Origin of the sequence: Shewanella psychrophila (assembly GCF_002005305.1) — a bacterium.
Lineage (GTDB): Bacteria > Pseudomonadota > Gammaproteobacteria > Enterobacterales > Shewanellaceae > Shewanella > Shewanella psychrophila.
The window spans coordinates 6,113,179-6,170,849 of the sequence record NZ_CP014782.1; the positions used below are offsets into that span (position 1 = coordinate 6,113,179).

General features: G+C 45.1%; 53 protein-coding genes and 1 riboswitch (2 of these 54 only partly in view). Of the genes, 21 read left to right on the forward strand and 32 right to left on the reverse strand.

Annotated elements, in window-relative coordinates:
- On the reverse strand, positions 1-520 hold the 5' portion of the coding sequence (murI, locus tag sps_RS26735) for a glutamate racemase (protein WP_077755280.1). The gene continues 347 nt to the left of window position 1, outside the view; the window shows 520 of its 867 coding nt (coding positions 1-520); the start codon lies at positions 518-520; its stop codon lies beyond the left edge, outside the window.
- A 195-nt stretch (positions 521-715) separates the two neighbouring features.
- Between murI and trmA the strand changes: the two genes are divergently transcribed.
- Positions 716-1,813, forward strand: a complete 1,098-nt coding sequence (gene trmA / locus sps_RS26740; protein ID WP_077755281.1) for a tRNA (uridine(54)-C5)-methyltransferase TrmA — start codon at positions 716-718, stop codon at positions 1,811-1,813.
- 65 nt (positions 1,814-1,878) lie between these two features.
- On the opposite strand, the gene fabR is transcribed toward trmA, so the two are convergent.
- Positions 1,879-2,493 carry an HTH-type transcriptional repressor FabR gene (fabR, locus tag sps_RS26745; RefSeq protein ID WP_077755885.1) on the reverse strand — a complete coding sequence of 205 codons (615 nt, stop codon included), beginning with the start codon at positions 2,491-2,493 and terminating at the stop codon, positions 1,879-1,881.
- A 154-nt stretch (positions 2,494-2,647) separates the two neighbouring features.
- Here fabR and sps_RS26750 point away from each other — a divergent pair, with 154 nt between their 5' ends.
- From sps_RS26750 to mnmH, 3 genes are all read left to right on the forward strand, one after another.
- Positions 2,648-3,754: a fatty acid desaturase gene (locus tag sps_RS26750; protein WP_077755282.1), complete on the forward strand. Its 1,107-nt coding sequence runs from the start codon at positions 2,648-2,650 to the stop codon at positions 3,752-3,754.
- 200 nt (positions 3,755-3,954) lie between these two features.
- Complete coding sequence (gene selD, locus sps_RS26755) at positions 3,955-4,995, forward strand: selenide, water dikinase SelD (protein ID WP_077755283.1); 1,041 nt, start codon at positions 3,955-3,957, stop codon at positions 4,993-4,995.
- Positions 4,995-6,104 carry a tRNA 2-selenouridine(34) synthase MnmH gene (gene mnmH / locus sps_RS26760; RefSeq protein WP_077755284.1) on the forward strand — a complete coding sequence of 370 codons (1,110 nt, stop codon included), beginning with the start codon at positions 4,995-4,997 and terminating at the stop codon, positions 6,102-6,104. Before selD ends, mnmH begins: the two co-directional genes overlap by 1 nt.
- 34 nt (positions 6,105-6,138) lie before the next feature.
- On the opposite strand, the gene sps_RS26765 is transcribed toward mnmH, so the two are convergent.
- The 3 genes from sps_RS26765 to nudE all read right to left on the reverse strand — a co-directional run bounded on the left by sps_RS26765 (position 6,139) and on the right by nudE (position 9,442).
- Positions 6,139-7,911: an MFS transporter gene (locus sps_RS26765; protein WP_077755285.1), complete on the reverse strand. Its 1,773-nt coding sequence runs from the start codon at positions 7,909-7,911 to the stop codon at positions 6,139-6,141.
- Positions 7,912-8,011: 100 nt separating this feature from the next.
- Positions 8,012-8,827, reverse strand: a complete 816-nt coding sequence (gene cysQ / locus sps_RS26770; RefSeq protein WP_077755286.1) for a 3'(2'),5'-bisphosphate nucleotidase CysQ — start codon at positions 8,825-8,827, stop codon at positions 8,012-8,014.
- Positions 8,828-8,896: 69 nt separating this feature from the next.
- Positions 8,897-9,442 (reverse strand): ADP compounds hydrolase NudE, encoded by a 546-nt coding sequence (gene nudE / locus sps_RS26775; protein ID WP_077755287.1) that lies wholly within the window; start codon positions 9,440-9,442, stop codon positions 8,897-8,899.
- 176 nt (positions 9,443-9,618) lie between these two features.
- On the opposite strand from nudE, the gene yrfG reads away from it, so the two are divergent.
- The gene (gene yrfG / locus sps_RS26780) at positions 9,619-10,284 is read left to right on the forward strand and encodes a GMP/IMP nucleotidase (RefSeq protein ID WP_077755288.1); all 666 of its coding nucleotides are present in this window, start codon (positions 9,619-9,621) and stop codon (positions 10,282-10,284) included.
- Between the two features lie 102 nt (positions 10,285-10,386).
- Here yrfG and sps_RS26785 read toward each other — a convergent pair whose 3' ends face one another.
- From sps_RS26785 to gspC, 12 genes are all read right to left on the reverse strand, one after another.
- The gene (locus sps_RS26785) at positions 10,387-11,148 is read right to left on the reverse strand and encodes a type II secretion system protein N (RefSeq protein ID WP_077755289.1); all 762 of its coding nucleotides are present in this window, start codon (positions 11,146-11,148) and stop codon (positions 10,387-10,389) included.
- Between the two features lie 27 nt (positions 11,149-11,175).
- Positions 11,176-11,652: a type II secretion system protein M gene (locus sps_RS26790; RefSeq protein WP_077755290.1), complete on the reverse strand. Its 477-nt coding sequence runs from the start codon at positions 11,650-11,652 to the stop codon at positions 11,176-11,178.
- A 1-nt stretch (position 11,653) separates the two neighbouring features.
- Positions 11,654-12,847, reverse strand: coding sequence for a type II secretion system protein GspL (gene gspL, locus sps_RS26795; protein ID WP_077755291.1), 1,194 nt, complete (start codon positions 12,845-12,847; stop codon positions 11,654-11,656).
- A 97-nt stretch (positions 12,848-12,944) separates the two neighbouring features.
- Positions 12,945-13,952 (reverse strand): type II secretion system minor pseudopilin GspK, encoded by a 1,008-nt coding sequence (gspK, locus tag sps_RS26800; RefSeq protein ID WP_169915952.1) that lies wholly within the window; start codon positions 13,950-13,952, stop codon positions 12,945-12,947.
- 33 nt (positions 13,953-13,985) lie between these two features.
- Positions 13,986-14,756: a type II secretion system minor pseudopilin GspJ gene (gene gspJ / locus sps_RS26805; protein ID WP_077755292.1), complete on the reverse strand. Its 771-nt coding sequence runs from the start codon at positions 14,754-14,756 to the stop codon at positions 13,986-13,988.
- Positions 14,737-15,138 (reverse strand): type II secretion system minor pseudopilin GspI, encoded by a 402-nt coding sequence (gene gspI / locus sps_RS26810; protein WP_179948434.1) that lies wholly within the window; start codon positions 15,136-15,138, stop codon positions 14,737-14,739. Before gspI ends, gspJ begins: the two co-directional genes overlap by 20 nt.
- Positions 15,116-15,712 carry a type II secretion system minor pseudopilin GspH gene (gene gspH, locus sps_RS26815; protein ID WP_077755294.1) on the reverse strand — a complete coding sequence of 199 codons (597 nt, stop codon included), beginning with the start codon at positions 15,710-15,712 and terminating at the stop codon, positions 15,116-15,118. The genes gspI and gspH overlap by 23 nt, the downstream gene beginning before the upstream one ends.
- 108 nt (positions 15,713-15,820) lie before the next feature.
- Positions 15,821-16,255 carry a type II secretion system major pseudopilin GspG gene (gspG, locus tag sps_RS26820; RefSeq protein WP_077755295.1) on the reverse strand — a complete coding sequence of 145 codons (435 nt, stop codon included), beginning with the start codon at positions 16,253-16,255 and terminating at the stop codon, positions 15,821-15,823.
- A 111-nt stretch (positions 16,256-16,366) separates the two neighbouring features.
- Positions 16,367-17,590 (reverse strand): type II secretion system inner membrane protein GspF, encoded by a 1,224-nt coding sequence (gene gspF / locus sps_RS26825; RefSeq protein WP_077755296.1) that lies wholly within the window; start codon positions 17,588-17,590, stop codon positions 16,367-16,369.
- A 61-nt stretch (positions 17,591-17,651) separates the two neighbouring features.
- Positions 17,652-19,223 (reverse strand): type II secretion system ATPase GspE, encoded by a 1,572-nt coding sequence (gene gspE / locus sps_RS26830; protein ID WP_077755297.1) that lies wholly within the window; start codon positions 19,221-19,223, stop codon positions 17,652-17,654.
- Positions 19,216-21,381 (reverse strand): type II secretion system secretin GspD, encoded by a 2,166-nt coding sequence (gene gspD / locus sps_RS26835; protein ID WP_077755298.1) that lies wholly within the window; start codon positions 21,379-21,381, stop codon positions 19,216-19,218. Before gspD ends, gspE begins: the two co-directional genes overlap by 8 nt.
- Positions 21,382-21,479: 98 nt before the next feature.
- On the reverse strand, positions 21,480-22,388 hold the full coding sequence (gspC, locus tag sps_RS26840; RefSeq protein WP_077755299.1) for a type II secretion system protein GspC: 909 nt from the start codon (positions 22,386-22,388) through the stop codon (positions 21,480-21,482).
- Between the two features lie 280 nt (positions 22,389-22,668).
- On the opposite strand from gspC, the gene hslR reads away from it, so the two are divergent.
- From hslR to sps_RS26860, 4 genes are all read left to right on the forward strand, one after another.
- Positions 22,669-23,067, forward strand: a complete 399-nt coding sequence (hslR, locus tag sps_RS26845; protein WP_077755300.1) for a ribosome-associated heat shock protein Hsp15 — start codon at positions 22,669-22,671, stop codon at positions 23,065-23,067.
- A gap of 109 nt (positions 23,068-23,176) precedes the next feature.
- Positions 23,177-24,040 (forward strand): Hsp33 family molecular chaperone HslO, encoded by an 864-nt coding sequence (hslO, locus tag sps_RS26850; RefSeq protein WP_077755301.1) that lies wholly within the window; start codon positions 23,177-23,179, stop codon positions 24,038-24,040.
- A gap of 217 nt (positions 24,041-24,257) precedes the next feature.
- Positions 24,258-24,698, forward strand: a complete 441-nt coding sequence (locus tag sps_RS26855; RefSeq protein ID WP_077755302.1) for a hypothetical protein — start codon at positions 24,258-24,260, stop codon at positions 24,696-24,698.
- Between the two features lie 218 nt (positions 24,699-24,916).
- Complete coding sequence (locus tag sps_RS26860; RefSeq protein ID WP_077755303.1) at positions 24,917-26,458, forward strand: phosphoenolpyruvate carboxykinase; 1,542 nt, start codon at positions 24,917-24,919, stop codon at positions 26,456-26,458.
- Between the two features lie 108 nt (positions 26,459-26,566).
- Here the strand turns inward: sps_RS26860 and sps_RS26865 are convergent, their stop codons facing one another.
- Entirely contained in the window at positions 26,567-26,905 is a 339-nt protein-coding gene (locus sps_RS26865) for a hypothetical protein (protein ID WP_077755304.1), read from the reverse strand.
- Positions 26,906-27,376: 471 nt separating this feature from the next.
- On the opposite strand from sps_RS26865, the gene sps_RS26870 reads away from it, so the two are divergent.
- Positions 27,377-29,224, forward strand: a complete 1,848-nt coding sequence (locus sps_RS26870; protein ID WP_077755305.1) for a M14 family metallopeptidase — start codon at positions 27,377-27,379, stop codon at positions 29,222-29,224.
- 59 nt (positions 29,225-29,283) lie between these two features.
- Here sps_RS26870 and sps_RS26875 read toward each other — a convergent pair whose 3' ends face one another.
- Positions 29,284-30,159 carry an ABC transporter substrate-binding protein gene (locus tag sps_RS26875; RefSeq protein ID WP_077755306.1) on the reverse strand — a complete coding sequence of 292 codons (876 nt, stop codon included), beginning with the start codon at positions 30,157-30,159 and terminating at the stop codon, positions 29,284-29,286.
- A gap of 249 nt (positions 30,160-30,408) precedes the next feature.
- Positions 30,409-31,203 (reverse strand): class I SAM-dependent methyltransferase, encoded by a 795-nt coding sequence (locus tag sps_RS26880; RefSeq protein ID WP_077755307.1) that lies wholly within the window; start codon positions 31,201-31,203, stop codon positions 30,409-30,411.
- A gap of 292 nt (positions 31,204-31,495) precedes the next feature.
- Between sps_RS26880 and sps_RS26885 the strand changes: the two genes are divergently transcribed.
- Entirely contained in the window at positions 31,496-32,251 is a 756-nt protein-coding gene (locus sps_RS26885) for a DUF4097 family beta strand repeat-containing protein (RefSeq protein WP_077755308.1), read from the forward strand.
- Positions 32,252-32,399: 148 nt separating this feature from the next.
- On the opposite strand, the gene sps_RS26890 is transcribed toward sps_RS26885, so the two are convergent.
- The 4 genes from sps_RS26890 to sps_RS26905 all read right to left on the reverse strand — a co-directional run bounded on the left by sps_RS26890 (position 32,400) and on the right by sps_RS26905 (position 36,934).
- Positions 32,400-33,212 (reverse strand): phosphatase PAP2 family protein, encoded by an 813-nt coding sequence (locus sps_RS26890; RefSeq protein WP_237157960.1) that lies wholly within the window; start codon positions 33,210-33,212, stop codon positions 32,400-32,402.
- A 168-nt stretch (positions 33,213-33,380) separates the two neighbouring features.
- Positions 33,381-34,058, reverse strand: coding sequence for a phosphatase PAP2 family protein (locus sps_RS26895; RefSeq protein WP_149027370.1), 678 nt, complete (start codon positions 34,056-34,058; stop codon positions 33,381-33,383).
- 406 nt (positions 34,059-34,464) lie between these two features.
- Complete coding sequence (locus sps_RS26900) at positions 34,465-34,728, reverse strand: GIY-YIG nuclease family protein (protein ID WP_077755310.1); 264 nt, start codon at positions 34,726-34,728, stop codon at positions 34,465-34,467.
- A gap of 85 nt (positions 34,729-34,813) precedes the next feature.
- A complete protein-coding gene (locus tag sps_RS26905) occupies positions 34,814-36,934 on the reverse strand; it encodes a S9 family peptidase (RefSeq protein ID WP_077755311.1) in 2,121 nt (706 codons plus the stop codon).
- Between the two features lie 310 nt (positions 36,935-37,244).
- A riboswitch (FMN riboswitch) is annotated at positions 37,245-37,494 on the forward strand.
- A gap of 159 nt (positions 37,495-37,653) precedes the next feature.
- On the opposite strand from sps_RS26905, the gene ribB reads away from it, so the two are divergent.
- Both ribB and sps_RS26915 read left to right on the forward strand, forming a co-directional pair.
- Entirely contained in the window at positions 37,654-38,307 is a 654-nt protein-coding gene (gene ribB, locus sps_RS26910) for a 3,4-dihydroxy-2-butanone-4-phosphate synthase (RefSeq protein ID WP_077755312.1), read from the forward strand.
- Between the two features lie 405 nt (positions 38,308-38,712).
- A complete protein-coding gene (locus tag sps_RS26915) occupies positions 38,713-41,925 on the forward strand; it encodes an EAL domain-containing protein (protein ID WP_077755313.1) in 3,213 nt (1,070 codons plus the stop codon).
- 45 nt (positions 41,926-41,970) lie between these two features.
- Here the strand turns inward: sps_RS26915 and ftnA are convergent, their stop codons facing one another.
- Positions 41,971-42,498 (reverse strand): non-heme ferritin, encoded by a 528-nt coding sequence (gene ftnA / locus sps_RS26920; RefSeq protein WP_077755314.1) that lies wholly within the window; start codon positions 42,496-42,498, stop codon positions 41,971-41,973.
- A gap of 282 nt (positions 42,499-42,780) precedes the next feature.
- On the opposite strand from ftnA, the gene sps_RS26925 reads away from it, so the two are divergent.
- From sps_RS26925 to sps_RS26955, 7 genes are all read left to right on the forward strand, one after another.
- Complete coding sequence (locus tag sps_RS26925; RefSeq protein ID WP_077755315.1) at positions 42,781-45,894, forward strand: efflux RND transporter permease subunit; 3,114 nt, start codon at positions 42,781-42,783, stop codon at positions 45,892-45,894.
- Positions 45,894-47,003, forward strand: a complete 1,110-nt coding sequence (locus tag sps_RS26930; protein ID WP_077755316.1) for an efflux RND transporter periplasmic adaptor subunit — start codon at positions 45,894-45,896, stop codon at positions 47,001-47,003. The genes sps_RS26925 and sps_RS26930 overlap by 1 nt, the downstream gene beginning before the upstream one ends.
- Positions 47,004-47,219: 216 nt before the next feature.
- Positions 47,220-48,464: a molybdopterin molybdotransferase MoeA gene (gene moeA, locus sps_RS26935; RefSeq protein WP_077755317.1), complete on the forward strand. Its 1,245-nt coding sequence runs from the start codon at positions 47,220-47,222 to the stop codon at positions 48,462-48,464.
- Between the two features lie 93 nt (positions 48,465-48,557).
- The gene (gene moeB, locus sps_RS26940; protein ID WP_077755318.1) at positions 48,558-49,325 is read left to right on the forward strand and encodes a molybdopterin-synthase adenylyltransferase MoeB; all 768 of its coding nucleotides are present in this window, start codon (positions 48,558-48,560) and stop codon (positions 49,323-49,325) included.
- 153 nt (positions 49,326-49,478) lie between these two features.
- On the forward strand, positions 49,479-49,916 hold the full coding sequence (locus tag sps_RS26945; protein WP_077755319.1) for a DUF2057 family protein: 438 nt from the start codon (positions 49,479-49,481) through the stop codon (positions 49,914-49,916).
- A 399-nt stretch (positions 49,917-50,315) separates the two neighbouring features.
- Positions 50,316-50,942, forward strand: a complete 627-nt coding sequence (locus sps_RS29130; RefSeq protein WP_077755320.1) for a putative hemolysin — start codon at positions 50,316-50,318, stop codon at positions 50,940-50,942.
- A 41-nt stretch (positions 50,943-50,983) separates the two neighbouring features.
- Complete coding sequence (locus sps_RS26955) at positions 50,984-51,988, forward strand: phosphotransferase family protein (RefSeq protein WP_077755321.1); 1,005 nt, start codon at positions 50,984-50,986, stop codon at positions 51,986-51,988.
- Here sps_RS26955 and sps_RS26960 read toward each other — a convergent pair.
- The 7 genes from sps_RS26960 to sps_RS26990 all read right to left on the reverse strand — a co-directional run bounded on the left by sps_RS26960 (position 51,985) and on the right by sps_RS26990 (position 57,163).
- On the reverse strand, positions 51,985-52,719 hold the full coding sequence (locus sps_RS26960; RefSeq protein WP_077755322.1) for a hypothetical protein: 735 nt from the start codon (positions 52,717-52,719) through the stop codon (positions 51,985-51,987). The genes sps_RS26955 and sps_RS26960 overlap by 4 nt on opposite strands.
- On the reverse strand, positions 52,716-53,198 hold the full coding sequence (locus sps_RS26965) for an RNA polymerase sigma factor (protein ID WP_179948388.1): 483 nt from the start codon (positions 53,196-53,198) through the stop codon (positions 52,716-52,718). Before sps_RS26965 ends, sps_RS26960 begins: the two co-directional genes overlap by 4 nt.
- A complete protein-coding gene (locus sps_RS26970; protein ID WP_077755323.1) occupies positions 53,192-53,956 on the reverse strand; it encodes an HvfC/BufC N-terminal domain-containing protein in 765 nt (254 codons plus the stop codon). The genes sps_RS26965 and sps_RS26970 overlap by 7 nt, the downstream gene beginning before the upstream one ends.
- Positions 53,947-54,816, reverse strand: a complete 870-nt coding sequence (gene bufB, locus sps_RS26975; protein ID WP_077755324.1) for an MNIO family bufferin maturase — start codon at positions 54,814-54,816, stop codon at positions 53,947-53,949. The genes sps_RS26970 and bufB overlap by 10 nt, the downstream gene beginning before the upstream one ends.
- Positions 54,816-55,100 (reverse strand): BufA1 family periplasmic bufferin-type metallophore, encoded by a 285-nt coding sequence (locus tag sps_RS26980; protein WP_077755325.1) that lies wholly within the window; start codon positions 55,098-55,100, stop codon positions 54,816-54,818. The genes bufB and sps_RS26980 overlap by 1 nt, the downstream gene beginning before the upstream one ends.
- Before the next feature lie 247 nt (positions 55,101-55,347).
- Entirely contained in the window at positions 55,348-56,571 is a 1,224-nt protein-coding gene (gene gltS, locus sps_RS26985; RefSeq protein WP_077755326.1) for a sodium/glutamate symporter, read from the reverse strand.
- A gap of 400 nt (positions 56,572-56,971) precedes the next feature.
- Positions 56,972-57,163: a DUF2986 domain-containing protein gene (locus sps_RS26990; protein WP_077755327.1), complete on the reverse strand. Its 192-nt coding sequence runs from the start codon at positions 57,161-57,163 to the stop codon at positions 56,972-56,974.
- Positions 57,164-57,479: 316 nt separating this feature from the next.
- Between sps_RS26990 and sps_RS26995 the strand changes: the two genes are divergently transcribed.
- A protein-coding gene (locus sps_RS26995) for a TonB-dependent receptor (protein ID WP_077755328.1) crosses the window boundary here: on the forward strand, positions 57,480-57,671 show its start. 1,965 nt of this gene lie beyond the right edge of the window; the window shows 192 of its 2,157 coding nt (coding positions 1-192); it begins with the start codon at positions 57,480-57,482; the stop codon falls past the right edge of the window.

Below are 57,671 nucleotides of genomic sequence, written 5' to 3' on the forward strand. Positions count from 1 at the left end.
TTTGATGAATAGGTCTTAATATTTGTGCCAACTGATGCTGAGTAATCGGATTTCCTGCGGCTTTTTGTTCCGCTAGCATTACAAGTTCTGATGAAGCATAAAGTTCGACCGTGCACCCACTGGCAAATTGATCTATTAACTCATGGGTATAAGCACGCTTTATCGTACCTGGAGTAGCAAGCAGGCCTATGTGTTTGTTTCGGGATAAAAGAGCCGCAGGCTTAATTGCCGGTACAACCCCGACGACCGGAATATTTAACACAGCCCGAAGTGATGGTAATATAAGCGTGCTAGCTGTATTACAGGCTATGATCACCATAGAAACGGACTCTTCTTGCACGAAACCTGTAATGAGAGATAAGCAGCCAGAGATTAGCTCCTGTTCTCCTAGTTCACCGTAAGGTAAGCGAGCATTATCGAACAAATAAAGATAATTCTCATTAGGCAGGGCTTGTCTGATCTCATCAAGAATAGTTAAACCACCAATTCCTGAGTCGAAAACGAGTATAGGTTTAGACAAGACACTTCTCCATTAACGTAGGTCACTCTTATTGGTAATAACTGCTAGTTGCTCTTATTGCTACTCCTAAATACTATTAAAGAGGAGCAAAATGCAATTTTCACACAAGATTCTATAAATCGAAAGCCAGAAACTGGACATATCAGCCATCTAGTATAATAATTCCGCCCCAAATTAAACCAAGGTGATCAATAAATGAATTTAGCAGCAATGGATCCTAAGACCTATGATGCGCAACTCGAAGGTAAGCGAATCAAGCTGGAACATATATTTACTGACTTTGATACACCGAGGTTAGAAATCTTCGGCTCAGAAACGGCTCATTATCGTATGCGCTGTGAATTTAGAATCTGGCATGACGGTGATGACATGTATTACTACATGTTCGATAAAGCCCTAGACAGCAAGGTTCGTTGCGACCAATTTCTTCCAGCCAGCAAACTGATTAACGAGATGATGCCGGCCCTAATCGAAGAGTTAAAGCCTAACACCACACTAAGACATAGATTATTTCAAATCGATTTTCTCTCAACCCTGAGTGGCGAGATCTTAGTTTCCTTACTTTACCATAAGCAACTGGATCAGCAGTGGGAAGCAGAGGCTAAGGCTCTTAAGAACAAACTGGCCTCTAGGTTCAAAGTCAACTTGATCGGTAGAGCCCGTAAACAGAAACTCATTTTCGATAAAGATTTCGTTGTTGAAACCCTAAGCGTTAACGGTAATCTGCTTCACTATCATCAAATCGAAAACAGTTTCACTCAGCCCAATGGCAAGGTTTCGGTAAAAATGCTCGAATGGGCTATAGATGTCACCAAAAACAGCACTGGTGACCTATTAGAGCTTTATTGTGGTAACGGCAATTTTTCTATCGCTTTAGCGCAAAACTTCGATCGTGTACTAGCGACTGAATTGGCTAAACCTTCGGTTCAGTCGGCTCAATACAATATCGAAATCAACAATATCGATAATTTGCAGATAATACGAATGTCTGCAGAAGACTTCACCGACGCGATGGCTAAAAAGAGAAGCTTTAGACGTCTGGAAGGAATAGATCTAGACAGTTATAATTGTAATACCATCTTTGTAGACCCACCACGAGCTGGCTTAGATTCAAATACGGTCAAGCTAGTTCAAGGCTATGAGCGCATAGTTTACATTTCTTGCAACCCTAACACCTTGACTGAAAACTTAGCCGAGCTGACTAAGACACATAATGTCACTCGATTTGCCCTGTTCGATCAGTTTCCATATACAGACCATATGGAGTCAGGTGTCTTCTTAGAAAGAAAGTAAACTCAGAAAGTATCAGTTAACGTCATAAGTGATAAAGGGCCTTAATAAGCCCTTTTATTGTGAAGCTATCTTCTATCTAGCTTATTTTGTAAGGCTTCAGACCCCTTGGCCACCATACGTAACTGAATAACTAATCTATCAGCAAGTACTTTTCTATCGACTCGCTTCATATCCAGTGCTGCCGCTCCGGCATTAAAGACTAAGGTGACTAAGGCTTCGGCTTGAGCTCTGGCAAGTTCAGGGCTTCTATTTGCCGTAGCTTCAGTATAATGAGTCAACTCTGAAATAAAATGCTCTATTTCACGGGCTACAGCAGCCCTAAAAGGAGCCGATGTGCCAGAACGCTCATGCAATAAAATTCTAAACACATTCGGATTAGACTCAAGCACTTCCATAAATGTATCGACTGAGATACGAATAACACTACCGCCAGCTTCGGCTCTCTGCCGTCCCTTACGCATCATCTGTCTGAGCGTTAGGCCGCCTTCATCAACCATGGTCAGGCCTAGCTCATTCATATCTTTAAAATGTCGATAGAAAGAGGTTGGTGCTATCTTTGCTTCGCGAGCAACTTCCCGTAAACTTAGACTCGAAAAACTACGCTCGGCATTGAGTTGATTAAATGCGGCATCGACAAGCGCCCTTCGCGTCTTCTCTTTCTGCTGTGCTCTTACGCCCATCATGGTAGATCCGAAACTTAAATGTTATCTCGAGATAATACATTTTTTGACACTAAAACACAGCCCCTAACTAGTGTTTCAGACTTGACCAAAACCGTTTTGCAAGCTAAATTAGCGTACAGATGTACGCTCAAAGTCGAACTGGATAAGAATAATGAACAAACCCCCATTAATTTGGACCAATGTAGCCTTCTTTTTAATCACCTTCCTAGGGGCAGCGATACTCGTTCCTTGGTACGGCATGACACAGGGCTATGGCCTAACGGAATGGCTTGCTTTCATAGGCTTCGCTTTTGCTAGTGGCTTGTCGATCACTGCCGGTTATCACCGCCTTTGGTCACACAAGACCTATAAAGCTAAGGCTCCTGTACGCTTCCTTTTTGCTCTTGGCGGGGCACTAGCGCTACAAAATAGCGCTCTTCACTGGTCTTCGGACCACAGAGTCCATCATAAGCATGTCGATAATAATGATAAAGACCCTTACTCAGCTAAGATGGGATTTTGGTACAGCCACATAGGTTGGATGCTGAGAGAATATCAGTCTCAGCGTTATCACGATTACAAGAATGTTCGAGATCTTCAAAATGACAAGATAGTCATGTGGCAGCACAAATACTATCTAGCTTTGGTTATTTTGATGAATGTAGGATTACCCGCATTTTTAGGTTGGCTCAATGGGGACATTCTGGCAATGCTACTCATGGCTGGTCTGTTAAGGCTAGTTGTTGTGCAACATTGCACCTTCTTTATCAACTCATTGGCTCACGTATGGGGAAGCCAGCCATATACAGATAAGAATACCGCGCGAGATAATGGCTTTATAGCTCTACTTACCTATGGAGAAGGCTATCATAACTTCCATCATATCTTCGAAAATGACTATCGTAACGGTATACATTGGTGGCACTACGATCCAACCAAGTGGCTAATTAACTCCCTCAATTGGTGTGGACTAGCAAGAGATCTACGTGTCACTCCTCAAGAGAGAATTGAGACTGCCAAACTCAAGATGCAACTGCAACGTACCCAAGATCGTGTCTCGACTCTCAGTAACTGCGATGAAGTGTTAGAAAAGCTGCAGGCAGAGTATGAGATATTAAAATCTCACCTGGCTGATTATTACCAGGCAAAGAAAGAGCTGCTCGAAGCAAAACGCAAACAGTTAGCCAACAAGCAATTAGTACAGCAAGTCGACGAGATGAAACAACGTTTCATCCTACAGCATAAGAACTGGAAGCTACTCACTGCGACTTACGCTTAGCTTCTTGATAAAACGGCTCGATAACATACCTGTCGAGCCGTTATTTTTACTGGAGTTGCACGCGTTAGCTTGCTTATCGGTCATCCTTATCCATCCTAGTCCCCCTCCCAGTCTTCATTCCAGAACACTGTTAATTGAAGTAGCCTGACGATAGGACTATCATGACCGCCTAATTACCTTTTAAAGGGACTTTTGAGTTCATGTCAGAATCTAAAATCAAGCTTACCGAATACAGCCATGGCGCTGGATGTGGATGTAAAATATCACCAAAAGTCCTAGGTACTATATTAGCTTCTCAGCTTCCGGTATTCGAAGACCCCAAGCTATTAGTGGGCAATCAAACCCGAGATGATGCAGCCGTTTACAAACTCAACGAAGAAACCGGCATCATCAGCACCACAGACTTCTTTATGCCCATCGTCGATGACCCTTTCACCTTCGGTAGAATCGCTGCAACTAATGCTATCAGCGATATCTATGCCATGGGCGGCACACCTATGATGGCCATTGCAATTTTGGGCTGGCCAGTTAATACCTTACCAGCAGAAGTGGCTCAGCAAGTTGTCGATGGCGGGCGTCAAGCCTGTGAAGATGCCGGGATCATGTTGGCCGGTGGCCACAGTATCGATTCCCCAGAGCCCATATTTGGGCTCGCTGTAACTGGGCAAATCCCACTTGGCGAGCTTAAGAAAAATAATACAGCTCAACCTGGCGATAAGCTCTATCTGACTAAACCTTTAGGTATAGGCATCTTAACTACAGCACAGAAGCAGAAAAAAATTGCGCCTGAAGATATCAATATTGCCGCCGATGCCATGTGCGAACTAAATTTATTAGGCCCTGCAATCGCAAAAATTTCCGGGGTTAATGCCATGACAGATGTTACTGGGTTCGGGCTTGCCGGGCATCTTATCGAGATGTGCCAGGGTGCTAAACTCAATTCACGGATCCAAGTTTCGACGCTACCACTATTAACTAAGGCTAAGGCTTATCTTGAGATGGGCTGTATACCGGGTGGCACACACAGAAACTACGATAGCTACAGCGAACATTTGCCTAGCCTCACAGATGAGCAGAAAGGCATTATATGTGACCCACAAACCAGCGGCGGTTTACTCATATCTGTAGCGCCCGAAGCCGAGCAAGAATTAATTCGCTTGCTAGTCAATAACAAGATTCCAACAGAGTGTATTGGTACCATGACCAATGCGTCACAAGCAACACTAGTGGAACTCATCTAATGAGCCAGCATCTAGTCCCTAAGAGCGCTTACAAAGAGATCATGCTATCGGGTCACCCTATGATGGATGTCAGAGCGCCACTCGAATTTAACAAGGGTGCATTCCCAGCCAGTACTAGCCTCCCGCTAATGCAAGATAGCGAACGACAGAAGGTAGGCACTTGCTATAAGAAAAATGGCCAAGAAGCAGCTATCAAGCTCGGACACACTCTGGTTAAAGGCAAAATAAAACAGCAAAGGGTGGATGCCTGGCTGGAGTATTTTGATAAAAACCCAAATGCTTACCTATATTGCTTTCGCGGCGGCCTAAGATCTCAGCTGACTCAGCAATGGCTTAAAGATGCAGGCTTGGAGATCCCCTATGTAGAAGGTGGTTACAAGGCTATGCGCCAGTATCTTATCGATGTGATCGATGAAGCTCCCCAGCAGCAACCAGTATTTATTCTCAGTGGGATCACTGGCAGTGGAAAAACGGACTTCTTAGTCAAGCGTTCCGAATCCGTCGATTTGGAGGGCATTGCCCATCATAGAGGATCGAGTTTCGGTCGTTACCATGAGCCCCAGCCTACACAGATAAATTTTGAAAGCCGTTTAGCTGTAGAATTATTACGACATCAGCAGAGAGCTGAGCGCTGCTTAGTCTTAGAAGATGAAAGTTTCCTTATTGGCCGCTCTGCAATACCCAAGACATTTTACAGCGCCATGCAAACGGCTCAGATCTTAGTGCTAGATGAATCGAATGAAGATAGACATGCTAGATTATTAGATGAATACGTTCATAAGATGCATTCCGGCTACATAGACCGATTAGGTGAAGAAGATGGCTTTGTCGCGTTTTCTGAGTATTTGAGCCAAAGTATCACAGGTATTAAGAAGCGACTCGGTGGCCAGTTACATGATGAGTTCCAGTCTATTATTACCAATGCACTGAAAATTCAACAGCAAACAAGCAGTACAGAGGCCCACCTAGAATGGATATCCCTGCTACTCAACAAGTATTACGACCCCATGTATCAGTATCAGCTGGACAAGAAACAAGCTCGAGTCTTATTTAAGGGCTCCCATCAGGCAATGCATGAATGGTTAGACGACTATTCGGCTCGCACATAAGCTTAATGCTCAAGCCTGTCCGTTATCACTACCTCTAGTCATTTTCTAGAGGTATGTTTGCTCTTTGGGTTAACACCACACCTACTCTTCTACTCGGCGCCATGTTATCAGCGCTGGTGTCTCCACTAGGAGCCAAAGGCTTCAATGAGATACTCAGTTTCAATATTGGCTCAATCAAGGCTTCGAGGATCTCGCTAAGCTCCAAATACTCTTTTGGGGACAAATAAACCAGCTCCTCATTATGCAATGCCTTAGTGATCCGCTCGATATACTCCTGAGTTTCCTCATCGGCTTTTTCTTGCTTGCCCGAGGCTAGTTCTAAAATATTTCCCGACGTTCTTAGCAATTTGGCCAAAAACCCTGTGCCAAGAGGCTGGTTCAATATAAAACATATCGGTCGCACAGAAAGGCTCTGTATCAGAAACAGCTCTTTTGCTGAATCCGATGATCCAATTAATATTGCGCCTCCGCGTTTAGGTAAAGTATCACCTTGAGTCACAGAGAGTGGATGTATGAATCTAGCCAAGAGGTAAGTTACCAGCCTTAACCTTAGCTCTGGTAAATTGATAAACAGCAAGGCACCGACCACTATATTGGACACAGCAAGCACCAAAAATAACTGCAATATACTCCCACCCAGAGGGCCCAAGAAAATGATGGCAAAGGCGGCTGACATAACCATGAACAATGCATTCATTATGTTATTTGCCGCAATGGCCTGAGCACACTCCCCCTCTTTAGTCCTCGCCTGAATAAATGCATATAAGGGAACGATAAATAGACCACCGCTCGCTCCCACCATAAATAGATCGAACATGAGCCGATAATGTGAAGACTCGCCAATGAAGCTGCCAGCTGTATAGACATCAACTGGATTTAAGCTAGGTACAGACCAATAGAGGTCGATGCCGAAAATGGTCAAGCCCAGCAAGCCGAAAGGCAGCAAGCCTAACTCGACTTGTTTAAATGACATGCGATCACATAAAAATGACCCCGCCGCTATACCGATAGAAAACAAGGCTAACAATAAGGAGACCACTGTGGCTCCGGCATGTAAGTGTAACTTAGCAAAATTGGGAAACTGAGTAAGATAGGTGGCACCTATAAACCAAAACCAGCTAATGGCCAATACAGCCATCCATATAGAAGGCGTTCGTCGAACTTTCTTAAGACTCTCTATCGAACCGGAAAAGGGAGTAAACCTCAGTTTTTTAGGTTTAATGATCAAGGGAATAGAAGGGATAAACCGACTCGAGATATAGCCAACAGATGCTAAAATAACAACGGTTATTGCTGCTAACGTAGTGGCATTATCGCTGGCAACGATTAGACCCGCGACTATGGTGCCTATCAATATAGAGATAAAGGTTCCCATCTCCACCCAGGCATTGCCCCTCACCAACTCAATATCTTTCAATACCATAGGCAAAAGTGAATATTTAACCGGGCCAAAGAAAGCCGATTGTGTCCCCATCAGAAAGAGTAACACCAACATGAGGAGGTAGCTTTGGCTTACAATCGCCGCCGCACCACAGCACATGATGATCACCTCTAACAATTTGAGACGTCGAATTAATATCGCTTTATCGATATTGTCGGCAATAAGGCCTGCATGAGCAGAAAAAAGAAAGAAAGGAAGAATAAATAAACCGGCGGCTAGATTAACAAATAGATTTACATCTATAGGCAGGCTACCAACTTGAGAATAGGTGACCAAGAGTAACAACATATTTTTATAGACATTGTCGTTCAATGCCCCTAGACACTGAGTAATAAAATAGGGCAGGAAACGTCGAGTCAAAATCATAATTACCCTCTAATCTATCATCCTGAGCCGATAGAGACTTGTGTAAGCCATAAAAAAGAAAAGGCCATCCTTGATTGATGGCCTGTTTAACTATATTAGTTTAACTCTCTGCTGTTAGCAGAACATCCCAAGCCAAGTGAGGAGAGCCTACCACTATGAAGTTAGGATTTTCTAAAGATTCCCGCTCATTATAACTCAAAGGCTGTAGCTCAATGTCCATGATCTGTCCGCCAGCCTCTTCAACAATGATCTGAGCGGCTCCGGTATCCCACTCACCCGTTGGCCCGATACGAACATAACAATCGGCCTTTCCTTCTGCCACCAGACAGCTCTTTAAAGCGGCTCCACCGAGTACGATCAACTCACAATGTTTTGTATGACTAAATAATTTAAGTACCGACTGAGGATCTTGGCGCCGGCTAACAGCTAACTTTAGCGGTGGATCTTGATCATCTGGCAACTGACGGCTCATTATCCTGACCTCAGATTGACCATCACGCTTATAGGCACCTAACCCAGCAATAGCGTAGTAACATACTTCAGTCATAGGCACATACACTATGCCCATGATAGGTCGATTATGCTCTATCAATGCGATGATCACAGAGAAATCACCGCTTCCCGCAATAAACTCACCAGTCCCATCTAAAGGATCGACCAACCAATATCGTTGCCAGTCCTTGCGCTCAGAGAAAGGAATATTCGCATCCTCCTCGGAAAGCACCGGGATATCAGGAGTCAAGGCTTGTAATGCAGAGGTGATAATATTATGGGCAGCAATATCAGCGGAAGTCACTGGCGTATTATCAGACTTTATCTCTTTCTCGAAAGTCCCTTTAAGATAGATATCTCGTATCTTTATTCCCGCTTCAACTGCAATATCAATTGCTTGTTCTACGTACTCTTCTGGCTTCATAACTGCTCCAACAGCCGACTCACTCATACTCATATAAGAAAAGGGTTCTTATAATTATGTTTCAAACACTTATAGTTTTAGATATTTTTGAGCCAAAAACAAGGCGCTTACGCTCCTCGACTCTGAAAAATCTTCCTGTTCGAGCAAAGATTGCCAGTTATCCAGTGGCCAGGGAACCATTTCGATAGGCTCAGGCTCATCTCCTTCCAGAACGCTTTCATAAAGTTCTTCGGCAATAAAAACCTGCATCTTACTGGCAAAGTAACCAGGAGCTAGACTCAGTTCCATCAGATGGGTCAGCTTTCTTGCCCCAAACCCAATCTCTTCCTGAAGTTCGCGGTTAGCCGCTTCATGAGCCTCCTCACCGGGATCGATTAAACCTTTCGGAAAACCAAGTTCATAAGTATGAGTGCCGGCGGCATATTCGCGACCCAACAACAGAGTCTCTCCATTGAGCACTGGCACCACCATCACAGCACCACGATTATTGCCCTTCATCCGCTCATACTGTCGCTCGACCTGATTGGAGAATTTAAGGTTTACCTGCTCTATTTTAAACAAGCGGCTTTGCGCAACAATCTCTGAACCTAGAATTTCCGGTTTCTTGTGCTTCATAGGAGCCCCTAGGCCAATTGGATAAATGCTTAACAATACAATCTTACTATCCTGTTTTTAATCTACAACCAGAAACTGCCTTGATTAAGGAATTAGATAGATTAGTATTAATAATTGAATAACTTGTACTCTCAAAGTAAAACCCTACACTTCATAACAACTAAAACGGAATAATGATGTTTCCATGGAATGAGATAGATACTGTGTTACTCGATATGGATGGAACCTTACTGGATCTACATTTCGATAATCACTTTTGGTTAAGCTTAGTCCCGACTGAGTTAAGTCGGCAGAGAGGCTTAGATAGCCAAGCTGCACAAGCGTTAGTAGAGTCATCTTACGGTAAAGTCTTCGGCACTTTAGACTGGTACAGCTTAGATTATTGGGAAAGTGAATTAGGGTTAGATATCCTAAGGCTGCACAAAACCTTAGTCGATAGAATTCAATTAAGGCAAGACAGCATGCCATTTCTGTCCGCCCTCGGTGAACAGAAAAAGTCACGCATTCTGGTCACCAATGCTCACCCCAAGAGCTTGGCCCTGAAACTGGAGCATACAGACCTGGCAGTTGGACTTGATCATATGCTCTCCAGCCATGAAACTGGTTACCCGAAAGAGCATCCCCACTTCTGGCAACATCTGTTCTTACAGTTCCAGTTAGACCCAAGTCGATGCCTGTTTATCGATGATAACGAAGATATATTGCAAGCAGCAAAAGATGCCGGCGTAGGCTATCAGCTGGGTATCACAAACCCAGACAGCCAGAAACCTAATAAAGTGTTTAGCGATTTTCCTGCAATAGGAGATTATCAGCTATTACTGGATGATCTTCTGGCAGATTAGCTTACCCCAGATATCAAAAAGGCACCTATTGGTGGTGCCTTCTGCTTTACTTGGTAAGAGATTAAGCCCGCAATCTATAGCTCTTATTTTGATTGGTATTATTTATAGCCCTGGGATCCTACCTTGGTAACTGATCGGATAGTAGCCTTGACTGTCTTTCTTCCCCAGGAAGGCCAATGCCTTCTTCAGGTCTTCAGGCTGTGAGGCAGTCTCTTTTATCTTAGCGCTGACTTGCACCACTTTCTCAGCCTGAAGCACCAAAGTCCCGGTAAAACCTAGCTGATTCATGGTCTCATCAGATTTCACTTTCACATTGCCATCGACACAACTCAGCCCTAGCTCTATATCTCCAAGAGGATAGTTGCCGAACTGATTTTTTACTCCGGCACGATTAACAAACAGCTTACCATTCAACTGCTCACACCAAGGAGTCCCTTGCTCGAGACGATCGATAAACAAACTAATATCGCCACCAATTTTAGTACGAAAGGGTAAGCGATTATTGCCTAATAGGAAGCTAGATGGCGCTTCGAATCTTAAACCTTCCGCATCAATTCCGCTCATGGATAGAATGACTAGACCTTTACCGCTAACCGCCGCTCCTCGATTGCCTATAACCAGATCTATTTTGGCCTGACCCAAAAACAAAGCCCAAGGACTCAGCTGCCACTGAACCTGCTCCAATTGTCTCTTTTGTATGGTCACAGACTCGATACTTCCCGACCATATTGAGCCTGAAATACCACTCAAGCTGATGTTATTAGGCAGAGGCGCGAGCTTTATCGCCACACTGGCAGGCAACAACGCCAGTAAAAACACCAGATAGATACACACGCCGATGATAATCTTTTTAGCTAAATTCACTACTACACCTTAATAAAAAAATAATCATTACTGCGACAATTGAATACGACGAACACGCACTAAACCCACTGTATCAGACTCGGCTAAGTCAATACTGTCTAAGGATAGGCCCTTAACTTGTACCAGTTCATTGAGGTAGCCGAGCAAGGCATCGAAAGGCACATCATCCATCCAAATTTGAATTTTCTTACCTTGAGGCTGCATACGAGTGATCTCTAGACCAAACGCCCCAGCACTCTGATTCACCGCGGCACTAAGGCTCCCTTTGAAGCTGGCTTTATTACCACTTTCTTTAAGACCGGCTATCTTATTCGCCGTCTGCTTAACAAAGTTAAGGGTACTCTGTTGTGCCTGTAGGCCTCTTTCTGCATCGATTTCCGCATTCGATATTGGTGCCCAGATCCCCCAATAGAGAATACCAATAATTAAAAAGACACCACATGCGCTAACAAGCTGCTTCTCACGTAAGATAAGACCATTCCACCATACTTTAACGTTTTCCATGTTACTTACTCCTCAACGTTAATGTACTGGTCACTGAATCTTCACCACTGTTCATCGCACCCGAGTCCAGCCTGTATGAACGAGAAACAATCTCCTTAAACTGCTCTACCTGGGCATAGCTCTTGGCAGTAACCTGCATACGCAGCTCACTGCGGGCACTATCGAAACGTAGCGTAGTAGGCTTTAACTGAGGCACCTGAGTAAATGCCTCCTCTAAGCCTTCAAGCATAGAAAAGAACTCACTCCCCCCTCCACTGCCCTGCATGTTTCTTAGATGCCTATCCATTTGAGATCTAAGGTTTACTATACGTGAGGTTCCAGGGACGGCTTGTTTAAAAATAATCTCGCTCTGCTGCTTCAGACGCGCATGCTCTGTATTCAGTTGGTGAATATTGAGCCCTTTATTCACCAGCGCCAGCACCAAGGCTACCACAGTGATAATCGCAGCATTTCGCCAAATTTGTATATGTTTACCATACTCACGTTTAGGGGTATAACTTCCAGACAAAAGGTTGATCGGGGCCGTTAAGATGCCTTTAGCCAGAACTAACATAGGAAGCTCGAGTTCCTGCGCCTGTATCTGAGTACCGGCTAAATTCAGCTCGCTGTAACCGGCAACGGTTACCATGGCCTCGCTATCCGATGGCAGCAGCCTTGGCAGTACCATATTCATCCAGTCTTCACTCAGACTCACTCCAACTCCAGCGCCTGTTCTGAGTAAATATTCCTGATTAAACTTAATGGCAGCCCACTGGCACTGTTCCAAAGGCAATGCCAAGCAATCAGGGACAATGCGCTTAGCCTTTAACCCCGCATCACTGAGCCAAGTTAACCAGGTTCGCATCTGGTCATGGGCAACTACAGCCACACTAAGAAACTCGCCCTCGCGAGGGCCGGTGACAAAGTGCAGATCATCAACATTTTCAGCCAAGTTCTCTTCCAGCATGAAAGGTAATGCTTGGATCGCTTGACGTTGCCCCTTCTCGGGCAGTTCCACTTGGGTCAAAGTTATCGCCGATGAGGGAACAAGAATATCGACGGGGCGATTGCCGGCTCGCTCAGTCAGACTAGCCAATTCTAGGGCATCTTTCAGTTCACCAGAACCTATAATTTCCTGCTCCAGCTCAGACCAAACTAGCCATGAGCAAGCTTGCTCCTGACTTGTTCCTAAGCGGATTAATAGTCTTTCACTCAAATCTGTTCTCCACTAACCTCATCCCTTACCAAATCGGTTTCAGACAAGCTTATGTTATTTTTATTATGCTCACTGACGATAGCCGGTATCGACAGGATTATTTCTGTCCGCCAAATTGACGCGTTAGTACATCTATACTACCACCGCTATTAGCCACTTTTAGCACGCTATCTAGCCGGAAAGTGGCATTCTCAACTTTAGCACCCGCCTCCAACTTGAAGAATTCCGTAGTGACTGTAAAGCTGGTTTTTAACGCCGCATCTGCCGCTATTAGGCTTGATATGGATGAGATCTCGGTAAAATCCTCAATCTTCTCAAATCCATCCCCAGGGCGCTGATTGATGATGTTTTCAGCCTCACCCACAGAGATCTTATTATCAAACATGCCTGCAAGTAGCGCCGCCTGTTCGACCTTAATGGTATTCACATTCAGTACCTGTTTATTATTACCGGGTATCACACAAATGTATGGTAACAACTTAAGGTAGATATCTTGTGTATACCCCAGTACGGCCCTTAGTTCACTACGATGGCTCATCAAGGTGTTAGCTGCACGATATGGCACTGCACGGGACTCATAATCTGCATCTTCGGCGCCAAATTGGCTCGCCGTCGCGTCTTCATCGATATAATCTTTTAGGGTATAAGTTAGCCGCTCGGCACCGAAATCATCCATACCCAAGGCAACCAGTAAACCTTTATATTGTACCCCCGCCAGTGGCAACTTAGGCTGACCGTTACCTCCGGCCCCCTTAACACTTTCGACCGACAGTGCATTGAGGTTAAAGCAAGACTGCAAGTCTGAAATTGTACCGCCGATCTCACCATTCTCTGCGGGAAACACCACATCAGCTTGAGCCCAATATTGCTGTAGGTGTACCGTACCATCTGCGTCTTCGAAATCTTGCTTAAGTATTTTTTTAGCTAACTCTTCGGCGGAAATGGCGTACCAGAATGCCTGATCATACTCCGCCAAATTTAAGGTTCGACGCACAGATAACTGATTACGGCTATTAATATTCGTGGCGATAATCGCCACCATGGCAACAATTAGCATCACCACGATAAGGGCGACGCCCCGCTGTTTAGCTGGGAATTTACTCACTCGCTAAGCACCTGCTGTAGATTACCCATCAGGTTATCTGCCATTTTTATCGTCATTATTAGTACCGCCACCATTGTTGGTGCCACCACCGTTATTGCTGTCATTGTTATTACCGCCGTCCTTGTTATCATCGTCGCCGTTGTTATTACCGCCGTTATTATTGCCGCCGTTGTTATTATCTGAAGGTACTGGTGCACCTAAGGGCAATAAGAATTTACGTTGGATCTTGCCTAGGCCCTCTAATTCAATTTCCATGGCTATCGCTTTAGGCAATTTAGATCCATCGACTTTTCTTTCCCACTTATCTTCCATAAAGAAGGAGTACTTAACCGATATCACGCCTCGCATCACTATGGTCTTTATCGGCTCCGCCCCGAATTCAGGCTCAGGATAAGGGTAATACCAGCGCTCCAAGGCGCCATCTCTGACCACATATGCCACCGACTGTATGCTGCCACGGGGCAAAATCCCATCGGGGTTTAGCCAGCCTAGACGGAAAAATACTAGCGCCTCAGATTCGGAATCCAAAATATCTGAACCGGTTTGAAATACTGTGGTACCACGCCCACCTTCCAACAATCTTGGCGTTCTGGCCACCATTTGACCTAAATCGCGCTCTAATGCACCAAATCCTTGCTGCATCGCCTTTAATTTAGTGGAAAACTCTTTAGTGACTTCATCGTTTTTAATGACAGTACTCAAGACCGCATTTGCCGCCAGGCCGATCATGGCGAAGATAGCAATCGCTATCAACATCTCGAGTAAAGTGAAGCCCCCATTGCGTCTATTCCGGATTAAGTACATAACTGCTCACTTGGGCAACAATTCGTTTATAACGTGAATCGTTGCTGACACTGACACGTATCATGCGAAATTTGTCATCTGAAGTTTTCACGATCTCTTTACGCCAATACCAATCGAGGCCAGCCAGCTCCATTTCGCCATCTTTTTTGCCGATATCAGGAAACTTAGCCTCCAATCTGGCATCGACCATCACATTATCAGCCACCCATTGTGCGTAGGTACGCTCTTCTAAGATGGGCATGTTGGCGATTTGATCTCCCAAGCTCTTAGTAATAGATACTGCCGCAATGGAAAACACCGCCAGAGCCACTATGACTTCCAACAAGGTCATGCCTTTAGCTCTGATGTTATTGAAGTGATTAGTGCCCATTGTCACCGCCATCGAACTCATCGCCTCTCCCCAGAGTTAAACGCCCGAGGGAGTCACCAACGACTAATGCTTCAATTTCTTGGCCTTGCTCATCTTCACTGAAGAAGGTCATCTCGAAAGAGCTCATCTCACCACTTGGGAATAACAAGATCTGTGGCTCAGGAGACTTCTTTTTCTCCTCTTCGGTCTTCTCATCTATGAAGGGCTCGTCGAACCAGGAATCTTGCTCTTCATCTTCTTGCACAAGAGGTAGACCATCGAGGACCAAGCTAATCTCAACCCCATCCTCCATCTGCCGTTCGGCGAGAATACGATCTCTATCTAATGACTTCCATTTACCTTCATCGTAGAAGACATATTTATAACTGGTATCTTCGATGACAATACCGATGAAGTGACCACTGAGCACAGTTTCATCGAGTACCATCTCGGTAGCGGCCATAAACTGTAGGGCCGTCCTCTCGAGCTCCTTCTTTCGATCGGCACCGCTCATAGTCATAGTCACTGCCGAGGCAGCCAAGCCCATCAAGAGCACTACTAAGAGCACTTCCATTAAGGTAAAACCTTTCTGGCGCAATTGCTTCATCGGCTAGTCCCAAAGAGAGAAAAGTCTGATATATGCTGGTATGCCCATGATGACTTCATATGATTATCGATTCAGGTTTTTGATTCAAATGACCAGTAATTTCAGTGCTTACTGAAAATTCTGTAGATTCCAGTTACCGATATCATCTTCTGTGCCCGCCTGACCATCGGGACCCATACTGAAGATATCAAGCTTGCCATTTTCACCCGGACTCAGTAGCAAGTAATCATTTCTCCATGGATCTTGTGGTAAACGCTTCACATAGCCATCTTCACGGTAATTACGGGGCTCTGGTGAGCTATTGGGTTTTTGTACTAAGGCATCCAGACCCTGTTCTGTCGTTGGGTAGATGCTGTTGTCCAAACGATACATGTCTAAGGCATTTTCAAGGGCGACGATATCTGAAACTGCTTTCTGTTGATCTGCCTTATCCTTGTTTCCCATCAGGTTGGGAACAACCATAGAAGCTAGAATCCCTAAAATCACGATAACCACCATCACTTCGAGTAGGGTGAAACCTTTCTGCTTATTTCTTGTTTGCATGAACAACATCCTCTTAAAAAAAACGACTCTGAACCTCTATATAGGCTCAGAGAAAATGAATAACGAAAAGCTTATTTAACTGATAACACGATTACTTAATTAATCCTAAACTTAACCACTAACCATATTATTCAGCTCTAAGATTGGTTGTAAAATAGCCAAGACGATAAATAACACTACTGTAGCCATACTGACAACCAGCATAGGCTCAAATATTCCCAGTGCTATGGTGACATTCGACTCGAACTCTCTGTCCTGGTTATCAGCAGCTCGCTCAAGCATCTGCTCTAGCTGACCACTCTTCTCACCCGACGTGATCATATAGAGCATCATAGGCGGAAAAAGTTTCGTATTCGTCAATGCTGCACCTAAACTAGTTCCTTCACGAACTCGCGCTGTCGCCTCTTCCACCGCAAGTCTGACCTTAACATTAATCAAGACCTCACTGGCAATTCGCATCGCATCTAGCAGTGGCACTGAACTCGCCGCTAAGATACTCAGGGTTCGAGCAAAGCGTGCCGTGTTAAGCCCCTTACTAATCCTGCTAATAACGGGTAACTTGAGGAGTAAAGCATCAAACTTCATTCGGTATTCTGGCTTAGTTAGTAGACGTTTAAACAGTACAAACCCACCGACCATCACACCTAAAACAATCAGTCCGTAGTCTCGGACAAAATCTGACGATGCAATCAATAATTGAGTTGTCCAGGGTAGTTGTTGGCCCATATGTTCAAACTGGCCAACAACTTGGGGCACAACCGCCGCCAATAGTATTGCGATTACCCCGATGGCTACAACGGTTAATACAACGGGGTATATCATCGCCTGGGTCATCTTACTTTTTAGTTGCTGTCGACGCTCGGTGTAATCCGCCAAGCGATTAAGCACCACCTCGAGATGGCCTGACTTTTCTCCCGACGCGACCATGGCACGATAGAGGTCATCGAATATGTGGGGAAATTCGGCCATAGAATCGGCTAGGCTATAACCTTCGACCACCCGAGAACGTACTGCCATGACCATGCTCGCCAAACGATCTTTCTCACACTGCTGGCCAACCGCTTTCAAAGCTTCTTCCACCGGTAAGCCCGCCGCAACCAGAGTCGCAATTTGACGAGTGATGAGTGCGAGTTCTGCCACGGATATACCACGCTGAAAGAGACTCTTACCTCCGGACTTTGCCTTAGACTCTTTCTCGAGAACAGGCTTGATCTCCAGCGGCATCAAGCGTTGATCTCTTAGCTGGCCGCGAGCATGACGAGCAGTATCGGCCTCGATCACACCTTTTTGCTGTTTTCCTTGCTTATCTAAAGCCTTATATTCAAATGCAGGCATGAAAAACCTCCACACCTTCAATTATTTTATCTAAAACCAAGTATTCAAATGCTCCCATGGCTTACTCCTCGCGGGTGACGCGTAACACCTCTTCGAGGGTGGTTTTTCCTGCCAACACTTTACTCATGCCATCATGGCGAATACTGGGAGTCGTCTGACGAATAAGTTTCTCGATGGCCAATTCACCACGTCCGGTATGGATAAGTTCACGTACATCGTCGTTGACGATGAGTAGTTCATGGATACCTGTTCGGCCGCGATAACCATTATTGCCACAGGACTTACAGCCTTCGGCGCGATATATGACACTTTGATCATCTTCGCCCATACCCAGTAACTTACGTTCACTCTGATCCGGCACATGCTCAGATTTACACTCGGAACATAAGGTACGGATAAGACGTTGGGCCAGTACGCCCAATAGACTAGATGAGACTAAGAAAGGCTCCACGCCCATGTCCTGTAATCGAGTGATTGAGCCCGAAGCCGTGTTAGTGTGAAGTGTAGATAACACCATGTGACCCGTTAATGATGCCTGAACGGCAATTTGAGCCGTTTCCAAGTCGCGGATTTCTCCTATCATAACCACATCGGGATCTTGTCGCAGAATCGCACGCAGACCGCGAGCAAAGGTCATATCGACCTTAGTGTTTACCTGAGTCTGACCTATCCCCTCGAGTTCATACTCTATAGGGTCTTCTACAGTCAAAATATTAGTATCTTTAGTGTTTAGTTCGGTCAGACCCGCATATAGCGTCGTACTCTTACCCGAACCCGTAGGCCCGGTCACCAAGATGATGCCATGGGGCTTACGGATCAATTCATCGAATTTAATACGGACCTGTTCTGTCATACCAAGTTGAATCAGGTCTAAGTTACCCGCATTCTTATCCAACAGACGTAACACCACACGCTCGCCGTGACTCGACGGCATCGTCGACACACGTACATCCACGGCTCGACCACCGATCCGAAGTGAGATACGGCCATCCTGAGGGACTCGCTTCTCGGCGATATCCAGACGAGCCATCACCTTGATACGGGAAACCAGTAAGGATGAAAGCTTACGATTTGGCTTGAGCACCTCTTTCAACATGCCATCGACTCGAAAACGCACCACGAGTTGCTTCTCGTAGGTCTCGATATGAATGTCTGAGGCTTCCTCTTTAATTGCCTCGGATAACAAGGCGTTGATCAGCTTGATGATAGGCGCATCGTCATCGCCCTCGAGCAGGTCTTCTGTTTGAGGCAGCTCTTCGGCTAACGTATACAAGTCCATCTCATTACCAATATCTTCCATCAGCTGCTGAGCCTCGGAAGAATTTGCCTGATATGCCTGAGTCAATCTTGCCTCAAACTCTGCCGGAACTAGCTGCACAAGAGGCAATTCACGCCCAGTGTAACGCCTGACTTCAAGTAAGGCGGCTAAGGGAGTCGCTGCCGTATGGTACAAGGTCAAAGCTTCATCGACACCAGTATCGAGCACCACATCAAAACGATGGGAAAAAGCGAAGGGCAAGCGCTCCCTGCTATCGGAACGAAACTCTTCGTCACTGTCAATTTCAGCGTCTTGCCAAACCTCTTCTGAAACTAACGCCAGCTCATCACTCTGAGGGATTTGACCATTACTCATCGGCGTTATCATCCGTGCTCGTACTATTGTCGGCACCATCCGATACACTTTCGCTTATACCATCTTTATTTTCTGAAATATGTTTCAAGGCAGGATCTGTCTCACGCATCTTAGTCTCCAGACCTTTACCCGCTTTGTAACGCTCTAGGATATCGTTGACCTCAGGTGGCAGATATTCTGACTGATTCCATTCTTCGAGCACAGGCACCTCGGTATTAGGCATCAGGTTAATACCCCGATCTTGCTGCTCTAACTGGAGTGCGCGGAAGTAGTTATATTTACGACCCGCTATGCCTTCCATGGTGATGCCATCACGAATAATGGTTGGTTTGATAAATATCATCAGGTTCTTCTTCTTTTTACTGCTCGAAGAAGACTTAAACAGATGACCAATAATTGGCAGATCACCAAGGAAAGGTACCTTCTGCACACTCTCTTGTACTTCCTCGTTGATCAGACCGCCTAAGACGACGATCTGCCCCGAATCAGCCATTACTGTGGTCGTCAAACGCCGAGTCGCGAAAGTAACATCGACGGCAGTCTTACCATTGATGCCCGAGACTTCCTGCTCGATAGTCAGTTTAACTGAGGTGCCTTCGTTGATCTGCGGGATAACTTTTAGTTTGACCCCTACTTCTTTACGCTCCACCGTAGTGAAAGGGCTACTGCTACCGTTACTCGAGCTCTGACTTCCGGTTAGGATAGGCACCTCGTCACCAACGATGAACGAGGCTTCCTGATTATCTAAAGTAGTAATCGAAGGCGTCGCCAGTACATTTGATTTGGTATCGCTAGATACCGCCTGGATCAAGGCGCCGAAGTCTCCCATAGCCACGCCCCAAGCCATACCGTTAACCTTGCCTAATGCTTGGGCCAGCACGGTAATATCACCTGGAGTATCTGGATTATCGGTACATGTTTTGCCGTCACCTGAACCTGTACAAGTCTGTGAGGCTTTCTGATCTTGCGCTAACCAGACACCTGCCCCCACTTCACCTATGGTTGGACCTAGGTTATTGAACTGGGTCATACCACCAGATTCTGTCGCCCACTGGATACCGAAACCGACATCATCACCTTCGGCCACTTCGACGATTATCGCCTCGACCAAGACCTGAGCACGGCGAATATCTAGCTGATTGATCACACTATCTATGGTGCGCATCTGATCCGGTTGCGCCGTGATCACTAAAGCATTCGTTTCGGCATGGGCCATAATATTGACATCTTTACGGCGCTTGTTACCGCCGGGCTTAGCGCCGCTATCCTGATCACTAGACAGCTGCTCGGCAAACCCAGTCAACACCTCGACGAGATCTTCTGCATTAGCATATCTCAGGTAGCGAACCTTAGTGTTACCTGTGCTTGCCTGCTCGGCATCGAGCTTCTTGATGAGTTCGACCACACGTAAGCGGCCCTTCTCATCTCCACTGACAACCACTGCATTCATGCGTTCATCGGCAACTACTTTGGGGGCCTGACCGGACTGAGACTTGTTACCTGAAACGCGGTTTAAGGTCTCGATAATGCGAACTATCTCACCCGCCGATGCAAATTCCAGTGGTACCACCTGAACTTCGGTATCACCTTGTTTATCGACGCGGCGAACGATCTCTACCAATTTGTTAACCACGGCTGCGCGGCCGGAGATCATCAAGACATTCGATGGGTCATAGTTAACTACGTTACCGCCACCGGCATTGTCATTGAGCTGACGAAGCAGTGGTGCGAGTTGTTTGGCTTCGGTGTTATATAGAGCGACGATACGGGTCACCATCTCATCACCGACACCGGGAGTATTGTCATCGGCAACGCGAATCGATGCCGTCTTAGCATCCTTATCTTTGATCACCTTAATAATATTGTTATCCATCTCCACGACGGCATAACCATAGACCTGAAGCACATTGAGGAAGAATTGATAATATTGTTCATCATCGAGTAGATCGTAACTGCGAACATTGATCTTACCGCGAACCGTAGGGTCGACAATAATGGTGCGATTCAGGTTTTTACCAACGATATTGATAAATTCTTGAATATCAGTCCCTTTAAAATTAGCCGCATACTGCTCAGACCAAGCAAGTTGAGGAGCTAAAAGGGAGGCTCCCATCACAATCCCTGCAATTAAATTTCTGCGAAAACTTTTATTATTCATTAATTTACTTCCCATAAACCCATAGGTTCGCCCATAAGGCTCAAACAAATACTGATGAGGTGTGAAAACTATGAATTCGTCTCACCCTCTAATTTTAGTTATTCTGGTAAACTGAACATGATCTCAATTAACTGGCCATCTCTTTCAACCATAAGAGATATTTCAGTTAACTCGGGTAATTGTGCCATCACTTCCATCGATTGGCTCATTGAAGTGAGATCATAACCGTTCATAGATTTAGCAAGATCGTTGGCTTTAAAACCTGCCTGCTTAAACAGTTCCCTGTCCTTACCCGGATTCAAGCGGTAACCATTCAATTCACCGTTACTGCGAACAGGAGATATGGATAGGAAGTCAGTGATTTTACTCGGGTCTGCAAGTAACTCCTCACGAGACCGCTTGATCTCTTGGGCCACCTGCTTATTTTTGCGTTGATCTATCTTCTTCACCGATTTGGCGCGTTGAAGTTGTTTATTGGCCTGACTGTTAGTTTCATATTTTAGACCATCAAGCATTAACGTTTCATAACGACCCGAATTGGTAATGATGATGCGATCGGCATAGACCTCTTTAAGGGATGCCGAAGTGCCTTTAATCTTATCGCCTAAACTATAGGTATTTTGGGAGCCGCTTGAGGCGATAACCGCTAAGCCTTTCTGCTGTATGGTCGAAGCAACCACACCAGTTAACTGAATAGATAGGGAGGTTTTGGGGGCATCAGTGATCATCTCCGCTACTGGTTCAACCTTGGGCTTAGACGCATTAGCATCCGCCTTACCAAAAAGCGCCAACTGTTGCAGTTCGCCGATATTCACATTACTTCTGGAACTCGAGCTGACAGGCGTTGGCCGCCAGCTTTGAGCTCCATCCGATGCAGGAATAAGCTTCCAAGTGATCTGGGCTAACAAGTAAATAACAAGCACGAGAACCAGCCAGAAAGTAGCGGTACTCAAAGGCTTATGTGGTATACCTGCGACCTTAGTAATAACTTTATCTAATAAATCCATATTTATGTGGACCCTCTATACAGGTCTCTGTTCTGATTATAATAAATTAGCAAATCCTGACTCATGCTACCCCACACTGCTAAGCTCAACAAGCGCAACAAGCCTTTAACACTGGCTAAATTGGCTACAAAGAGCTAATCATGCTAACTTTACCCGCCTTAAAAGGGTGTGAAGCCGATCGCTATATTAGGCGATTAACCCGTTAAAAAGACAATTTATTACCTAGCATGTGACCTCATCCACCTTCAAATAGCAACTAGAGTTACACTACGGAGACTCAATGACCAAGTCCCTCGAACCAACAAGCTCGGTCCGATTGGATAAGTGGCTATGGGCTGCACGCTTTTATAAAACACGTGCAATCGCCAAAGAAATGATCAATGGCGGCAAAGTTTACTATAACGGCCAACGAACCAAGTCGAGTAAAATGGCAGAGTTAGATGCTGTAATAAAACTAAGACAGGGGTATGACGAAAAAGAAATAGTCATAAAAAAACTGTCAGAACAACGACAAAAAGCAATTATTGCACAAACTCTATACCAGGAAACACCCGAAAGCATAGTCAAGCGGGAGACATATGCCGAAGCCAGACGCTTGAATGTACTTAATAACCCCGCACCGGATCATAAACCAGATAAGAAGCAACGCCGTCAACTCATTCGTTTTAAAGAAGGCTAATGCACTTTAAATCAACCTAAGCGTTGAAAAAATGGGCTCTAGGCACCATATAGCTATTTAATTGATGCCGATAGTTCGGCTACAGAAGAAATGTAATTGTGAGATTGAGATGAGTAAAGATAATTTACACCGCTACCTATTTGAAAATGCAGATGTTCGTGGCGAATTAGTGCAACTTGAGAAGAGTTACCAAGAAGTTTTGTCCGCCCACGAATATCCATTACAGCTCCAGCATCTTCTAGGCGAGCTTATGGCGGCAACATCTCTGCTTACCGCGACACTGAAATTCGATGGTGATATCAGCGTACAACTACAAGGTGACGGTCCGGTCTCACTCGCCGTTGTCAATGGTAACAACCTACAGCAGCTACGTGGCGTCGCTCGCTGGAATGGTGAATTACAGCAAGATGCCGATTTACAGCAGCTATTCGGCAATAAAGGCCATATGGTTATCACACTTACACCTACTGATGGTGAGCGCTATCAAGGTGTAGTTGCACTAGACAAGAGTAGCTTAGCTGCCTGTCTCGAAGAATACTTCGCTCAGTCTGAGCAATTACCCACTTCGATAAATCTATTTGCTAATGGCCAACAGGCTGCAGGTATGTTGTTGCAAGTACTGCCTAGCGAAGGTGATCATAATGTCGAGTTTGAGCATTTAGAGCAGCTTACTTCCACGGTAAAAGCAAAAGAGCTTTTTGAGCTTGAAGCTGAAGAGGTACTTCATCGTCTCTATCATCAAGAAGAAGTACGCCTTTTCGACCCGACCCAAGTGACTTTTTCTTGCACCTGTTCAAGAGAGCGTAGCGCTAAGGCGATTCGCACAGTCCCTAAAGCAGAAATTGATGCCATCATTGCCGAACTGAGTAAAGTTGAGATGGGTTGTGAATATTGCAATACCAACTATAGTTTCGACTCCATCGACATCGAAGCGCTCTTCAGCAATGCACAGGCTCCCGTAGCTAAACAGTAATCTAAAGAATATCAATGAATCGAGGATGCTATATGCATCCTCTTTTTTTTGGCCCCTCGCAACACCCACCTGCGTAACATTCCACCACACCTAGATACCTTTGAATCAATAGCGTTACACATGGTGAGCAAAAGTGAGATAAAGATCACCTTTCCTTTATTGTAAAGTTTATATTATTTCCTCGATTTTTTTATATATACCATAAGGAAATAGTACTATGATAAAAAAAATACTAATTGGAACAATGCTTTTACTAACACCACTTGCCCAAGCTAATGAATTGGAACAAAACGATCCTTTCATCATCTCATCCCAATATGGAGAAGTTGTTTCCGGTGATATTGTGCAATATATTCAGGATCAAGGTGGTGTAATCGAAAATATATTTAATCCAGCTCCTAGAGTTATTGATCCGGATTATAAAAAATATTTTAAGTGGGACGGGTGGACTATGACTTTCATGAATATTTCTGGAGCTTGCAAAGTGTTAGTAACAAGGGTCACATCGGGTAAAGGTTATGACGAATTGTGGAATCACGTATCTCCCGCTTGGGATGTATTTGAGCATCCGCCATATTCAGACAATAGTACTTGGGTAAGAAAAGAACCTATAATTGCTATGGATTGTAACGATGACATACCCGGAATAAATTGGTAATAAATCAAGAACAAAGCCATTTCTAATAAAAAATGGCTTTGTTCACAGCATATCTAACTAAAATTAAAACCAGATCTTCCTCACACATTCATTTCCGCTTAAGTTACAATCGAATTCCAGCGCATTAAGACGCTTATCTATAAAGTATTTTTCTATATAAAGAAAAGCCGGCAAAGACCAGCACCTAAATTCCGACCTCAAATCATGGAGACCCTACTATGGCGGATGGATCAAAACTAACTCACCATAACCCTACGACAGCACAACTCATTGAGCTAGCCCTTGCACACGGTGAAGGCGAACTCACAGCTAATGGCGCGTTAGTCGCAAAAACAGGAGAACGCACAGGTCGTTCACCTAATGATCGCTTTATCGTCAAAGAGCCAAGTTCAGAAGCCGATATCGACTGGGGCTCAGTGAACAAACCTTTCGAACAAGCTAAATTTACCGCTTTATGGCAGAGAGTCGAAGCCTATCTGGCCGATAAAGAGCTTTTTGTTTCTGAGCTGGAAGTGGGCGCAGATCCAGAGCACTATCAACCAATACAGGTCACCACAGAAACGGCTTGGCACCAGCTATTTGCCCGTAACCTATTTATCGTCCCGGAAGAGTTCAATGCCGCTGATAAGCCAGTATGGCAGATCATCAATGCACCAGGTTTCGTCTGTGATCCTGAGCGTGATGGTACATATTCAGATGCGACAGTCATTTTAAACTTTGCAGAACGTAAAGTGCTTCTTGCAGGCCTTAAGTATGCTGGTGAGATGAAGAAGTCTATGTTCTCGGTACAAAACTTCTTACTTCCAGCCAAGGGCGTATTGCCAATGCATTGCTCGGCTAACGTTGGCAGAGATGGCGACACCACACTATTTTTCGGCCTTTCAGGCACAGGAAAGACGACACTATCGGCCGATCCTAAGCGTTTCTTGATCGGTGATGATGAGCATGGTTGGGCACCAGGCGGTGTATTTAATATCGAAGGCGGTTGTTACGCTAAGTGTATCGATCTGAGCCAGAAGAATGAGCCGGTTATCTGGGACGCTATCCGCTTCGGTACCGTGCTGGAAAACGTGGTCATGGATGAAAATCGCGTGCCTGACTACACCAACTCGACACTCACTGAAAATAGCCGTGCTGCTTACCCACTTGAGCATATCGAACTTAGAAAAGAGGAAAACTGCGGCGCAGAGCCTCACGCTGTTGTCTTCCTGACCTGTGATGTCTCCGGCGTGCTACCACCAGTATCTCTACTAACCAAAGAGCAAGCCGCTTATCACTTCCTATCTGGTTACACAGCTAAGGTTGGCTCGACAGAAATGGGCTCTAGCGCCGCGATTCAATCGACCTTCTCGACTTGCTTTGGTGCGCCTTTTTTCCCGCGTCCTGCAGGCGTTTATGCCGAGCTACTGATGAAGCGAATCGAATCATTCGGTAGCCAAGTATATCTGGTCAACACGGGTTGGACAGGCGGTCCACATGGTGTTGGTAGCCGTTTCGATATCCCAACGACTCGCGCAATTGTCGATGCCATCGTCAGTGGCGGACTCAAGGAAGTAGAGACTGTGTACTTAGAAAAGTTGAATCTGAATGTTCCTGTTGCCATTCCAGGCGTTGAGACTAAGTTACTAAACCCTGTTAATACTTGGGAAAACAAAGCGCAATATGCTGAGTATGCTCAGAAATTAGCAGAAAGTTTCACTGCTAACTTTGAGAAATACCAGGTACCTGATTCGATTAAGCATGCAGGACCTAATGCATAAAGATCTTTGATTAGATCGTTTATGATCTGATAGTTGAAGTAACCGTTCTGACAATAATCCCAGTTTTTGCCTTGGCTTAGTTGGGATTTTTTATGCTTATAACCTCAATTAAAACAGATAATCGATTCTTCTATGGACAAGTAAGTCGGTAAAACCTTCTGTTTCGACATCATAGTTCTCCCCAATTTCTATTCGGTCATAAATGGCTTCCGTGGTGATAAAGCTCTCCGCTGGGGTAATAATATAGAAGGTTGGCACACCCGAGCAATTACCAGCAGAACAACCTTGGCTCCATTCTAGATTCTTATTCACGACGTTAATATTGAGCACCTGATTACTGAGTTCAAACCAGCTGAATACGAGAACCCCAAGTAAGATAAATGTAGGTACCAAAAATTTGGCAATACGTGTCAGTCGCTTAAAATTTTCATCTTGATCTTGTGGCATTTGCAGGCTTCCATACAGGGAACTTGTTAGTATAAATAGCACGAATACAAATTATATCAACAGATTGGGAGCAAGCTGAACGATTGTTAATAGTTGTTTGCCGCGGAGCTTTAAATTGCGTGAAACTGACAGGGCGTCATAGGTGGAACGAAGATCATGAGAATGAGCCCTCTGAGCGAGGCATGGTGAATATGGCAAAGCCATGGCTAATTAACGAGAAGTATGGAAGCTGAACTGGCACTTGTATATAGATATACTTTACCCAACTGGCTGTTAAACATGGATGTTGATGAGAACGAGCAGTCCTCCTTGCCCGAGTGTAGAGGGAATACCAAGACGTTAGTTGTTAGACGAAGTCTAACTATAGAAGGCTACTTAAAGTAGCCAAAACTTTAAGATTTGGCCTTGTACTCATTACAATTTTAATGAAATATATCAGGCTAATAATAAGACTAATATTGAGTACCTAACATGCGTTTCAAGCACTTATCAGCCATCATCTTGGTTAGCCTTGCGAGTTCTTCCGCTATAGCTAACGATGAAACAGCTTCTCAGCTAGCAGAGCCCAAAATCGCTAATACCTATATCAACGATAAAATCCTGCCACCAAGCATAGAGTGGCATGGTAAGAGTGAAGCACTGCTCCTCAGTGCGGACGATGAATGGGCGACACCTTTCGAACAAAATGGCCTTAAGACCAGTCCAAATTACGATGATACTTTCATCTGGCTCGATAAGCTTATTGCCCAAACAGACAAGTTAAAAAAAGTCAGTTTAGGTAAGAGTCCCCAAGGGCGTGATATCTGGATGATTGTTGCCTCGGCTGAGGGCGCCGAAACTCCAGAAGCATTAGCCGAGAACAATAAGCCCAGTGTGCTGGTTCAAGCGGGCATTCACTCAGGCGAAATCGACGGTAAAGATGCGGGTATGATGCTACTTCGTGATCTGGTTCTGGGGGGAAAAGGAGATTTGCTCGATAAGGCAAACCTACTATTTGTACCTATTTTCAGTGTCGACGGTCATGAACGTTCAACCCAATATAATCGCGTCAATCAGCGCGGTCCAATAAATATGGGCTGGCGTACAACGGCGAATAACCTCAACTTAAACCGAGATTATGCCAAAGCCGATACCTTAGAGATGCAGCATATGTTACATGCTATCAATGAATGGCAACCCAATCTTTATATCGATGTACATGTGACCGATGGCATCGACTATCAATATGATATGACATTCGGCTATAACCTACCTCAAGGGCTCAGCCCAGCAAGTTATGCTTGGCTCGAGAAAATCTATCGCCCCGCCATCGAGTCGGCGCTCACTAGCCAGGGACATATACCGGGTCCTTTAATCTTTGCCATAGACAACACTGATATCACTAAAGGCATGTCACTGTGGAACGCTAGTCCTCGTTATTCCAATGGTTATGGCGATGCCAGACACCTGCCGACTATCTTGATAGAAAACCACAGCCTTAAACCTTATAAGCAACGAGTTTTGGGGACTTACGTGATGCTTGAGGCCACCTTGAAAACGTTAGGCATGCAGGCCACTAAGTTAAAGTCGGCCATTAAACAGGATAAGTTCCGCTATCCACCTCGAGTGACACTCACCTGGAAAGAGGCACAGCAGAAACAAGGTTGGGATTTTAAGGGCATTGAATATCGCATGGAAAAAAGTGTAATCAGTGGTAATGATATAGTCCGCTGGACCGGAGTGCCTAAGCTTTACCCTAACCTGCCTGTGGTTGGCGATACCGTGCCAGACATCAGCGTGACTCGACCCAGTGCTTACTATATTCCCCCACAGTGGACAGAAGTGATCGAGCGCTTACAAATTCACGGTATCCGTATGACCAGACTCCACCAACCTACAGAGATAAAACTGCAACGATACGAGCTGAGCGAGCCTAAGTTCAGAAGCAAGGATTATGAAGGCAGGCAGATGGTGGAAGCAGAAGTAAGACTCGAGTCTGTCGAAACTGAGCTAGCTAGCGGCACGGTAAAAATCGATACCCACCAGCCCTTGGGCGACCTGGCTATCTTACTACTCGAGCCTCAATCACCAGATTCCTTACTGCAGTGGGGATTTTTTAATCCTATCTTCACTCGCACAGAATATATCGAAAACTATGCCGTAGAGCCACTGGCGACTCAGATGCTCAAGGATGATCCTAAGTTACAGCTAGCATTCGACAAGGCTCTGAAAGACGAGGAATTCGCGGCAGATCCTAAGGCACGCCTGCGGTGGTTCTATAAGAGAAGCCCTTACTATGATGATCAATACCAAAAGTATCCGGTATTGAGGCAGAAGTAGCGCTATGACGAGTACCAATACCAGTAGCTAATACCAACACAAACCAGTCGGGCAACAGATTAATCTCGGCTGGTTTTGATTTTCAGCCAGAGTGACTCATCCCTAAGGGGCGTCGACTCGGGCAAGTTGGTATTTGTAAGACGAAACGTTTTTGAACCTGAATATTTTTCCAGAGGAAATATATTTTTGGTGACCGGATGGTACTGCATAAATACAGTTAGCTTACCTTGCTCAACTAAAGAGAGCAGACCCAACTCTAACCGCTGAGCCAGAGTTTCCTTGTCTTTATTAACGAAGATATACATGGGAAATGGATAGCTGAGCAATATCTTGTCGTAAGCGATCAAGTCTTCTTTATCTTCCCCCTCAAGCTCCGCGTAAACCTCTGTGATCCCTCGCGGGAAATAATCGCACCGCCCCTGCTTGAGCATGCTATACATGAGCGCGAACTTAGTGACTCGCTCCACCCGATAACCATTACTCTCTAAAATATCTGAATCCGGCCACTGATCCCCCTGGCACGCAGTGAGAGCCTTTAATTGACCCGATGTACCTATCTGCAGAAACATCTGGTACTTTGCAGCCCTAATCACTGGAACCCTCACCCCCAATAAGCCTCCCATTAGGGGGACTCGTATAGCACGATACGTGTCTTCTCTATCTTGGCTGGTTCCAGCCCAAAAAAGATCTAACTCTCCTTGCTTAAGTGCACTGAAAGCTCTGTTCTGGGTGAAAACGGACTCAGACTCGACCAATTCGGCTTGCCCATACTCCTCTCGGGTCAGTTCTAAAATAAGAGTGATGAGATCGACATAATACCCATAGCTAGCATCATCTTCAGACTGCTTAGGTTGAATAACGATAGGAGCCGCCGCAAGATGGGTGGCTGCAATACTAAGAGAAATGATAAACACCAGAAATGCCAAGGCTCGCATAATCACCTTTGTGAGAATAGTGATACGTTTAGATTAGATATATCTAAGCTTACACTAGTTAAACTAGCTGACTATTTTGCTAGTGGCAAGCTGTGTAATACAGTCTTTAGACAAACAAAAAAGACGCTCAGTGAGCGTCTTTAGCAGAGTTAATCAGTTAAGGATTAGTATTTCACATTTGCCTGCATATCTGCTGAAACCATATCTTCGAATCGCTTAGTAAGATGCAAAGAGCCACATAGGATGATCTTAGCTAGGTTTCTTAGACGAAATTGAATAGCTCAGGGGCACACGTTGTTGTTTATGCTCCATAACATATCTTAATACTCGTTCACCTGAAGCCTGAGTATGTACTTCTTCGGCTAGGCCCTCGAAACAGTTATAGGGACTAAAATCAAACTCATTGTAGTGCTCGAGTGTAAGCCCAGCGCGAAGCAAGGCATTCAGAATATCTGAGATAGAATGGGGCCAAGTGATCAAGGTGTATTTGTCACCTGAGCAATTCTCTGTATAGGTGCCCTCTTCATCAACATCCGGCTCAGCTTGCGCAAAATAACTATAGCCATCGAACAAGGCCTCTAAGGGATGAAACTCAACCATATAAAATTGACCGCCAGACTTGAGGCAATCCCGGACGACTTGGGCCCATAAATCGAGATCTGGCAACCAACATAGGACCCCATAAGACGTAAATACAATATCGTACTGCTTAGATACCTTCTCTGCCGTGCTATATACGTCGGTACAGATAAATTCGGCTTCTAGACCTGCCTGCGATGTCAGTTCCCGAGCCTTTTCGATTGCCGTAGACGAGAGATCGATACCTGTCACTTCGGCGCCCTTTCTGGCCCAAGACAAGGTATCTAATCCGAAGTGGCATTGAAGATGGAGAAGGCTCTTACCTTTCACTTCTAGCTCATCAAGCTCAATCTCTTTCAAGGCACACTTACCCGATAGGAAACCTTCTACATCATAAAACTTTGAAGCCACATGAGTGTGAGTACGCTTATTCCAAGCAGTTTTATTGATTGCTAAGTAATCCATTGCTTCTCTCTTATTTCTCTTCTACCCATAATAAATGACTCGGTTTATTAGGTTAAAAGCAGTGATGGAATTCACCACATGATAGGTCTATAAACTCATTGATTGAGCATAGAGGTTAACATCTCCACAAACACTCTCCAACAAAACCGTTAATAGTCTTTAAAAACATAGAGTTTTCATATTGGCATAAACACTGCTTAGTTAAAGATAATAAAAACTGTAATGACTTCGAGCGCACAAGAATTAAACTTAAATTTTGGCTCTCACTAGATTAATTTAAAGGAATAAATACATGACAATTCGCCCAACCGCACTCGCTTCAATATTCGCCCTATCCTTATCCGGATGCATTATTAACGTTAATGGCGCCAGCATGGAACCTCTTGAACACAGTCAGCAGATGCTGCAAATCGATGCAAGTGAACTCAACGCTATGGTCGCCAACACCGGAGCTGGTTCATTAGAGATAATAGGAGTCGATGGGATCACAGATATCACACTCGAAGCTGACATCTACACCTATGAAGAGATGGAACCAGATTTGTCGCTAACTCAAAAAGGAGACACCGCCTATCTGATTGCCGAGTTTGGCCCACGATTCGGCTCAGGAAACTCTCCTTACATAGATCTTGTTATCAAGGTTCCGGCTAACATGAAACTAGATATCGATGATGGCTCAGGCAGCATCAAACTCTCTGGTATAGATGCCAATATTAAACTTGAAGACGGTTCCGGTAGCATAGAAATCCAAGGTGGCAGAAATCTAAATATTCAAGATGGATCTGGCTCTATAATTCTGTCGAACGTGCAGGGTGATATCGAGCTTGATGATGGTTCTGGTTCGATTGATATCAGTAAGGTAAATGGTGATGTCAGTATTACAGATGGTTCCGGTGGTATGTCGGTAACAGATATTCAGGGCAAGGTCACCATAGAAGACGGATCCGGAGGTATTGAAGTGGTCAATGCTAAGGGGCTCACTATTCTCGAAGCCGGTTCTGGTGACTTAAGTTTCGATAAGATCGACGGTCAGGTCAGTATGCACTAACTCTTAGTAATAGCCCTTGTCATAGCTCTAGCAATAGAAAGCTGAACCAACTTCCCGGCGCAGCGACTTTAGTTATTTTATGAGTCGCTGCCCACCCCATTAACACAAATATATTCCAGCTAAACTCAAGACTATCACTAAACTTGGGCTAGCCTTCTAGCTTAGTGACTCGATGACTCCGCTTCCAAAACTGCCAAATCAATCCAGCGCACACACTAAACCAGATCCATCTGAGCATGCTCACTTGCCAAAGTTCATCGGCATCAATGCCCTTATCTAACTCACAGAGCAAGATAACCACTAACAGCACTAAGTAACTTCGAAATCTTAGTTTATCGGTAAGATTCACCAGAGGCGCAAGCAATAACGCCCCATAAGCACACAAAGCCCCGACGATAGCTCCCATAACAACATCTGTAGGCCAATGTGCACCAACCATAACGCGTGAAACACCAACAAGAGCGGCGACAGCGATCAAACCCAGCTTAATTTTATTGCACTTGCTTACCAGAAAAATAGTTACTGCAAACAAAAACGCCGTCGCAGTATGACCCGAGGGAAAACTATTGGTATGTCGGGTCTCTCCTATAATATTTAAGTAATCCAAGATCACTGCGGGTCTGGGCGCCGCGAAATAATCTTTAATAAGAGGAACCATCAATAATGAAAGTATGGCAGCAACCACCACTCTCAAAGTGAGATCGGGACGCTTGATCAGATAACAGAGTACAATTACACTTAGAGTCGTCCCATTACCAAGATCGGTTATAGCACTGACGACCCAAGTAGGTACTAGAGCCCCCATAGTATTAATGCTCTGAAATAGAGATAAGTTAGTTGCATCATTAAGCGTAAGTATGTGAACGACAAATAAAGTAAGTAGCAGAAATTGAAATCCATATCCTGTCATTTCACGAGATTGTAAGCTCCATCTGCCTCGTGAAGAAATTATCTTGTTCATAGCGGACTCCGATTTTTTCATCGAATTCATCATACGACTCAAACGTGAAATTTCCGTGAATCCGCTAGTAAGTCCGAAATTTATTTCATTGGCACATCTGTACTCTGCTATCGGGATCACGATTATGGCATCACGAACATCCAAGCTAAGGTAACTCTCAGATTTCGACTATTGTGAAGTTAACCTTTGACGCTTTGCCATTACCCCAGCCATAAGCTCCCTCTTCGCAAACCCTAATACGGCAATAATACTTAGCATTAGCAGCCCCCACCTCACATACTGCACGATGGAAATTTCAGAAAAATCATAACCCGTATGCAATTCACTGGACACCAGAGCCAGAACTAAGAGCAGATAAGCTAATAGGCGCTTCCTAAACGTGAGTCGGATTAAAGGACATATATGACTCGCTGCATAGGCGCAGCTAAGACCCACAATGGCCCCCATTACAACATCTGCTGGCCAATGTGCCCCTACCAAGATCCTTGATACCCCTACCAATGCCGCCATGAAAATCAGGCTAATTCTGAGAAATACCTTTTGGCTTGATAGATAAATTAAACCTGCAAAGAGAAATGCCGTGGCGCTATGTCCGGAAGGAAAACTGTGCTTGTATCTAGTCTCTCCGATCACGTTTAAATGTTCCAATATCACAGCAGGTCTTGGCGCATCGAAGTACTGTTTAAGCAAAGGAACAACGATCAGGCTTAACAAGGCTGCAAGAAGCACCCTACAGATCAATTCGGGACGCTTGACCAGATAACATAAGATCACTGCCCCCAAGGTGATTCCATTACCAAAATCAGAAACCAATGCCAAGATCCAATCCGGCATGTAGGCGCTCATCCCATTGATGCCATTAAATATCAAATAATTGCTAGCTTGATTTAAGGTGAGCAAATGCAGGATAAATAAGATGAAAAAGATAGTGAAAAAACTATTAGCCAGGCTATTCCTTTTCCCATCTACTCTTTCATGTGTTTGTGTATTTAGTTGTTTAAATGTAGGCAAGGTATACACCCATTAAGACTCATGGGGGCAAATTAACTCTTAGGGTGTGAAAAATTTGTGCTTGTTGGTGAATGGACTGAGATTCAAGCCTGACTATAAAAAAATAGCAAAAACTGGTAACGAATAAGTAACCAATCTACACATAATTTGCCAGATTAATTACCTATAAATGACAAAATAAGTCTCAAAACCCGCTGGACTAGCGGTAAAAGAGCTGTCAGAAATGACATGGCTTCAATAATCAGGAGTTAGCAGCAATCATAAGTAACTTTCGTTGCCTGGATAATTTTTTAACAGCAATCTCACGCTTTAACGCTTCAGAGCGATTGCCGACATTTTCAGAATACGCCAAAGAGAGAGGCCCCTTACCTCTAAGGAACTTAGCCGCCTTAACTCCCCCTCCTTGATGCTCCTTTAAGCGGCGTTCTATATCTGTAGTCACACCGGTATAGAGGTGACCATTGCCACAACGGATCATATATAACTTCCAAATAGACTCAGTCACAGTAACTCCTTAATACCTAAGCTTGTTTGACTCCTCCCACATGTTCACGGTAGGAGCCATTACTCTATTGTGCTTTACCTATAACCTAGTTTAATCCTAATAAACCAAGGAAGAAGGCGTATTCCTGTGCCGTATCTTGATAACGGCGGTAGCGGCCACTTTTACCACCATGGCCCGCTTCCATATCGATATGAAACAGCAACTTATTATCGTCTGTCTTATAATCCCTCAACTTAGCCACCCATTTTGCAGGCTCAAAATATTGCACCTGAGAGTCATGTAATCCCGTGGTAACCAAGAGGTGTGGATAGGCCTGTCTGGTCATTTGATCATAGGGTGAATAACTCAGCATATAATCGAAATAAACCTTCTCATTGGGATTACCCCACTCATCATATTCATTGGTGGTTAATGGAATGGACTCATCGAGCATAGTAGTGACTATATCTACGAAGGGCACATGGGCCGCAACGGCGAAATACAGTTCCGGCGCCTGATTAATCACCCCTCCCATCAATAAACCACCAGCACTTCCACCGGCGGCTAGCACCTTCTTGCTATCTCCGTATCCTTGAGCGACCAATGCTTTAGTGACATCGACAAAATCATCGAAGCTGTGTTGCTTATTCAACATACGACCAGAATCGTACCAAGGGCGGCCCAGCATCTCCCCGCCTCTGACATGAGCTATGGCATAAACGACACCACGATCTAACAGACTTATCGCCGAACTATCAAAGTCAGGATCGACCGTATGCCCATAGGCGCCATAGCCATATTGATACAGAGGATTAGTACCGTCTTTGGTGAACTTATCTTTACGATACACCAGAGTCACAGGCACCTTAGCCCCGTCACGGGCCGTAATAAACAATCGCTCGGCTTGGTAGCGTTCGCTATCGAAGTCCCCCAGTACCTTCTCTTGCTTCAACAAGCGCCTGTCCATAGGTTTACTCAAGTCATATTCATAAATAGACTCAGGCGTAGTAGGACTAGAATAATAGATACGCAGCTTATTGCTTAGCTGACTGGCATTAATATCCAGCCCAGCAACATAGGCAGGATCATTAAACGCTAGCAGGTAGGGTGCTTGCTCGCCGAAGGGGCGAACTTCTATTTGGCTTACACCCTGAGCGCGGGTTTGCACAATCAGATAATCTTTTAATAGCAAAATATCTTCGATACGCGTATCGGCAGCCGCCGCTATAACTTGTTGCCACTGGCTCTTATCTGAAATCTGGCTTTCATTGGCTTTCATCAACCTGAAATTTTCTGCCTGCCAATTAGTTAAGATGTAGTACTCGTCACCCAACTTAGATACTGAGTACTCATGACCCTCTTCTCTGGCTAACAAAGGCTTAAACTGAGTTAACGGCTTATCTGCTTCGAGCATAGATACCTCACTGGTGATGGTGCTCTCATGAAACAGTAGGATACGAGTCTCATCTAAGCTTTTTCCCAATGAAATGTAATAGGTATCGTCTTGCTCCTCATACACCAGCACATCTTGCGACTGCTCGGTACCTAGCTTATGACGAAAAACCTGGTTTCCCAGTAAGGTTTGCTGATCTTTCTTGATGTAGAACACATGTTGATTGTCGTTTGCCCACACTGCCCCACCATCTGTGCCGTCCAATACATCATCGAGTAAGGCTCCACTCTCGATGTCTTTGAAAAATATCTTGTACATGCGCCTACTGAGGGTATCTTCACCGAATGCCAACTTAGACTCGTCATAACTGATGGACACACCACCTAAGCCATAAAAGTCATGACCATTGGCACGCACATTCACATCGAGTAAAACCTGCTCATGATGATGAAGCTGAGAGTCTGCCGACGATGTTAGTCCATGACTAGTTTGAGTCTCTATTTCGCCACGACTACGAACAATTACGGGGTACTCGAATCCCTGCTGATAACGCCTCGAATACCAATGGCTATGCCACTTATAAGGGACACTAGATTCGTCTTTATCCAGTCGGCCGATCAATTCGTCGAACAAGGTCTTCTGCAGCGGCTCATAGGGAGAAAATTGAGCCGTTTTGTAGCGGTTTTCCGCCTCTAAATGCGCCAGTATTTGAGGACTTTTTCTCGAGTCATCCCTGAGCCAATAATAGTCATCGACCCTCTTAACTCCATGTAGATTCAATTCAAATGGTACTTTCTTGGCAACCGGAGGAAGAAGATTATCGGCATGTTTCATAGATGTTTCTCTCAAAGTATCTGCGCAGCCGAGCGATAGGCTCAGTATCAAGGGCACAAATAGTAAATTTAATCTGAAATCCGAAAAGGATCGGCGGTATCTAGGCATCTTACACATCCTTGGTAATTGATGACTTCAATGAGCACTTAAAAATTACGATTCTAAAGAGGATACCGCCTCAGGTAAAGGCCTTGGGCTTACCCTTGCACTTGTCATTTGCCTAAAAGAAGCGCACCATACTCGCGCTCGACAGCTTAAATCTTGCTGGTACAGGACCTATTATTGAGTCCTCCCATAAGATGACGTACGAGTAAATTCTCAGGGCGGGGTGCAACTCCCCACCGGCGGTGATAGTACTTGATTCAATTTCATTATCGAACTCAGGTCTTAAGCCCGCGAGCGCCCAGGCAAGAAATATTGAAAAATATAAACAACCTGGGGTCAGCAGATCTGGTGCCTTTACCCAGTGTAAAGCACTCCAGAGCCGACGGTAATGAGCTTTCTACTAAGAGCCTACAAGCTTAAGTAGCGAGTCTGAGTCCGGATGAGAGAGAATGTAAAGATGCAACGAGAAGCCCCCCACACATATGCCTTTAATCGGTATTTGTCATAGTGCTTACTCGGTTCAACTTAAACACCTCATTGTTTGTCAATGCGGTGTCATTTTCTGCACGCCCTGATTCAGGAAAACCCAATGTTGTTTATTAAGGATTTTACCCATGAATCAGTCACTACTCTCCCCTTTCGGCACAGCAATTGAGCGTGTCGAAGTCGCACTAGAAGCACTAAAGCAAGGCCGAGGCGTTCTCGTCGTCGATGATGAAGACAGAGAAAACGAAGGCGACCTGATCTATTCTGCAGAAATGCTAACCAATGAACAAATGGCACTGCTTATTCGTGAGGGCAGCGGCATAGTTTGTCTATGTTTAACCGACGAGCGAGTCAAGCATTTAGACTTACCACCTATGGTCGAAGATAATTCCAGCCAATACGGTACCGCCTTCACGGTCAGTATCGAAGCTAAGATAGGCGTCACTACAGGTGTTTCAGCTGCAGATCGAGTCACTACCATCAAGGCAGCTACCGCAGATGACGCAGTCGCGGATGATCTGGCACGCCCTGGGCATGTTTATCCACTACGTGCCCAGCCAGGTGGGGTACTGACTCGCCGCGGCCATACCGAAGGCACCATAGACCTGATGCAATTAGCAGGATTAAAGCCTGCCGGTGTGCTGTGTGAAATAACAAATCCTGATGGCACCATGGCGAGGCTGCCTGAGATCATTCAATTTGGTGAGAAACACCATCTGCCTGTGCTCACCATTGAAGATATTGTTGAATTTCGCCACGCCCTAATGGCTAAGGCGAGCTAAATTAAACTAAGCACGATTGCCTAATACTACTAAACAAAAAGCTAATAATCGGCTTTTTGTTTAGTTTATCCATACATGACCCCAGCCTTGGTTTATCGCTCCATAAACCAAACAATTAACCTTAAAAATTATATGGTTAATGTACTTATTCCTTATTTTTATCTGGTTCTCGATTACGAATTAAAATCTCTACTCGATTAACTTTAAAATATAACTCCAACAAAAATAACATGTTAGTCGAATTTTTGACGCTGACGTTTTATTTCGTGACCTAGATTAGAGTTTCATGAAATATGCGTGACAGCCCTACTTGGCTATGATATTTATTCTCACCTATTTTCAAATCAACAGATTTCAGCAGCCCTCATAGAGAGCATTACTGATAACTTTGCATGGAGCAGACGGATGTCATCGGTATTAAATGAGCTAAGCCTAAAACAAAAACTCATCTTGTTTGCCTCAATACCTATGCTTCTACTCGCCCTATTTGGCTCGATAGGTATGCTACACCTGATCGACAGATACCAGGAAGCTCAAAGAAATACACTCTCAATAGAAGTCAGCCGTGAAGTCAGTCAACTCATCTTCGAATTACAAAAAGAGAGAGGCTTTTCTGCAGGATATCTAAGTAGTCAAGGTGGTAAGTATCGAGCGGATTTAAACCATCAAAGGAAGCAAACCGACCATCAGCTGCATAAATTACTCAAGAGTCCGGCTTTAGAAGCCTTTTTGCAGATGCTGGAAACCTACCACAGCCAGAGTCAAATCTTGAGGGAAAACCTGCAAGTCATCAAGACGAGCGCTCATAAGATGAGCACTATACGTTTAGGTGTCGATCAACAACAAAAAAATACCGCATTTCAATTTTACTCAGCATACAACCACCAGCTTTTAATATTGCTTTCTCAACTACAGATACAGACAGAAGATGCCCTGCAAGCTAAAGCATACGAAGACCTACTCAATGTGCTCGTCATCCAGGAAACCGCAGCAAAAGAACGTGGCTTGATGAACGGCATGCTATCGGCTCAATATCTGGACTCTAGAGCCTTTATCATGATCAAGAGTATCGAGCATCAGTTAGGTCAAGCTATCACTAAGGCCCTCTCAACTGCCGACAGACCAATCAGACTACAGCTCAGAGAAATACTCGCCAGCAGCTTTAACCAGCAGGTTCTTAGAGTCAGAACCCAGTTAGAGTCTCAGGTCCATGTTGTCGAACAGGCCTATAAGATCAGTAGATTATTAGGTTATGGTGGCTTAATACATGACTTTAAAAATTATCTGTTAAGGGGAGAACAGAAATACTTAACCAGCTTTAATAGCAATATTAACCAACTCAAATTTAAACTCACCCAATTAAAAAACCTGGACGGTCTGTCGCCAACAAAACTCGCAGCTGTTATGTACATCGATGAAACCATCGATAGCTACCATCACCAGATAGATAAGCTGCAACGACTGAAACTGCAAGGTTTAAGCATAAAGGAACAAGACAGCTTAGTGCGTGTAGACGATAAGCCTATGATCGAATCACTGACGAGTCTCCAGTATCAAGCACCCGAGATCGACAGTAAATTTTGGTGGGACATAGCTGGCGTCCCCATAGATAAGCTCCACAAACTCAGTAATGAGCTTACAGATAAGATTGCCAGATTAGGTTATCAACAACAAACAACATCCCTCAGCTACTTAGCACTAGGGGTAGTAGCGGCTCTAATAAACTTGATCTTACTCTTTATTATAGGGCGAAGCATGATCCGTAACCTTGTCGATAGCATCTCTTTAATGGCTAAGGACATGCAGAAGATGACTCTGGATCCTAGCCTTGAACTTAAGGTCCCCGTGAGAGGCAAAGATGAAATAGCCCAATTGTCCCACTCGCTTAATTTAATGCTAACAGAGAGACGCAAGGCCAATAGACAACTCAATTTAGCCGCTGCGGTATTTGAATATTCCTCTGAGGGAATAGTGGTTACCGATGCAAACAACCACATAGAGTTAGTTAATCCTGCCTTCACTCAGATAACGGGTTACAGCTTAGGAGATGTCAAAGGAAGAAGTCCTTCAGTCTTAAATTCGAAGCAGCAAGACAGGCACTTCTATGACGAGATGTGGACCTTGCTACAGACGGAGGGAAGATGGGAAGGTGAGATTTGGAATAAACGTAAAAATGGACAAGTTTATCCAGAGTATTTAGCCATCACAGTGGTTAAAGATGATCAGGGCCAGATCATTCAACATATCGGACTCTTCCTAGATATCAGTAATCGCAAAAAATATGAACAAGATATCTGGTATAAAACCAATTACGATCTGCTCACCAAGCTACCGAATCGCTCTCTGTACACCATAAAAGTACAACAAGAGATGATAATGGCCAAAGAAAACAATCGACAAGTGGCACTGCTATTTATCGATCTCGACCGTTTCAAATATATCAATGATATCTACAGTCATGCGGTTGGTAATGAACTATTGAGACAAGTAGCATCCAGACTCGAATCACTGACGAACAAGAATGATTTTATCGCTCGCCTCGGTGGCGATGAATTCATCATCATCTTACCTCAGATCAGGCACCAACATCAGGTACATGAAATCGCCGATAAAGTGATCAGTCATCTTGCCTCTCCTTTTGGAGTCAATGAAAATGAATTGATAATCTCCGCCAGCATTGGCATCAGCCTGTTTCCGCAAGATGGTGACAATGAAGAGTTACTAACACGAAATGCCGAAACAGCCATGTACCAGGCAAAAAATGATGGCCGTAATCACTACCGCTATTACTCATCTGAGATGAATGTGAATATGCTCGAGCGAGTCCAACTCGAACAACGCCTGAGGCAAGCCGTCATTCGACAAGAATTCTGCTTGCACTATCAGCCTATAGTCAATCTAGACGATCAAAAAATCACAGGTGTCGAGGCACTAATTCGTTGGCAGGAACCCAAATTAGGTATAATTTCTCCAGATAAGTTTATCCCTATCGCCGAAGAAACCGGACTCATTGAGCCCATAGGTGAATGGGTGTTGCAGCAAGCATTAACCGATCTCGCCCACTGGCACAGCTTAGGTTTCAAGATAAGCATGGCGATCAATGTATCTGGCAGGCAGCTACTCGGCCATGATAAAACCAGTTTTACGTGCTTACTTAAGGCTCTACTGCAAAAAAACAACATCGAACCTCAATATCTACACATAGAAATAACCGAGTCCATGTTGATGGATGATACCGAACACTGCATGACAGCGCTGGAGTCGATCCGCTCCCTCGGTCTGGATATCTATATCGATGACTTCGGCACGGGTTACTCCTCACTCAGTTATCTGAAACGATTCCCCATTGCTGTTATTAAGATAGATAAGAGCTTTGTCGACAACATGCTGGAGAGAGAATCTGATGCCAAGTTGATCAAAGCTATTGTCATGATGGGGCAGAGCCTGGAACTCAAACTTGTCGCCGAGGGGATAGAGACCCATGCTCAGTGGAAGATGTTACAAGCTTTGGGTTGTGATTACGGCCAAGGTTATCTATTTTCCCAGCCTTTACCGGCACAAGATCTAGAATCTTTTCTCCACCAGCAAACTCAATCAATAGCCGTTTCATGCTCATAAAATAAAAAGGAGCCCACAGGCTCCTTATTCACTGCTAAGCGCAAATTAAGCGACAGAGCCTGTCATCACGCTAGCAGACTCTTCTACTGCCATCTGGGCGAGATCTTTATCGACAAAGAACAGTGCCTTGCCATCTTCTCCCACTAGGCGAATCTTATCGACGATAGATTTAAACAACTTCTCCTCTTCATGTTGCTCAGAGACATACCACTGTAGGAAGTTGAACGTCGAATAATCTTGATTTGTAAATGCAGCATGAGCCAATGCATTGATTTTAGATGTGATCATCTGCTCATGTTCGTAAGTGTATTCGAACAAAGCTAGAAGTGAAGTAAAATCAGCCTGAGGGGCGTCTATCGACCCTAACAACGGCATGCCACCTGTTTCACTCACATAAGTAAATAGACGATGCATATGCTGCATCTCCTCATCGGCATGAACACGCATAAACTTAGCCGCCCCTTCGAAGCCTTTATCTTCACACCAAGCACTCATCTGCAGGTATAAATTAGAAGAGAAAAACTCGACATTTATCTGAGCGTTCAGTTGTTCAATCATTGTTGGTGCCAGCATTTTATTCCTCTCGACGCATATCTGATTCGCTATCTTATAGCGAAGTATTATCATAAAAATAATAAAAAACTGCAATCAAATTTACTTAAGCTACTGTTTATCAAATACAAATCGTTATCATTAAGATATTTGTCAGTATAAATCGTCCTACATAACCCGCAACATTTGCTAACCAATTGAGGCAGACCTGTTAACACTTAGTGTCTAGTATCAGTCAGTATAAAAATAACCACCAATGAATAAAGCCTTCCTTCAAGGGCTCTTCAACTGGCAGGGAAGACAATGAATCTGACTCGTATTAGTACCCATAACCCGGCTGGCACCTTAGTGACCCTGTTGCTGATCGCCATCTTCGGCCTTCTCGCCATCGCCAAACTGCCCATACAGCTGCTGCCCGATATCCAACGCCCGCAGATCTCCGTTTTCAACAACTGGCGTTCGGCTGCGCCTCTGGAGATGGAATCAAATATCATAGAGCCCCAGGAAAATGTCTTAAGGCAAGTTCCCGGTGTTATTGAGATGACCTCTAACATCTCTCAAGGCTTCGGCCGTGTTTCATTAACGTTCGAGGTCGGCAATAACATGCAGGAGGCGATGATCAATGTGATCAACGCCTTAAATCAAACACCTCCCCGCCCATTAGATGCTAACGAACCTTTCATCAATGTCGGTGGTGGCCGTGGCGCACCTAATCTAGCTTCCTTGCTCGTTCGTATGGCCCCGGATAACCCGGACACAGATTTTGGGAAATATCAAAAGCTGATAGATAACGTGGTAGAGCCCAGGCTGAGACAGATCACCGGAGTTGGCGCGGTGCAGCTACAAAGTAGGCAACCAAAAGAGCTGCATATCCAATTCGATCCCTATCGTGCAGCGGCGCTCGGCATCACTTTAGATCAACTACGCAGCACTCTATCTCGCGCCACCGATATCTCAGGAGGCACGGCCAATGTTGGACGACGTCAATATACGGTAAGATTTTTAGGCCAATATACCCCTGAGAACTTAGGTAAACTGATCGTGACTTACAACGAGGGACGGCCCGTCTACCTTGACGAGCTTGCCGATGTCAGCATATCGACGGCTGAGGTACAAGGATTTACCAAGCGTAACGGCTACCCGGCTTATTACATGACACTGCAAGGCACCTTCGACGCTAATACTGTGACTGTGCTCGACGGAGTCAACAAGGCCATTGCCGAGCTTAATGAAGGAGAGCTAAAGGACGCTGGCCTGGTCATAGATCTCTCTTTCGATGCCTCGGTGCATATCAAACGCGCTATTTTACTGGTAAAAGGTAACTTAGCCATAGGTGTCCTGCTGGCTCTGGTCATACTGTTCGCCTTCCTGCGCAGCTTTAGAGCCACCCTGATGATCGCATCGACCATACCTGTCGCTCTGCTTATCGCATTCTTCTCTCTCGAAGCCATGGGCCGTACACTAAACGTGATCTCCCTAGCTGGACTGGCCTTCGCCGTCGGCCTGGTACTCGATGCTGCCATCATAGTGCAGGAAAACATCGTCAGACTATTGCAAAAAGGCGAGCCTTTAACAGATGCAATAACCAAAGGGACGGAGCAAGTACGAGGCGCCTTGATGGCATCGACTGTCACGACTGTTGCCATCTTCCTACCCATACTGTTTATGCCTGGCGTAGAAGGTCAGTTATTCTCCGATTTAGCCCTTACCCTATCGGTGGCAGTGGTTTCCTCCTTCATCAGTGCCATCACCTTAATTCCCGTTTTCAGCCTCCTGTGGCTTAAGTTACCCAAGAAAGCACAAGCCAACAGCAATAAGCCTGATCTATGGCATAAGCTCACTCTGCTCATACGTAAACTCACTGGTGATAAGAAACGTGCGGCAAGCTGGTGTGGCTTACTCATACTGGGCAGCGGTATATTAACCTTCACCCTGATGCCAAGACCCGATTTTCTGCCTCAGGCTCGCTCAGATGGTATTTTTGCCTTCTTCTCCCTCCCCCCCGGTGCCAACGTGAAAACTCTGGAGAAAGAGGTGGGTGAGATCATCATAGAGCGGCTAAAACCCTATTATGATAAAGAGAAGACTCCCTATATCAAGGGCTATAACTTCTCCATGTATTCGGCATTTAATGTGCTTTTCATCTACCCTGAAGATCCCTCGGAAGCCGATCAGATGATCGAACTCCTCAATGATGAGATCTTAATCAGCCTGCCAGATACCCAAGCCTTCACCAACCGAGGTTCACTACTCCAATTTGGTTTTAACGGCGGTAGGGCAATCAATATAGACCTTCAAGGGCCGGATATGGAGGCCTTGATGGAATCTGCCAGCAAAGGAATGGACTTGATCACTCAGGCCCTGCCTGGCTCAGTGGTGCGCCCAATTCCAGGCCTCTCCATGGCTCAACCTGAATTGCAGCTTATCCCCAACGAGCGCCGTCTAGCGCAGGCGGGTGTAGACAAGGGTCAGATAGCCAATGCCGTTCGGGCCTATACGTCCGGACTGTTTATTGGTGAATATTTCGATGGTAATGACCGCATGGACGTCCTATTAAAAGGACCCAAGTGGCAGTACCCGGAGCAATTAGCCGCGACACCGGTTTATACCCAAGCTGCGGGTATTCAAACCATAGGGGAACTCGCAACCATCAAGCGCACTGTCGGCCCAACTCAGCTGCAAAGAGTCAATGGCAAACGTAGTGTGAGCCTACTGATTTTCCCACCAGCAGATATGTCATTGGACGAGGCACTTGAGATCATCAATGACAAGGCTGTTCCAGCTCTAAAAGCGACACTAGCAGAAAATAGCTCACTCAAGTTCCGCGGCAGTGCCGATAAACTCGACAGCACCATCAAAGAGATGGGCGCAAACTTCCTGCTAGCCGTGGTTATATTGTTCCTGCTAATGGCAGCCATGTTTAAATCTGCTAAGGACAGTCTGCTCGTCTTACTCTCTATGCCTCTGGCCATTTGCGGCGGCGTCGTCAGCCTGAGATTACTGAACCTTGTCAGCTTTCAGAGCCTAGATCTACTGACCATGATAGGTTTCATCATCTTACTGGGGCTGGTAGTCAACAACGCCATCTTGTTAGTTGACCAAACACGTCAAGGCACACGTGATGGCCTCAATATCGACGATGCTATCTATCAGGCAGTGGCCACCCGAGCCCGCCCAGTTTATATGAGTACCCTGACATCAATATTCGGTATGTTGCCTCTCATGTTAGTTCCCGGTGTCGGCAGTGAGATCTATCGTGGGTTAGCTGCCGTTATCGTAGGAGGAATGACATTCAGCGCGATGTTTACCCTAATCCTCATACCTAGCCTCTTGAGGATCACTCACACCTCTAAAAAGCGAGTCCCCATCCTGGACTCATTGTCGCCCGTTACAGAATCTAACTCCGGAGTTAAGTGATGAAATCATTTATCCATGCCAGCCTCTACCTCAGCCTATCAATTTCTTTACTGGCCCCCTATAGCGTACTTGCTGAAGAAAAGAATGCCGAGGAAGCAGAAGAGAAAACCCGTCTTATCAGTGTGGTGCAGGTAGAGAACCGTGCGCTCTCTCCAAAAATCATGGTCATCGGCTCAGTTTATTCCCGCAGTAATTCCGAGCTGACAGCAGGGATCGACGGTAAACTCGAATGGGTTCAGGAAGCTGGCACACGTATTATTGCAGGTGAGGTGGTGGCAAGGTTAGAGAAGACCCGTTTATCGCTGCAAAAAGAACAACAGGAAGCTCAGATTGAATATGAGCGCGTTGGACTCACTCGCTTGAATCGTGAATTACAACGCTTAGAGAAACTTATCACCAGTAAAAATGCCTCAGAAACTGAACTGGATAAAGCGAGATCCGATAGAGATCTCGCTGGGGCAAACCTCAAACTCGAACAAATAAAACTCAAGATGATAATGGACGACCTGAGACGGACTGAAGTAAAGGCCCCCTTCTCCGGCATCATCACTGAGCGTAAACACCAGGCGGGCGAAGATATTAGCCGCTTAGTATCGATTGTCTCCATAACAGATCCCGATAACTTAGAGATCCGCCTACATGCCCCACTCAAGCATAGCCGCCGGGTAAAAATTGGGGATGAACTCAATGTCTATCACAGCGAAGGGGAGTTTCATGCCACTATTCGTAGCCTGATCCCGGTATCAGATATCCGCTCTCAAACTTTCGAGGCCCGCATAGACCTCCCCATAGAGATGCAAGATGCCTTCAGTGTTGGTGAACTGATCTCTCTAGCCTTGCCTATAGCACCTAAACAACTCACAACTCTCGTACCTAGAGATGCCATCATACTGCGCTCAACAGGAGCCTACGTATTTAAAATAAATGCAGACAACACGGCGGTGAAGATCCCGGTAGAGCTAGGTGACGGAGAAGGCGAGTGGATAGCAGTCAACGGTAAATTGACCGATAACGATACTGTGGTGATCCGTGGCGCAGAGACATTACAGGATGGGCAGCAGGTGAAGCTACAGGCACTAGCCGGAACTAAAATTGCTACTGCAACTTGAGATAAGTGCCTAGTACCTAGAAATCTAGGTTCTAGGCACTAGCAACTTAATGCCCTCTTCCACTGTCTCAATTTCACATTATAGAAACACGAATGAAAAACTGACGTTGAGATCATAGTCTTCTGATATCAGCGTGGCATAATGTCCGCTAACTTTCGCTTTTACTAATGTCGCGTATTTTTACGTGAAATTATAAATTTCTCATAAGGTAGCCAGATGCCCACTAAAGCCGATCCATGCTCTCAACCTAGCCTCATGCATCCAGATGAAGCGATTGCACTACTACTCAAGCAAGTGAATCCACTAGAAGACTCAGAAGTCGTGCAGCTTTCCCAGGGGCTAGGACGAGTATTGGCCGAAGACTTAGCATCCAGCATAGACCTCCCCCCTTTCAATAACTCGGCCATGGACGGTTACGCCTTTCGCTTCGAAGATCTTACCAACAATGAGAGCCTGAATTTAATCGGGCAATCCTTCGCAGGGCACCCATTCGAAGGCGAAGCTCAACCTAATACCTGCATTCGCATCATGACAGGTGCGCCTCTGCCCGATGGCTACGATACTGTGCAAATGCATGAGAAAGTCGAGGCGAAGGAAACGGATATCTTTATCGAGCCCCCTAAAGCCATAGGAGCCAACGTGCGCTATCGTGGTGAAGAGGTTAAAACAGGCGGCAAGGTATTAGTCAACGGCACTCAGGTTGGCGCCGCCGAACTCGGCGTGCTAGCGACTATAGGCATTAGCCAAATACGTGTGACACGTCAGGTAAAAGTTGCCTTCTTCTCTACCGGAGATGAGCTTAGACCCGTAGGAACAGAGTTGGCCCCTGGCCAGATCTATGACTCGAATCGATACAGCATTCGCGGCCTACTCAGCCGAGCTAATGTCGAATGGATAGATATGGGCGTGGTTGAAGATGATCCTGAGGCGATACGTGAAGCATTCAAAAATGCCTCTGCCAATGCCGATATGGTTCTCACCTCGGGTGGTGTCTCCGTAGGTGATGCCGATTACACTAAACAAGTACTCGATGAAGTGGGTGAAATCACGTTTTGGAAGCTCGCCATCAAACCAGGTAAGCCTTTCGCCTTCGGTAAGCTAGATAATGCTATCTTCTGTGGCCTGCCAGGTAACCCGGTCTCCTCCATGGTTACTTTCTACAAGCTAGTATGGCCCCTGCTCACTAAGATGCAGGGACTGCCCCAGAGCAAGCCACTACAAGTAAAGGCCAAATTGAAGGGGGATCTGCGTAAATATCCGGGGCGTGTGGAATATCAACGTGGCATCTTAAGCCAGAATCATAGTGGCGAATTCGAAGTTACCATCACTGGAGAGCAAGGCTCTGGCATGCTCACCTCGATGAGCTTAGCGAACTGCTTCGTCATACTTGCCCAGGAACAAGGCAATACTTCAGATGGCACCCTAGTTACGGTTGAGCCTTTTAATTCTGTCCTTTGCTAGAATCGATTGCTAGCAGTTAGCTTAAGCGATGACATCCCGAGCCGATTGCTAGCCAATGACTAGACAAGCCAAACCAGCATCAGGAAAACAGTTATGAGCTCGACACCCAATAACGATGAGATCTTGTCTGACAGTGAGATACTCAGATACAGTCGCCAGATCTCTATTAAGGCAATGGACTTCGAGGGACAGGAGAAACTCAAACTCGCTAAAGTGCTGATTATCGGTGCCGGAGGCCTAGGCTGCGCCGCTAGCCAATATCTTGCGGTGGCAGGGGTGGGGAAAATGACCTTAGTCGATTTCGACACCGTGGAGTTATCCAACCTCCAGAGGCAAGTGTTACATCAAGACAAGAATATCGGTCAGGCTAAGGTCGAGTCAGCCAGAGCGAGCCTGAGTGAACTCAACCCTCACATTCAGATAGATGTTGTTGATGCTGTGCTAGACGATACCCAGATAGATGAACTAGTTGCTGAACATGACATGATATTGGACTGCACAGATAACGTGGCGGTGCGTGAGCAACTCAACAGCAGTTGCTTTAATCATAAAATTCCACTCGTTTCCGCCGCCGCCATTCGTATGGAGGGAACTGTGACTGTATTCGATTATCAAGATGAGCACCCCTGTTATCATTGCTTTAGCAAGTTATTCGGTGAACAGCACCTCACCTGTGTCGAGTCAGGCATACTCGCTCCTGTTGTCGGCATGATAGGTTGTCTGCAGGCAGTCGAGGCAATCAAGATGATCACTAACATGGGCAAGCCTCTTCTTGGACGCATCTTGATGATAGATGCCATGACTATGGAGTTCCGCGAGATGAAACTTGGTAAGCAGGTAAACTGTGAGATTTGTGGCTAAAGCTTGGATGTTTTTAGTAGGCATTAAAAATTTAATTTAAAAAGTGAAAAACTCTTTGACCCTCCCCTAGAGGGAGACATTATTCTGCTTTCAACGGGTAAACAACCCAGTCTTTACTAACTGAAAGCTTACGAATAACACTTGGAGTAAACTATGAACTTACTGACTAAAACCATCTTATCTGCCGTGATCGCAATCTCTTCAACCACGGCCTTTGCCGCAAGTGTCTCAATACCAAGTAGTATGCAAGTGTCAGAGATTAATGGAATTAAAGTTGCTAGCAGTCAGGAGTTCAAGTTAGTCCAAGGCCAGAACCTGATAAAACTCAGATATATCGAAGACTTTGCCTTCAATGCCGACGATTCCGGTGCACTAGTTAAATCTAAGCCACTATTTTTGAATGTATCAGCACAGGAAGGAGTCAAGTACACAGTGACGCTACCTGAACTAATGACACAGAATGAAGCGCGAGACTTCATTAAAAAACCTGTAGTTCTGGTGACTGATAATAATGGACTCACACGTACTGACAGCTTATCTAACCAGTATCAATTGATGGCAGCTATGTTCAAACTAGATACTCAGATGTGACCTGCTTACTGGATTACGAAACAGTACTAACCCGAACGAACCAGTCTAACTAGAGGTATTAGCATGTACGCACAGCTAATACCTCAGAGCTGACTTTCCACTATCATTTATAAGAGCGCATTTATAAGAGAGCATTTATACAACGCCATTCAAGATCTTAATCCCCTCCCCTGAATCAGTCAAAACTGCAGCCCTATTCACAGCTTCATTCCGATATATCCCCTATCCTTGTCGATTAACTCACTTCTGGGTTAGAGTAAACCCATAAAACTGATGCTAATTTCTGGATTAAACGGTTTAATCTAGCCAAATTAGCAGAAAGTTAACCCTTTTATGGATATGACTCGTTACTAACAGTATAAATTAGTAACTCAAGTCTTTAACGGAGAATCGAAGGATATGATGAAACCAGCCTCAATAGCACTGCTTATCGCCAGCGCCCTAATGCTCAGTGCCTGCAATCAAGATAAACCAGCCACTCCAGAAGAAAGCCAAGCGTTCACAGACAAGGTGGTAGAGGCGTCTGTCGACACCGTAGTCACATTGGCAAACCCAGCCTCAGAGTATTGTATCTCTATCGGTGGCGAGTTGGAGATAAAGACAGAAGCCGATGGTCAAGTTGGCATCTGTCACTTACCTAGTGGCGAGAAGATCGAAGAGTGGTCTCTGTACAGAAAAGCCAATAAACAAGAGGTCACTAAGGCGGTCGATATGGTAAATCCTGCAGCCGCTTACTGTGAATCCGTCGATGGTAAACTAGACCTGCCTACGGGCGTCTGTACCTTGCCCAGTGGCGAAGCTTTAGATCAGTGGGAGTTGTTTAAACGTGACCATAAACAGACTAAGCCTCAGATAGGTATGGCCAACCCAGCTTCTGTCTATTGTGAATCCGTCGATGGCAAACTAGACCTGCCTACAGGTGTTTGTACCTTGCCCAGCGGTGAAGCTTTAGATCAGTGGGAACTTCTAAAACGCGATCATAAGCGTGTAGAATCAAGCTCAGACGTGACCAAGCCGACGAGTTAATACCGATATACTAACTCGGATAAAAAGGAATACCTGACTAGATGTCGAAGTTACCCCGAGATCCCTCCTATAATCTGGCTTGTGATATCAGCGATAATTGGGGTTTAGATGATTGGCGACCCACCCTCGACACTATCTGTATCAGGCATGGCATCAATGCTATCCATATGAGCCAGAACTTCGAAGGCACTAACCCTGTCTTCGAGTTGACTCAAGCCTCTAGTGCCGGAGACTTAGATAAGGCTAATAGATCCTTTATCGTTAAAGTTTTAGCACCTAACTTTCATGTACAGTATCAGAGCGAATACCTGAGCCTCAAGTTACTCAACCACCACAGATTGGGAGTCAAGGTTCCTAAACTGTTTTACTTCGGTGATGTCGACAACTGGCTCTATCTGGTGATAGAGAAGCTAGATGGCATCATGCTCTCATCTGTACTCACAGAGCTTTCTGTCAAAGAGCGATGCGATATTGCACTAGAACTCGGTAACTTCAGTAAACACTTGCATCGCCTCCCCGAGCAACAAATTGAGGGCTTAAGGTTAGATTGGCCTGATTTTATCCGCCTACAAACCGATAAGTGTTATGAAAAGCGTAAGAAACAAGGCCTGCCAGATCCTCTGCTTCGAGAGCTAAATGGCTACCTTGCCAGCCATACAGACAAATTGGCTGCTTACCTTAATAAATCGGATGCACACTTGATACATACAGATCTACATCCTGGTAACTTATTGGTTAAGAAACACGACGGACGATATCGATTCACCGGGATCATAGATTTTGGCGATGCCTTAGCCTGCCCGGATCCTGTATTTGAATTTACCTCTCCAGCATTACTGCTCGCTCTCGGTGAACCCAAAATATTCCACGCCTATCTCGATGGCTATGGTTATGGCGGCAAGAGAGACACCAGCCTACAACAACACATGATGATGCTCAGCCTATTAAGGCACACAGGTGACATGAACTACTTGCTACAACATGTTCCAGATTGTCGCGATGAAAAGAACTGGCAGGCACTGGAAGCTAAGTTTTTCCCGCTTTAATCCAGGTTTCTGGCTTCTGCCATAAGCAAGCCTTTCTCAACCCAGAGTAGAACACTGACTCCCTTAACATCTAATGATAATGGCGCCTCTCCTTGCTCTATTTTAGGCATGTCACCATAAATCTTAGGATCATAAGCGACCTCATACAGAGTGATTTTCTGCCCCAGTTCCGTTTGATAACGGATCTGCGCTGCGGTGACCCCTTGAATCGAGCAGTAGCGTCCACCTAGCATGGTGTAATTTTGCTTAGCAAACAGATCTGAGCCCACCACTGAGAAATCGAGCTCGGTAAAATAATCACGCAAGGGAGCCAAACTATCCGATTTCAGCTCCATGGGCTTCATCTTAATATGGTTCATGGCTACTTCATCGGCGATCTTCCACCTAATACCCTGGGAACCAGGATAAAAATTAACACTTAGCACAACAACCAAGATCAGGCTCGCCGTCAGGGCAAATAAAGAATACTTGCCTCTATTGGCTGCAAAATGACTTTTCGCAGGCCCACGTTCTAAGGCCTGCTCATAGATATATGCTGGCTTGTTCGGATTGTAACTGGCCTTTTGAAAGTCTCTTTGTTCAAGCTTTTCAGTGTTATTATCTTCAAGGTTACCCGCTAGCAATAGCTCAATTTTAGCCAGCTGATCGTCATCGAGTGATTCCTCTTCGATATACAATTTAGCGGCTTGTTTGAAGCGAGAGTCTATACTCCCTGAGCCTAAGTTATTCATGATGATGCCTCTTTAAGCCAGTCACGACCTAAGCTAACCTCGGCGACTTTCTGTTTTATTCTGTGCAATCTGGACAAGACTGTCCCCCTTGCCTGCTCAAGCACCTCGCCGATTTCGCCAGCAGTGTAACCGTCGACAGCCCACAGATAGAGCACTTCTCTCTCCGCGGCATTCAATAGCTCAAATACTTGCTCGATAAGTCGATGTTGTATATGTAATGCCTCTAGCGACGTCTCGTCTAAGAGGACTGGCCCATGCTCGTCTATAGGCTCGAAAGCGACTCGATTCAAACGCCGGCACTCATCCACAAACTGATTACGGATAATCTTGCGAATATAAGCATGGGAATACTCCAGTGCTTTGCCGCATCTGAGCCATTTTTCCAAGGAGGTTTGCAACAGGTCCTCGGCTCGCCCACGATCGGCAGTCAAACAGAAGCTATATCTATATAGGCGCTGTAACTGCTCTCGTGTCAGCATATACACTGCCCCTTCAAGGTAAAGCCACACACCCAGCCTCTCACTATCCATTGCTGTAAGGGACTCATATCGAGCTCTCTCTCAGCCATCTCGCCTAAGCTCTCACCACGAGCGATGGCATCCAGAAGCTTAAAGTCTTGGTCTGATAGTGGCTTAACCATAGGTTTAAACGGATCTCGAGATACACTCAGAAAATATTCTACACTCGAGTAGTCTATTGCTGACGATTCATGCTGGTGAGCTAGCCAGATTTCATACAGTGGGAAACTGGATTTTAGAATAAAGATATCCGGCCTGATCCGCATAACGACATCATGATGTTGCTCCTCAGACAATTCGGCTATCTGCGCTATTTGTTGGCAGTCTAGGCTATCTGCGGCATAGTAGCTGAGCTGTAATGACCATTCCAGTGTCGCAACCTCAGCCAAATACCCCAGCTTTTCAAATTCTGGCCAATTTTCTATTATCTCCTGTAAGAACAGTGGAAATGTTTCGCCATAGCAGTTCAAGTTACTGTCTATCATAGGATGGGTTTGAATGTAGTCACTCGCGAGCCAAGAGAAACAAGCCTCGCCCACTAACTCATGGCTTATGGGAAAAGTGAGCGATAGGCAGGCGGTTAACGCCTGCAATGAGTTATTACGATACACATCCAGTCGACTCCCTTGGGCTGGCTCTACTAAGGACAATAGTGCCTCATCACTCCCCCCTTGTCTCAAGGCATCAATGAAGGACTCCTGCCATTGAGCTAAGCGCATCGTTTTCCACCTCTATTCGACGGCTCTGTACTCGCAACAGGTGCAGCATCTAAAATGTCGGCCGCGATCAACCGTTCGGCTAACAGCCTCTCGAGAGGAGGTAAATCACTGTCCCATTCGATCATACTGGGAATATGACCATTTTTGGCTATGAATTGCTTGAAAGCTTGCCACACTCTTTCATCCACAGGATGATTATGAGCATCGAGCAAATAGTCTCCCTTGTCATGAAAACCCGCAAGATGTATCTGCTTGACTCGCTCTACTGGAATCACATCCATAAATGCCTGCATATCCTGATCAAGGTTTTTGCTGGTGACGAAGGCATTATTGATATCCAATAAGAGATAACAATCGGCTTTCCGGGCTACCGCTGCGATAAACTCCCCCTCGGTCATCTCATTAAATTGACAACTCACATAGGTAGACACGTTTTCTAGCAAAATTCTTTCACCCATAAAGTCCTGCACGTGAATAATGCGTTGACTAAGGTGTTCAACCGCCTCTTCGGTGTAAGGTAAGGGAAGAAGATCTGGAACCTTGTAGTTAGCATTACCGGAGAAACTCGCATGCTCTGAATACCAGAGGGCTCCAGTCTGCTGCTTTAAGGCTTTCACTTGCCCCAGGTAGCTCAAATCTATTGGTGCAGGACCACCAAGAGAGAGACCAACACTATGTAGAACGATTGGGTAACGCTCGGCGATGGCCGCTAGCATATGCTTGTTTAACCCTCCCTCGACGAGCCAGTTATCCACCAGCACCTCGAGCCAGGGAATATCTGTCTCATCGGCAGCCAATATCTGCTGCACATGGGGGAGACGCAGGCCAATGCCAGCGCCATTCAAACTCCCCCGACTCATTAAGATTTAGCCGGCTTAACTGCTTTAACTTCGCCGCCAGTGATCTTGTCACAGGTTCCGGAAGGTACATACACCCATTCATTGGGTAAGTTGTCCGCCTTTGCCTGACCAGCACAGCCATGGCTGCCATCCAATGCACCACAATCATTAGCACCCGCTTTAGCAATACCAGCACATTTCTCCCACTCAGTAGGCTGATCCGGTACCGCATTAGCACCGACGGAAAGACCCGCCGCCAAGATACCCGCCACAGTTAAACCAATCGCTTTATTTGAAGATTTCATCTAGTTCTGTCCTTTATAGAAAGTGAAGTGTTCACCCCTATAACGAATAGCAGATAATTTTGATTGCATGATTTTAATTTATTTTTAAATAAGACTAATTTGATTGTACAAATAGGAAGATAAGAGATTGAAAGCTAACGACTGCGGTCGATAGAGCAGAAATGGGGAGGATTAACTTAAGGCGCAGAGAAAGATAAATCTATGAAGGATAAACTCCCTCAAACGAGGGAGTTTTGTATTGGTAACCTTAAACGATAAAGCTCAGGTAGCCCTGCAAGATAATCGCATTAACGATATCGATAAAGAAAGCACCAACAATGGGCACCACCATAAAGGCTTGTGGTGATGGACCCGTTCTAGTCACTAGGGCTCCCATATTCATCACGGCAGTTGGCGTCGCTCCCATACCGAACCCACAATGACCACCCGCCATTACTGCGGCGTCATAATTACTGCCCATCAGGCGGAAAGTCACGAAATAGGCAAATAAAGCCAAGATAACTGTCTGCATAATTAGAATGATCAGTAAGGGAATAGCGAGGTCGAATATCTCCCATAGCTTAAGGTTCATCAACGCCATAGCCAGAAACAGTGACAGAGAAACCGTACCTAAAATATCGACACACTCACTGTTAATCTTGTAGCCGCGGGAGACTTCCGTAATGTTAGTTATCACCACACCAATGAACAGTGCGTAGACAAAATCAGGCATTTTTAGCCAGCTTATGTCCATCGTTGCCACTAGAGTTCCAACCCACTTAGCGCCAGCGACACACAACAGCAAGATAAACAGGACCTCAAGAATACTCTTAGCGGTAACCCTATCTTCTTCTAACTGATCGTAAGTCACCAGATCCGGATGGTCTTTATGATGATTTCCGCCGACACCATAGGATGAAACCAAGTTATTCTTATTAATCAGCCTCTGTGCCACAGGACCACCTATGATCCCGCCCATAACCAGACCAAATGTCGCTGCAGCCATAGCAAACTCTAGCGTATTAATACCATAGTCTTCAGAGAAAGTTTGTGCCCAAGCTGCACCAGTGCCATGACCACCAGAAAGTGTTATTGAACCAGCTATTAAGCCCATTATGGGCTCTAACCCCAGGGCTGTAGCCATACTCACGCCGACGGCATTCTGAATCACTATGTAGAGAGAAGCGATCCCCAAGAAGATAAACACCTTACTGCCACCTTTAAGCAGCAATTTATAACTCGCTGCCAGTCCAACGGTACTGAAAAACATCAGCATCAAGGTGTTTTGCATCGACAGGGTGAACTCCAACGAAATGTTGTTGAAATGTAAGACTGTGATGATAGATGCGACGATAAGACCGCCGACAATTGGCTCAGGAATATTGTACTTTCTAAAAAAAGCGACATGGCGGTTAACTGAGTGCCCGATAAAGAGCACTAAAATCGCCACTAAAAACGACTCAAGTTCGCCTATTGAATAAACTGTATTCATGAAACTCCTTTTTGAATGAACACAGCTTTCATCACGACCTCTAATGCAAAATATTATAGTTATGCAATTAAGGAGTATAGGTAACGAAAACTATGCCCACTATTCTGTCTGCGATGAATCATCAGATACATTCCCGCAGATGAGATTAGAAGCGGCACATTGTGCCACAGATCACCTTATCTGCGACATTATTGAAGGGGAAAAAGAGAAGTTTATTAAGGAATAATACAAGCATCATACAACTTGAGTATGAATTTTCCCCGAGTGTTAATGGCGGTAAGGGGATGTTATGCCTAATTTGAACGTTTTAAACACGATTAAACATAAAAAACCTAAACCCTCTGAGCTGGAATTAAGATAAAAAGGAGAGCTCCAGGCTAATTAGGGACTGCTCAGAACATCAGGTCTCGGAAGCTGGTTCAGACGATTTATCTGCACCATGATCAATACCGGTTTCAGTTAATTCTCCTTCATCCAAACGCTCACGTTCGGCCTTAGATATATATTTAGGCTTATTGCTTGAGTGCAGTTTTGCATTTGCCTTTTTCGACTTTTTTTTGAAATTTAGCGTTATTTTTTTTGTCCGGTTCATATTTTTACAACCTAGCCTATGTTTATAGCGTGATTATATACTCAAACCAATTCGAAGCCAGCCATCCTCCTCAAAGAAAGCACTAACACAACCCACGTAATTACTCATAAAAACCAACATAACCATAGAGGTAAATCACAACTCTCACCTTTTTCGACTAATAATTCGCACACTCGATAGACAACAAGAAAGTAAGCCCTTACACTACCGCGCAATACAAATCATTATCATTTACACTAGATTTACACTTAGCGTTTAATAATAAAAATCCTTCGCTGAAATAGTGTTATCTAGTTTTTTACCGGGATGACTAAGCATGAAGTTTAAAACATCATTGATAGCGCTATCTATTGCTGCCGCAATCACACCTAGCCTTGTAACAGCAGAAGAATCCGATATAGAGGTCATTACAGTAACCTCTAGCCGCATGGACAAACCTGTCAGTGCTATTCCTAATACGGTCACCATTATCGACCGAGAACAATTGGAGCAACAGTTCAGAACGACT

Coding starts and splice junctions, on each gene's coding strand:
- sps_RS26885 (WP_077755308.1), top strand. CDS start 31,496: ATGACAATTCGCCCAACCGCACTCGCTTCAATATTCGCCCTATCCTTA.
- gspE (WP_077755297.1), bottom strand. CDS start 19,223: ATGAGTAATGGTCAAATCCCTCAGAGTGATGAGCTGGCGTTAGTTTCA.
- hslO (WP_077755301.1), top strand. CDS start 23,177: ATGAGTAAAGATAATTTACACCGCTACCTATTTGAAAATGCAGATGTT.
- gspG (WP_077755295.1), bottom strand. CDS start 16,255: ATGCAAACAAGAAATAAGCAGAAAGGTTTCACCCTACTCGAAGTGATG.
- sps_RS26875 (WP_077755306.1), bottom strand. CDS start 30,159: ATGCGAGCCTTGGCATTTCTGGTGTTTATCATTTCTCTTAGTATTGCA.
- sps_RS26970 (WP_077755323.1), bottom strand. CDS start 53,956: ATGCGCTTAGCTCAATGGCAGGAGTCCTTCATTGATGCCTTGAGACAA.
- moeA (WP_077755317.1), top strand. CDS start 47,220: ATGCCCACTAAAGCCGATCCATGCTCTCAACCTAGCCTCATGCATCCA.
- sps_RS26990 (WP_077755327.1), bottom strand. CDS start 57,163: ATGAACCGGACAAAAAAAATAACGCTAAATTTCAAAAAAAAGTCGAAA.
- sps_RS26945 (WP_077755319.1), top strand. CDS start 49,479: ATGAACTTACTGACTAAAACCATCTTATCTGCCGTGATCGCAATCTCT.
- fabR (WP_077755885.1), bottom strand. CDS start 2,493: ATGGGCGTAAGAGCACAGCAGAAAGAGAAGACGCGAAGGGCGCTTGTC.
- mnmH (WP_077755284.1), top strand. CDS start 4,995: ATGAGCCAGCATCTAGTCCCTAAGAGCGCTTACAAAGAGATCATGCTA.
- gspJ (WP_077755292.1), bottom strand. CDS start 14,756: ATGTACTTAATCCGGAATAGACGCAATGGGGGCTTCACTTTACTCGAG.
- ribB (WP_077755312.1), top strand. CDS start 37,654: ATGAATCAGTCACTACTCTCCCCTTTCGGCACAGCAATTGAGCGTGTC.
- yrfG (WP_077755288.1), top strand. CDS start 9,619: ATGTTTCCATGGAATGAGATAGATACTGTGTTACTCGATATGGATGGA.
- sps_RS26765 (WP_077755285.1), bottom strand. CDS start 7,911: ATGATTTTGACTCGACGTTTCCTGCCCTATTTTATTACTCAGTGTCTA.
- sps_RS26960 (WP_077755322.1), bottom strand. CDS start 52,719: ATGAATAACTTAGGCTCAGGGAGTATAGACTCTCGCTTCAAACAAGCC.
- cysQ (WP_077755286.1), bottom strand. CDS start 8,827: ATGAAGCCAGAAGAGTACGTAGAACAAGCAATTGATATTGCAGTTGAA.
- gspI (WP_179948434.1), bottom strand. CDS start 15,138: ATGGCGGTGACAATGGGCACTAATCACTTCAATAACATCAGAGCTAAA.
- sps_RS26925 (WP_077755315.1), top strand. CDS start 42,781: ATGAATCTGACTCGTATTAGTACCCATAACCCGGCTGGCACCTTAGTG.
- gspH (WP_077755294.1), bottom strand. CDS start 15,712: ATGAAGCAATTGCGCCAGAAAGGTTTTACCTTAATGGAAGTGCTCTTA.
- gspD (WP_077755298.1), bottom strand. CDS start 21,381: ATGAATAATAAAAGTTTTCGCAGAAATTTAATTGCAGGGATTGTGATG.
- sps_RS26790 (WP_077755290.1), bottom strand. CDS start 11,652: ATGGAAAACGTTAAAGTATGGTGGAATGGTCTTATCTTACGTGAGAAG.
- sps_RS26870 (WP_077755305.1), top strand. CDS start 27,377: ATGCGTTTCAAGCACTTATCAGCCATCATCTTGGTTAGCCTTGCGAGT.
- nudE (WP_077755287.1), bottom strand. CDS start 9,442: ATGAAGCACAAGAAACCGGAAATTCTAGGTTCAGAGATTGTTGCGCAA.
- sps_RS26930 (WP_077755316.1), top strand. CDS start 45,894: ATGAAATCATTTATCCATGCCAGCCTCTACCTCAGCCTATCAATTTCT.
- sps_RS26965 (WP_179948388.1), bottom strand. CDS start 53,198: ATGCTGACACGAGAGCAGTTACAGCGCCTATATAGATATAGCTTCTGT.
- trmA (WP_077755281.1), top strand. CDS start 716: ATGAATTTAGCAGCAATGGATCCTAAGACCTATGATGCGCAACTCGAA.
- sps_RS26855 (WP_077755302.1), top strand. CDS start 24,258: ATGATAAAAAAAATACTAATTGGAACAATGCTTTTACTAACACCACTT.
- sps_RS26860 (WP_077755303.1), top strand. CDS start 24,917: ATGGCGGATGGATCAAAACTAACTCACCATAACCCTACGACAGCACAA.
- sps_RS26980 (WP_077755325.1), bottom strand. CDS start 55,100: ATGAAATCTTCAAATAAAGCGATTGGTTTAACTGTGGCGGGTATCTTG.
- gspF (WP_077755296.1), bottom strand. CDS start 17,590: ATGCCTGCATTTGAATATAAGGCTTTAGATAAGCAAGGAAAACAGCAA.
- sps_RS26915 (WP_077755313.1), top strand. CDS start 38,713: ATGTCATCGGTATTAAATGAGCTAAGCCTAAAACAAAAACTCATCTTG.
- sps_RS26955 (WP_077755321.1), top strand. CDS start 50,984: ATGTCGAAGTTACCCCGAGATCCCTCCTATAATCTGGCTTGTGATATC.
- hslR (WP_077755300.1), top strand. CDS start 22,669: ATGACCAAGTCCCTCGAACCAACAAGCTCGGTCCGATTGGATAAGTGG.
- sps_RS26880 (WP_077755307.1), bottom strand. CDS start 31,203: ATGGATTACTTAGCAATCAATAAAACTGCTTGGAATAAGCGTACTCAC.
- selD (WP_077755283.1), top strand. CDS start 3,955: ATGTCAGAATCTAAAATCAAGCTTACCGAATACAGCCATGGCGCTGGA.
- gltS (WP_077755326.1), bottom strand. CDS start 56,571: ATGAATACAGTTTATTCAATAGGCGAACTTGAGTCGTTTTTAGTGGCG.
- sps_RS26750 (WP_077755282.1), top strand. CDS start 2,648: ATGAACAAACCCCCATTAATTTGGACCAATGTAGCCTTCTTTTTAATC.
- ftnA (WP_077755314.1), bottom strand. CDS start 42,498: ATGCTGGCACCAACAATGATTGAACAACTGAACGCTCAGATAAATGTC.
- sps_RS26905 (WP_077755311.1), bottom strand. CDS start 36,934: ATGAAACATGCCGATAATCTTCTTCCTCCGGTTGCCAAGAAAGTACCA.
- sps_RS26865 (WP_077755304.1), bottom strand. CDS start 26,905: ATGCCACAAGATCAAGATGAAAATTTTAAGCGACTGACACGTATTGCC.
- gspC (WP_077755299.1), bottom strand. CDS start 22,388: ATGGATTTATTAGATAAAGTTATTACTAAGGTCGCAGGTATACCACAT.
- sps_RS26890 (WP_237157960.1), bottom strand. CDS start 33,212: ATGAACAAGATAATTTCTTCACGAGGCAGATGGAGCTTACAATCTCGT.
- bufB (WP_077755324.1), bottom strand. CDS start 54,816: ATGAGTCGGGGGAGTTTGAATGGCGCTGGCATTGGCCTGCGTCTCCCC.
- moeB (WP_077755318.1), top strand. CDS start 48,558: ATGAGCTCGACACCCAATAACGATGAGATCTTGTCTGACAGTGAGATA.
- sps_RS29130 (WP_077755320.1), top strand. CDS start 50,316: ATGATGAAACCAGCCTCAATAGCACTGCTTATCGCCAGCGCCCTAATG.
- sps_RS26895 (WP_149027370.1), bottom strand. CDS start 34,058: ATGAGCGCCTACATGCCGGATTGGATCTTGGCATTGGTTTCTGATTTT.